Source organism: Spirochaetota bacterium (assembly GCA_035477215.1).
In the GTDB taxonomy this organism is placed as follows: Bacteria; Spirochaetota; UBA4802; order UBA4802; family UBA5368; genus MVZN01.
The window spans coordinates 1-57,420 of the sequence record DATIKU010000053.1 but is presented as its reverse complement, the minus strand read 5'-3'; the positions used below and the strand labels follow the sequence as shown (position 1 = coordinate 57,420).

The following is a 57,420-nucleotide window of genomic DNA, read 5'->3' as shown; positions in this document are numbered from 1 at the left end:
CACGACGCGGAGATGAATTTTATCCCGAAGCTCCCCCGCCGCGCGCTCGAGGATGGTTACCGCCGCGTGATAGGGGAGATCTACAGCCCGCGCACGTACTTTGACCGTTGTCTGGAGCTGCTCAGGCGCTACCCCGCGAAGAAGAAGGTCAACGTGAAGAAGACCAGCTACCGCGGCAAAAACCGTCTGCTTTCGATTCTGGAGGCGCGCGCACTTTTCGCCTCGCTCTTTCGTCAGGGCTTTTCGTGGTACGGGTTCGAGTACGTGCGCTTTCTCGTCAAATCAATCTTTATCAATCCTTCCCGGTTCCCGCAGACCGTCGGCATGGCGATCGAGGGACATCATTTTCTTACCATAACGGCGGAGATACTCGCCGCGGGCGAGTTCGCCCGCTGTCTGGAGGAGGCCGGGGGCCCGGCCGGGGAGACGGTCCCCGCCGGCGCCGTGCTGGAACAGATCGCGGGATGGAAGCGGATGATCGGTGCGGATATCGCCGCGAGGTACGGGAAACTCAGCGCGGGGGCGAGGAAATACGCGGACAGGATGCTTGCCCGGTACGATCGGAAAGCGGATACCGCCGCCGGGAATCCTGCGCGTCGCGCGGACGGGCGCTGAGAATTGTTTTGACAGGGCCGGATTGCCGGTGCAGGCTGTGCGCAACGGCCGAGGCGCCGCGGGCATTGTAACGGCGGATACTCGAGGAGGCAGGCATGCAGAACGTACCATCGGTGGCGGTCAACATCATCGTCTCGATCATTCCGATAGTGGGCATCGTGATGGGAAGCGTTGTCATATTTTTCTACCTTCTGTGGAGTCATAAACAGCGCATACTCATGATCGAGAAGGGATTGTACGCACGGCGGTATTTCGACCTCAAACTTTTCAGCCTGCTCCTGGGGCTGGTGCTCATCGGCATCGGCGCGAGCCTCACGCTCTTTTTCCTGCTCAAGGAGGGGCTTGCCTACAGCGTGCTCTCCGGTCTCATCCCGCTGGGCATCGGCGCGAGCCTCCTCGCCTTTTTTATCGTAAGCAGGAATGTAACGACGGATGAGCGGGAAGGAGACTGAGACACTCACCGATGAGCGGATCGTCGCGCTGGTGCTGCGGGGGGAAACGGACCTTTTCCGGGAACTCGTGAAGCGGCACCAGCGGCGGGTCTTCTTTACGGGCATGCGCTTTTTTCGCAACGAGGACGACGCGGGCGATTTTACCCAGGAGGTTCTGGTGAAGGCGTACGCCGGGCTGGGAAGCTTTCGCGGCGAGTCGCGCTTCGGTTCGTGGCTTTTACGGATAGCCTGCAACCACGCGATCAACGTGAAGAAGGGCGCGCGTGACGTCGCCGGTATCGAGAGCGAGAATCTTACAAGCGCATATCCGGGTCCGGAGACGCTGTCCCGGAGGGCCGAGGTGTCCGGGGCGCTCTCGGACGCGATCGCCGCGCTTCCGGAGAAGTACAGGATTTGCATAGATTTTTATTTTTTTCTCGGACTGTCGTACGGCGAGATACGCGACATCACCGGTTTTCCGGTGAACACCATAAAGTCTCATGTCTTCAGGGCGAAGCTGATGCTGCGCGACGCGCTGAGGGGATCGGCGGCGGAGGAGTACCATGAAATGTGACGACGCATTACGGCGGATCATAGAGCACGACGACGGGGCACGGTATCCGGCGCGGCTGCGGCTCCACCTTCGCCGGTGCGCTCGCTGCCGCGCGGAGGCCGAAGGTCTCCGCTTTGCGGTGGGGGCGCTCAGACGCGGTCCGCTACCCGTTCCGGACATCGACGTCAGCGACGCGGTGATGGCCGAGATCGGGCGCATGGAGTCGTACGGGCGCAACGTGCCGCTGTACAACTGGCTTGGCGGCGGTCTGGCGATCGTGGGAGGTATCGTCCTCGTTTCGTTCAGCGATTCGTTCGCGCTGCTCCGGAACTCGTTCGGACGGAATTTCGAGATGCCGCTTTCCATTGTGCTCGGCCTCGCCATTACGCTGTACGCCTCGGCGTTCATCGCGATCCATCTCGACGTTGCCGGGGCCTGGATGGTCAGGCGTCGCGGGTAGGCCCCTCTCTTACTCGATGCGCCTTGCCTCCGCCGGCCCTTTTTCTTTCCGCCCGATCGAAAGGATCACAATGTCCTTCACCGGCACATCGTTGTAAGGGCCGATGCTCGTGGTTTTGACCGCCCTGATTTTATCCACAACCTCCATGCCGGCGATCACACGTCCGAAGACGCAGTAGCCGTAGCCCCGGTCGCCCGCTTCCCGAAAGTTAAGGAAAGGATTGTCAACCACGTTGATGAAGAACTGGGCCGTGGCGCTGTGGGGGTCCATGGTGCGGGCCATGGCGAGGGTGCCCCGTGCGTTGGGAATGCGGTTAGCCGCCTCGTTCGCTATGGGCGCATTGGTCCTCTTCTGTTGAAGGCCTGCCGCCATGCCGCCCCCCTGCACCATGAAGTTGCCGATGACCCGGTGGAAAATCGTGCCGTTGTAAAAGCCCTCGTCGACATACCGAAGAAAATTCTTCACCGTCACCGGCGAGCGGCCGTCGAAAAGCTCGATGGCTATCTCGCCCATTGAGGTTTTCATAACAACCACGGTATTGGCTGCGTAGGTCGTTGAGGTAAACACGAAAAGTGAAATGAAGACGGCGAGAAATTTTTTCATTGGTCCGCTCCCGTGCTTTGATGGAAATCCCGTATGGTGATACCTGTTTTTCCGCCCCATCCCGTGGCCGCCTGACCGGTCAGTGCGCCTCGCCCCAGTCGGTGCCCCATCCCATGTCCACGACAATGGGCACACTGAGTTTAAGCGCGCCTTCCATTTTCGCGCGGACCATCGCGCCGAAACGCTCCTTCTCGTCCAGCGGGACCTCGAAGACCAGCTCGTCGTGCACCTGAAGGATCATCCTGCCCCCGTAGCTCTTTTCGTCGATTTCGCGCTGGACGTCGATCATCGCGATTTTGACCAGGTCGGCGGCCGTTCCCTGTATCGGCGTGTTGATGGCGATACGCTCCGCGCCCTCGCGCCTGAACTGCGCCGACGAATTGATTTCCGGTATCGGCCTCCTTCTGCCCAGAATGGTCAGGACGTAGCCCTTTTCGCGCGCGAAGGCGATCGTTTCGTCGATGTACCGCCTGAAACCGGGGTAGGTGGCGAAGTAGCGGTTGATAAACTCGGCCGCGTCGCGCACCGAGATGCCGGCCTGCTGCGAGAGCCCGTAGGGTGAAACGCCGTAGATCGTGGCGAAGTTGATAACCTTCGCCTGCCTGCGCATGTCGGGCGTGATTGCGTCCATGGCAACCCTGAAGACCGACGAGGCCGTAAGCGAGTGGATGTCTATGCCATTTTTAAAGGCCTCGGTCATCTGTTCGTCACCCGAGAGATGGGCGGCCAGGCGCAGCTCGATCTGCGAATAATCGGCGGAGAGAAGGATCATCCCCGTGTCGGGAACGAATCCACGGCGGATCTTCTTCCCGAATTCGTCGCGTACCGGGATATTCTGCAGATTGGGGTCGGACGACGAGAGCCGTCCGGTTGCGACCACGGTCTGGTTGAACGAGGTGTGGATCCTGCCCGTGGAGGGAAGCACGAGCCCGGGCAGGCTGTCGATGTAGGTGCTCTTGAGTTTGGCGAAGGTGCGGTAGGCGATCAGATCGTCGACGACCGGGTGCGACCCCTGCAGCGTCTCGAGCACCTGGATGTCGGTCGAAAAGCCCGTCTTGGTCTTCTTGACGGGTTTGAGTCCCAGTTTATCGAAAAGTACGCCGGCAAGCTCGCGCGTGGAGTTGATGTTGAAGCGCGCCCCGGCCGCTTTGTGGATACGCTCCTCGGTCTCATCGAGCAGGCGCTGGTTCTCCTTCGAAAGCGCCTTGAAGTGTTGGAGGTCGATCTTCACGCCGGAGAGCTCCATGCGCGCGAGCACGCCCGCCAGCGGCATCTCGACGTCGTGGAAGAGCCGATCGAGGCCTTCCCCGGCCAGGCCGGTGGAGAGGATGCGGTACAGCCGCAGCGTGATGTCGGCATCCTCCACCGCGTAGTCGGCGAGCTCCCGCAGCGGCACTTCGGTGATCGAGAGCGTGTCCTTCCCCTTGCTCACCAGTTCCTTGAAGGTCGTGGTTTTATAGTTGAGGAACTTCATCGCCATGTCGTCCATATTGTGGCGCCGCTCGGACGGGTCGAGCAGGTACGAGGCGATCATGGTGTCGAAGTACACGCCCTGGATATCGATGCCGGCATTCCGGAATATGATGATGTCGTACTTGATGTTCTGGCCGATCTTGCGTATCGACGGGTCTTCGAGCACGGGCTTAAGGAGCGCAAGGGCCTCGGACCGGTCGATGCACTCCTCGCTGAAGAGCGACAGGTTCTGCACCGGGATGTACCATCCGGCGTTCTCGCGCACCGAAAGCGATATGCCGACGAGCCCGGCGGCGACCGGGTTCACCGAGGTGGTTTCGGTATCGACCGCGACCGCTCCCGCCTTGCGTATCTGTGCGATGGCCTCTGCGAGCTCCGCGGCGCTTCTGACGATGCGATAATCGCGGTCTTCGCGGGCGGCCGCCGGGGTCCCCGGCGCGCCGGAGGCCGTATCGTCCGACGTGAGATCGCGGGCGATCGATTCCATCTCGTGCGAGCGGAAGAAGGCGCGCGCCGCTATGCTGTGGAAGTCGGGGGTGCGGGCCTCTTCTATGTTGAAGGCGATTGAAAGGCCGGTGCGGATGGTCACCAGATCGCGGCAGAGGTATGCCATCTCCCTGTTTGCCTCGAGGGTCTGGCGTAGCTTGCCCTTGATGCTTCCGAGGTTTGCGTAGACGTTGTCCAGGCTCCCGTGCTCCTGAATGAGCTTCAGCGCGGTCTTTTCGCCGATGCCGCGCACGCCCGGAATATTGTCCGATGCGTCGCCAACCAGCGCCATGTAGTCGACCACCTGCGACGGGCTTATGCCGAGCTTCCCGCGCACCGCCTCCGCGTCGTAGGTTTCGAATTCGGTTATTCCTTTTTTGTTCGCGTATATCGACGTGTTGTCGTCGACGAGCTGGTAGGCGTCCTTGTCGCCGGTGACAAGGACCACCTCGAGACCGCTCGAGGCGTGTGCGCGGGCGATCGTGCCCAGTACATCGTCGGCCTCGTAGTCGGCCTCCTCTATTCTTCGAATGCCGAGGGTCCCGACCATCAGCTTTATCTCCTCGATCTGCGAGCGCAGGTCGTCGGGCATTTTTTCTCTGTTGGCCTTGTATTCGGGGTAGAGCGCGAAGCGGAACGACTTTTTCGGCGGATCGAAGGCCACCACCAGGTAATCGGGTTTCTGGTCGGCGACCAGCTTGAAGAGCATGCGCGCGAACCCGAAGATGGCCGATGTATTCTGCCCCTTCGAGTTGGTGAGCGGATTCTTTATGAAGGCGAAATACGCCCTGTAACAGAGCGCATGTCCGTCGATGACGAAGAGGCGTTTTTTCACGGGAGTACTCCGATGATTTTTATGTCAGTATAGGCGTCGGCGGCGTCAGATCAAGACAAATAAGGGGACGCCGGATACCATCCGGCCGGCCCATCATACGCCCCGAAGGGGGACAACGGAGAAACCCGGCGGCCTGGCGCTTCCACAGAACCGGGGATTGCAGCCCCTTGCTCCATGCGAATCTGGATTCGCTGACGGATTGACCGGCGTCCTTGCGGAAAAGTCTGCCCGGGCAAAAGCCGCTTTGAAATGGCGAGCAAACACCGGGCGTAATGTAAATTTTTTCGCATCGACAGAATAAATCTTGCGAAACCGGCGCTGCCGCCGCATAGATGCCGAAACAGAGCATACCTGCGGAGACTGGCGGAATGAACGGCAAATCCATCAATTCACGGCGACTTCTTTTGCCCCCCTTGATTGTTTTTTCGGTATCCCTCCTCGGCGCCGCGCCGATGAATGAGGCTTCGGTTCATGTCATCATCTACCACACCTTTCTTGGCAAGGAGCGCGTTTCCACCGATTTCAGCGTGGATGAGCTCCGAAACCATATGGAACAATTGAAGGGCCGGGGCTACAACTTCGTGACGCTCGCCGCCATGGAGCGGGGCGCCGTGTCGGGAAGTCGGAACGTGCTTGTATGCATCGACGACGGAAACAAAAGCGTGTACCGGGCCTACCGCGAGGTGCTCGGCCCCATGGGGATAAAGCCGCTGCTGGCAATCTATCCGAACATCATCGGCCGGAGAAAATACGCGCTCTCATGGGACGAACTGCGCGCACTCGCGTCCGACGGCTGCGAGATCGCGGCGCATGGTTTTTTCCATCTGCATGTCAACGATAGGCTGTATGCGGAAAACAGGCGCTACTTTATGGACGAGATCCATAAATCGAAGCGCGTTTTGGAGGAAAAGATTGGAAGGCCCGTCATCGCTTTCGCCTACCCTTCGGGGGAAAAATCGGATCGCGCCATTCGCGAGATACGAGCGGCCGGATACAGGTACGCCTTCGCCATCAACTGGGGGACGCTGAAGGTGCCGCTTGAGAGAAACGCGAACCCCTTCGAGCTTCCCCGGTACATGCTGGTGCGCGACAACTGGAAGAGCATCTTCGCGCTCATGGACAAAAAGTCCGGAAAGCCCGGCGGCAACGGGGCGAAGAGCGCGAAGCGCCGGCTTGTACTGTCGCTATAGCTTCCCGCCGGGTTATCGCGACAGAGGTCCCATGGCCGGTCTCTCTCCGCGAACGCCGCGCTCGAAATCGCGGTATCCCGCGATCGCGATAAAGGCCGCGATCGTAAAGGCCGCCGCCGCCACGAATACGTGCCGGTAGTCCATCTCGAGTATCAACCCGCTTAACAGCCCCCCGATGCCCGAACCCAGAAACTGCGATGAATTGAAAATGGAAAGCACCGTTCCCTTGAGCTGCGCATTGGGATAGCGCGAGGCCGCCGCGGGAAGCACCGGCGAGAGGATGCAGTGCCCCGCGTAGAAGAGAAAAAACGAGACGATGCTGGCCGCAAGCCCGCTAAAAAAAACCGCCATTAGTATTCCGGCGAACTCGAAGCCCAGGCCCACGTTGATTATTGCCGCGCTGCCGCGCCTGTCGGCCGCACGGCCGAACACGAACATGAGCGCCGTACCGACGAGCGAGACGGGGATGAATATCTTCCACATGGCCTCCATGCCCATCTCCCTCTTGAAGATCAGCGGCATCACGAAAAAGACCGCGTTGATGTTGAGGTTCCCGACAAAGCCGATGATGTTCAGCCGGTTGAGGTCGGCGTTTTTCATCAACTCGGTGATCCTCTCGGTTTTGATGATCGGAAGCCCCTCGTCGATGATGGTGTGGTTGTCCATGAAGAAGACGGTGTAGAGGATGGTGACCAGGATGAGTCCCGCGCAGGTGAAGAAGAGCACGGGGATGTTGATCTTCGCCGCGATAATGGGACTCAGCGTAAAGCCAAAGATGACTGCAAGGCCCATGGCGATGCCCACGTACGAGAGGGCCGTGTTGCGGCGCCGGATGCTGATGCCGTCGCTGAGCCACGCCATGGTGACGCCCTGGATGGCGCCCGCCCCGGAAAGCACGCGCGCAGCGATCAGATGATAGACGTTCTGCGAGAGCCCTGAAAGGACCGATCCAATAAAATAGATGACGAGCCCGGCCAGCGTCACCTGTTTGCGGCCCCAGTGGTCGCTGAGCTTGCCGATCGGTACCTGTAAAATGATCTGGATGATGCCGAAGATTCCGACTGCAAGTCCCGCGAGCGCACCGGTCGAGCCCGGGAGCTCGGTTGCGAAGATTGAAAATACCGGTATGATCATCGAAATGCCGAGCATCCGGATGCCCATCACGAGGCTTATCCCCCCGATAAGCCTGCGCTCGGTGGAGTTAAAGGATTCGGATTCCATGGTGTTGTTCTGTACGCGAATGAGGGCGGGACGGCCCGCAATCATCCGGCAACTATGCCGGCGGGGAAGGCCGAAGGTCAATCACTTTCCCTTCCCGCGGACGCCTGTATGGAGGCGCCGAGGCGTTTCGCCCACGCGAAGGTACGGGCCCGTCGTGTGCGCTTGAATGGGCGCTGACGGCCGAAGCCAAACCGCTGACGCATGGCGCGCAGGGCCCTGGAGAAATCGTGGAGGGCGACCAGCTTGTCGGCCACGCATACCAGCGCGGATTCGGCATAGCGCGGCGGGAGGGGGGTGAGGGGCCACATGTGGCGGAGGATGGCGTCTTCCTCGATCGCGTTGAGCGGGAACCGCGTTCGTGCGTTCCGGCGCGCGATCGCCGGATGCCGGAAGCCGTGGAGCCGCGGCCCGTCGGTCCGCCAGTCATAGAAGAAAAAATCGTGCAGAAGCGCCCCGCGCGCGGCGGATACGGCGTCGAGGCCCCGGCCGCGCGCCATGAAGTAGGTGAGGCGCGCCACCTGCAGGCAGTGTTCCATCCGCGTGACCGAACCGTGGTGCGTATAGGCGCCGAGCCGCTTGAATTCCTCGCTTTCGAGCACCAATGCGATCGCGGGATGGTTTTGGATGGTCGACCATTTGCGTGTCGTCATTTTAACCTTTTTATCAGGCCCATTATTTCCGGAACAAGTCTTCCGCCGGAAAGCCCGATCATCGTTTGCCTGAGGCGAATGCTGTCAAGCCTGATTTTTTCCACAAGGGCGGCTCTCGCCTTCAGCGCCCTCGAACGCACCGCGTGTTTTGGCGGGGCGTATTCAAGGTATCGCTCCGCCATCCACGACGCGATCCGCGAATTCGCCCGGCCGACACAGGTTGCCGCTGCCGGCAGATACCGGGGAAGGGCAAGGCGCGGCGTGAAATTCGGCAGCCGACCCGCGTACAGGCGCGCACGGCCGGCCAGTCCCGAGGCGAAAAAGAAATCAATCGCCATCACCGTCAGGAAGAGAGCATTAAGCCCCGGGAGGATGGACTGATCGATACTCTGCGCCAACCGGAGTGCGAGCGGGTAAAGCGTCTTTTCGAAAACGAACGCGAGGATGACCCAGCACAGGGAGAATCCGGGGCAGATAAGACCCTGATGGTTTAATGGATCGTCGCGGTAGTCCCAGCATCGACGATTGAATGCGTGCAGCAGCAGCAACCCGGCGACGTATTCGACCAGCGTGAGAGCGACCATATACGACAAGCCCCTCAGCGCGGGATGCAGTTCCCTTATGGCCGGGTATAATAGGATAAGGATGATCGCGCCCGTTCCGTAGAGCGGGAGATGCGGACCGAAGAGAAATCCAGGATTGACGAAGCGCTTACGGTTGAGCGAACGGTAGACGGATTCGATTATCCATCCTGAAAACGAGAAAACGTAAAACAGTAAAAACAGACGTTCCGCTGAAAGATACATGGTGATTTTCCTGGCCTATAGTTGACGCTTTCCGGCGCCGGAAAAAAAGAATGTTATGAGTCGGGCGATTTCGGCCTCAACGTCCTCGAGCCGGGCGGTGTCGAGCCGGGTTTTAAGGGAGATTTCGAGGCCCTTTAAAAGATATATGACCCCGTCCGTGACGCTTTCGATGTCGGCTCTGTGTATTTTTCCCCGCCGGCGCGCTTCATCCATGATTCGTGCGACGATGCCCCTCTGCCGGTCCTCGAATGAGCTCACAAGCTCGCGGGAGGTGGCGTCGCCCTCTTCATCGAGAATGATGGCGGCGATATAGGGGGTGCGATGCAGGAAGCGAAATCGCTCCAGGGCCGCGGACTTCAGTTTTTCCAGGGGATCGCTCATTTCCCCGAGGGTGCCCTTTAAGGCTTTCTCAAAGACGTCGATTTTATCCGAAATGAGTTCCCGGACGATCCCTTCCTTGCTGCCGAAATAATTGTACAGCGTCCCCCTGGCGACGCCTGCGGCCGCGGCGATTTCGTGGACCCCGGTTTTCCCGGGGCCGAAGCGTTCAAAGAGCTTTTCCGCCGCGGCGAGAATGTTCCGGCGCTTTATCTGTTTCATGGCCCGTATTTTGAACTTTTATACATTTATAGTACAAATATACAACACAGTCAATATAGCTGCATTCCGGTCAATCGTCAACATTGGTTGGCACAATTTTTTAAATATCGCGCCGGGGGGGCGTTCTTAAAACGAGTTCGTTGTTGAGGCCTCAAAGACGGGTTTCGCCGAAGGTCTACGCGGGGGTCTTTAAATGATAAGACGTTCGTTTAGAGTTATAGTACAAACGGTATGCATGGTAAACATGGTATGGATTTGATGGTCATCGGCAGGCCGTATTGTGAAGGGGCATGGATGCATGGTTCGCGTGCCCCATTCCATGAATATGAGCTATGCACTTTGTTGCGAATAGTGAGCATATGCGGGTTAATTTTTTCATTGGGGGCCGCGGAGGTCGTTTAAAAAATGCTTGTCATTTTACCGACAGCCGTTTCAATGGATACAAATATTGAATAATATGTATTAAAAATTATTCAATGGTGGCGTAAGATTTTATAAATATTTAAATATACAAATTTAACGGCCAAGATCGCATGGCGGGGATAAATCGGGCTTTAATAAGTCTTTCAGATAAAACGGGTGCCATTGAGTTCGCCCGGGAGCTTGCGGGTTACGGAGTCGAGTTTCTCTCGACCGGGGGAACCGCCAGGATATTAAGGGACGCCGGGCTTGAGGTCAGGGACGTGTCCGAGCATACGGGGTTCCCGGAGATGCTGGACGGCAGGGTAAAGACCCTGCATCCGAAGGTTCATGGCGGGCTTTTGGGTCTGCGCTCAAACCCGGAGCATGTGGCCACCATGAAGGCCCACGGGATTGAGCCCATCGATATGGTGGTGGTTAATCTCTATCCGTTCCGGCAGGCAATCTCCAAACCGGGATGCACTCTGGAGGACGCGATCGAAAACATTGACATAGGCGGCCCGGCAATGCTTCGCTCGGCGGCCAAGAATTTCGAGAGCGTTACGGTGGTCGTCGACCCGGCCGACTATGGCGCGGTCCTGGAAGACATGAGAAAAAATGACGGCGCGGTGTCGCGTGCTACCAACTTCAGGCTGGCTGTCAAGGTCTATAAAAGTACATCGGAATACGACGGCATGATCGCCTCGTATCTCGACAAGCGGCTAAACGAATAACGGCTAACGCACGTTTTCGGGGTGAAAAAAGCGGGAATATCCGTGCGAGGGAACCCGCCTCACCCTGTAAAAATAACTAATAATGTTCCTGGTGAGGGGTTTATTTGCCCACCGTCCGCGGCGGGGGCGGTGCGAGGCTGTAAATAAATCACCGGCAACCAAAAAATTCGGAGGTATTAGATGGCTGAAGTTACTCTTAAGGAGATTTATCCGGTACCGGAAAAATTCAGAGAGAAGGCGTATATCAAGAGCCGCGCGGACTACGAGAAAATCTGGAAGGAGTCCGTCGCCGATCCCAACGCCTTCTGGGCTAAGATCGCTGAGGAGTACATCACCTGGTTCAAGAAATGGGACAAGGTTATGGACTGCAATTACGGCAAGACCCCCGAGGAGCTCAAGATCGCGTGGTTCACCGGCGCCAAGGTCAACGTGTCCTACAACTGTCTCGACCGGCACCTCGAAAAGAGGGGCGGCCAGGTCGCCATTATCTGGGAAGGTAACGATCCCGGCGAAAGCAGGAAGCTCACCTACAAGGAACTCCACACGGAAGTATGTAAGTTCGCGAACGTTCTCAAGAAGAACGGCGTCAAGATGGGCGACCGCGTGACCTTCTACCTTCCGATGATTCCTGAACTCGCGATCGGTATTCTTGCCTGCACGCGCATCGGCGCGATCCACTCGGTGGTGTTCGGCGGCTTCTCCGCCGAGGCCCTGCGCGACCGCGTCATCGACTGCGACAGCAAGGTCGTGGTTTCCTGCGACGGTACCTTCCGCGGCGCGAAGGCCGTTCCACAGAAGGACAACGCCGACGCGGCGATAGCTCAGTGTCCCGGTGTGCGCCTGCATATCGTCATAAAGCGCGTGGGCGACAAGGTTCAGGTTAAGTGGGACGACAAGATCGACAAGTGGTACGAGGCCGAAATGGCGTCCGTCGACGCCAACTGCCCGGCGGAGGAGATGGACGCCGAGGCGCCGCTCTTCATTCTTTACACCTCCGGTTCAACCGGCAAGCCCAAGGGCGTTATGCACACCACCGGCGGCTATCTCACCCAGGTCGCCTATACCCACAAGATGATCTTCGACTACCACGACGGCGACATCTACTGGTGCACCGCCGACATCGGCTGGGTGACCGGACACTCCTATATCGTGTACGGCCCGCTCGCCAACGGCGCGACCACCATCATGTTCGAGGGCGTGCCGAGCTATCCGGACTTCGGACGGTTCTGGGCGGTCGTCGAGAAGTACAAGGTCAACATCTTCTACACCGCCCCCACCGCCATCCGCGCGATCGCCAAGGAGGGCGACTCCTGGGTAGACAAGCACGACGTCTCCTCCCTGCGCCTGCTCGGCTCGGTGGGAGAGCCCCTGAACCCCGAGGCGTGGAACTGGTACTATAACAAGATCGGCCGCGGCCAGTGCCCGATCGTCGACACATGGTGGCAGACCGAAACCGGCGGCATCCTCATCACCCCGCTTCCCGGCGCCATCGACATCAAGCCCGCCATGGCGACAGTTCCCTTTTTCGGAGTTAAGCCGTCAATCGTCGACGACGGCGGAAAGCCCTTCGAGGGCGTGTGCGAGGGCAACCTCTGCATCGACCACTCATGGCCCGGCCAGATGCGCGGCGTCTACGGCGACGACAAGAAAGAGCGCTTCTTCAACACCTACTTTGCGCAGTTTCCCGGCAAGTACTTCACCGGCGACGGCTGCCGCAGGGACAAGGACGGCTACTACCAGATCACCGGCCGCGTCGACGATGTTATCAACGTTTCCGGACACCGTATGGGAACGGCCGAGGTCGAGTCGGCGCTGGTTTCGCATCCCAAGGTGGCCGAGTCGGCGGTTGTCGGCTACCCTCACGAGATCAAGGGACAGTCGATCTACGCCTTCGTTACGCTGAACACGGGTGTTGAGAAGACCGAGGAGCTCAAGAAGGAGCTCATCGCCCAGGTTCGCAAGGAGATCGGACCCATCGCGACTCCCGACGTAATCCAGTGGGCCGACGCGCTTCCGAAAACCCGTTCGGGCAAGATCATGAGGCGTATCCTGAAAAGGATCGCGGCGAGTGACTGGGACCGGAAGAATTACGGCGACATCTCCACACTGGCGGATCCTTCGGTGGTGGATTCTCTCGTCACTTCGGCGCAGGCCGTACAGAAGAAGTAGTCGATTCTCTCATAGCATGACAGAAGCCCCCGATGGTTTCCCATCGGGGGCTTTTTCTACGGGCTTTCTTCCGGACCGGCTGAAGCGGGCAATGCGTCGGCCTCACCCGGGCGTATTTTCTCCGATACTCCGAAAACGGACGCGTGCGGGTCCAATAACCGCTCCGTTGCGTTCGGGCGCAGCGGCGGCCGCGTAAACCGCCCTCAGTACTCTATTCCCTCGCGCGCGTCAACGCCGGCGCCGTAGTAGTGCTTCACTTCCTTCATCTCCGTTACCAGGTCGCACGCGTCGATGAGTTCCTTCGGCGCGCCGCGCCCGGTGAGTATAAGTTCCACTCCGGCGGGCCTGCCTTTCAGGAGCCCCAGAATCTCGTCCAGGCTGACAAGCTTGAACAGGTGCGCGGTGACGACCTCGTCGAGGATAACGACAGGGTATGCGCCTCCGTACAGGACCTCACGCGCGCGTTCAATGGCCTCGCGTGCGTGACGGTGATGCTCCTCGATGCTCCCGTCGTCGGGGCGGCAGAACGCCGCGCTTCCGTGCTGCTCGATGGTGATGAGTCCGTCGAGTTTTTTGACCGCGTCGAGCTCGCCGTAATGCTGACCCTTCATGAACTGTATGACGATGCTCCGCATGCCATGTCCGGCTGCGCGGAGCGCGAGCCCCAGCGCGGCGGTCGTTTTCCCCTTGCCGTGGCCTGTATAGAGATGGACATAGGCTTTTAATTGCATACGGCCTCCTATCGCCGGGTGCGCTTCCGTGCATTCAGGAAATACCGCGAAGGCAGCGGATGCGACAAGATTTCAGCGGGTGTGCGCAATCATTCAGATTGATACCGCGGCGGTTACATGGTTCGGCGGTACTTCCCGCCCGATTCATACAGCGCCTGCGTGATCTGTCCGAGGCTCGCCACGCGGGCGGTATTCATCAGCTCGGCGAAGATATTGGCGCCGGTGTCGGCCACTTCTTTAAGCCGGGCAAGTGCCGCGGGGGCGCTTTGGGCATGCCTGCGGTGGAAGTCCCTGAGCGCGTCGATCCGCGACATCTTTTCGTCGAAGGAGGCGCGGGTGAGCGGAATCTCGGGCCGCACGTAATCCTCGCCGAGCGTGGCGGAATTCCTGAAGGTGTTCACGCCGATGATCGGGTATTCGCCCGAGTGCTTTTTATGTTCGTAGGCGAGCGACTCTTCCTGGATTCTGCCGCGCTGGTAATAGCTTTCCATGGCGCCGAGCACACCGCCGCGGCGGCTTATCCTGTCGAACTCCTCGAGCACTGCTTCCTCCACCATGTCGGTCAGTTGCTCTATGATAAAGCTTCCCTGCAGGCCGTTCTGGTTTTTGAATATGCCGTACTCCTTTCCTATGATCAGCTGTATGGCCATCGCGCGGCGTACCGATTCCTCGGTCGGGGTGGTGATGGCCTCGTCGTAGGAATTGGTGTGCAGGCTGTTGCAGTTGTCGTTGAGCGCCATGAGCGCCTGCAGGGTCGTGCGCACGTCGTTGAACTGCATCTCCTGCGCATGCAGACTTCGCCCCGAGGTCTGTATGTGACATTTCAGCCGCTGGCTCTGCGCTCCCGCGCCGTAGCGCTGTTTCATTGCGACGGCCCATATGCGGCGCGCGACCCGGATCAGCACGTTGTACTCCGGTTCCATGCCGCTTGAAAAGAAGAAGGAAAGGTTGGGGGCGAAGTCGTCGATCTTCATCCCGCGCGAGAGGTAGTACTCCACGTAGGTGAAGGCGTTGGCCAGCGTAAACGCGAGCTGGGTGACCGGGGCGGCTCCCGCCTCGGCGATATGGTAGCCGCTGATCGATACCGAGTAAAAGTTGCGCACCGCATTGTCGATGAAATAGCTCTGGACGTCGCCCATCATCCTGAGGGCGAAGTTGGTGGAGAAGATGCAGCTGTTCTGGCCCTGGTCTTCCTTGAGGATATCGGCCTGTACCGTTCCCCGGACCGTCCTGAGCACCTCGCGCTGTATCCTTTCGAGTTCCGCCACCGAGGGCTCGTGGCCGTGCTCCGCGGCGAAACGCTCCGCCGCGCGGTCGATCGCCGTATTGAAAAAAAAGGCGAGCATGATGGGCGCCGGCCCGTTGATGGTCATGGAAACGCTGGTGTTGACGTCACAAAGGTCGAATCCCGCGTAGAGCTCCTTCATGTCCTCGAGGGTGCAGATGCTCACGCCGCTCTCGCCTATTTTACCGAAGACATCGGGCACGGTGCTGGGGTCCTGGCCGTAGAGCGTCACCGAGTCAAACGCCGTGCTGAGGCGCTTGGCGGTGTCGTTGCGCGTGAGGTAGTGAAACCGCCGGTTGGTGCGGCCGGGCGAGCCTTCCCCCGCGAACTGGCGCTTGGGGTCCTCGTCGGTGCGTCTGAAAGGGAACACCCCGGAGGTGAAGGGGAAATGGCCCGGGAGGTTTTCGCGCCGCAGCCATTTTATGAGATCCGCGCGGGAGTCGTAGCGTGGAAGCGCCACAAGCGGGATATTGAGCCCGGAGAGTGATGTCACCTTCAGTGAAGTGATTATCTCTCTGCCGCGTATCTCGGTGGAAAGGGCATCCTTCCCGTAAGCCCGTCGGGTCTCCTCCCATTGTGCCAGCATAGAAGCGATTTCGGGGTCAAGCTTTCCTGCGGTTTCGGCGGCAAGCCGTTCGCCGGTTTTGCGCAACTGCGGATCGGCCGAGGAGCAAAGCGTGTCGGCGGCGTCCATCTCCCTCATCAGGGTGGCGGTCTCGTCGGTCTGTGCATGATAGCGCCGTACGGCAGTGGATATCTCGGAGAGGTAGTTGAACCGCTCCGCCGGAATTATTCCCTGGGGGGCGGTTCCCCCGGCGGCATGCCGCGCGCTCACAGCGGGCGGCCAGTCCGCCAGGCCCTTCTCGAGCAGACGATCGATTACCGCGGCAAAGAAAACGTCGAGCCCCCGGTCGTAGTAGTTGCTGGCCATGGTGCCGAATACGGGAAGCGCCTCGTCGGCCGTGGAGAAATCGTTTCGCGTGCGCCGGTACTGCTTGCGGACGTCGCGCAGCGCGTCGGGAGAGTTGCGATGGTCGAATTTATTGATGACGATCATGTCGGCGTAATCGAGCATGTCGATTTTTTCGAGCTGGGAGGGGGCCCCGTAATCGGAGGTCATTACGTAAATGGAAAAGTCCGAGTGGGATGATATCCCGGCGTCGCCCTGCCCGATGCCCGGGGTTTCGATGATGATAAGATCGAATGACGCCGCGCGGAGCACCGCTATCATGTCATGGAGGCCGGAGGGCAGGCTTCCTTCCGATTTTCGGGTGGCGATGGAGCGCATGTATACGCGGTCGAACTGCAGGGCGTTCATCCTGATCCGGTCGCCGAGGAGCGCCCCGCCGGTCTTCTTTTTGGAAGGGTCGACCGCGAGCAGCGCGATGTTCTTTTCGGGATAGAGTGCGAGAAAGCGTCGGACGAACTCATCCTCGAGCGTGCTTTTGCCCGATCCTCCCGTGCCGGTTACGCCGATAACCGGCGCGTTTCCCCTGCCGGGCGCGCGGAGTGAGGCGGCAATCTCCTCCTTTAGACCCGATTCCGCGAGCGAGATAAGACGCGCGATGACGACACTGTCGTTTTTTTTCAGGCGCGCCTGCCAGTCTTCGGGAAGCGGCGGGATCTCCGCCCGGCCGGAGCGCTCCATCATGTCCGCGATTATTCCTTCGAGCCCCAGCTTCTGCCCGTCCTCGGGCGAATATATGCGCGTGATGCCGTATTCCTCGAGTTCGCGGATTTCCTCGGGCGTTATCACCCCGCCGCCGCCGCCGAATATCCGCACATGGCCGGCGCCGCTTTGTACCAGCAGGTCGCGCATGTATTTGAAAAACTCCACATGGCCGCCCTGGTAGGAGCTGGCCGCGATTGCGTGCGCCTCCTCCTGGATGGCGGTCTGGACGATCTCGTCCGCCGATCGGCTGTGCGCCAGGTGGATCACCTCCGCGCCCGCTCCCTGAAGCAGGCGCCTGAAGATGTTAATGGACGCGTCGTGTCCGTCGAAAAGCGTGGTGGCGGTGACGAAACGGAGCTGCTTGACCGCGGGCGGAGTCTTGATCGTCGATCCCATAATGAAATGCCTCTCGGGTTGAGTGTGCGAATATACTCTAAATTATTATGCACATATTGTATGTCAAGGAAATAGCCTCCGATTTCAGACGGAATAACGCGAAATCGGAAAAAAAACGGCCGGTACCGTTTTTTGTTGCATTTGCGGAAAAAGCCTGTTTTAATTGCGGCGGTTTTCTGAGGGACGATTCCGCGGTCTGTCGGAAACCGCGTAAATTCTGTGTGAACAAGGCAACATGAGGACAAACGTTCGTTTGCGTGACCTCCTGGTTCAGGCGCTGATCGAATCGATGTCGGTCGATATGATGGTGATGCTCGCCCAGCGCTCAATCCCCTATTACAATCTCTACGAAAGAACCGGTTTCCCGGTGAATATGTCGGTCCCCAACCGCGAAGCGGCGCGCCAGATCGTCAACGACATGCAAGACAACCGACTCGTTCTTCAATTCGCCGCCCACCTGGTGGTTATGCATACCGAGGGGCTCATGGGCCGGCGGTACGTTATTCCCCACATGCGCGAGATCATGGCCGAAATCCACGGTGCGGGTTTCATCTTTGACCGGGAGTTTCACACCTTCGTCGAGGATTCGCGCATTCGCAGAACCCGGAACTGGGGGACGCTCGTTGAGGGGGAGGAATACGTGTTTTCCTTTCTCTCGCTGGATATCGTGGGGAGCACCGCGCTGGTGCGGGAAAATCCCGAGGAGACGATTAAGGCGACCTACGGAGACCTGCGCGGCATCGTGCAGCGCTCAATTGAGCACCGCGAGGGACGGCTCTGGAACTGGGAGGGCGACGGTGGCCTGGTGGCCTTCTACTTCGCCAAAAAATTCAACGCGGCCACGCTGTCCGCTTTCGACATCCTTCACGATCTTTTTCTATATAATCGCCTGGAGTGCCGGCTGAAAATTCCGCTCAGCGTTCGCCTTGCCGTCCATGGAGGGCCGTGCGAGTTCAGGCATAACACCGAAGATATAGTGAGCGATACGATAAACCGCACCCTGGAAATAGAGGCGGAGCACACCGGGCCCAATACCGTTACCGTGAGCAATGTGGTCTATCTCGCGCTCGACCCTCTGCTTCAGGAGATGCTCTACCCGCTGCCGACCGGCGACAGGAGCACCCTGCACGGTTACCAACTGCGCTGGGAGGAGTAGTGGAAATAATCGTATTCTCAGAAACCAAATCGGTGATCAAGGCCTTCAGCGGGCTTTCCATAAAGTGGAAATTTGGTGTTTCGTTCATGAAGACCGGGGAGTTGAAAAAGGGGCTGGCATGCATCGCTTTGGACTCGCTGGTGTACCTGGATGTTTCGGGGATGGACGATGCCGCGCTTAAAAAGGCGCTCCGGCTGCTTTCTGGAAATAACGGTCTGCGCTACGTGGTTGTCGATCCGAAAAACTCGATAAAGGACGCAGGCGCGCTCTTCCACGGGGGGGCCTGCGACTATATCTGCAGGGAGATACTGCAGGCAGGATTGACGGAGAAACGCATACGCTGCGCGGCCCTCTTCAGAAGCGGCGAGGCGCCCGGAAAAGCACCCGAGGACGCGGGCGCGCGGTCGACCTTTAAGCCATCGGGAAGGGACTGGAAGGAAATCCGGCCCGGCCAGGAATACACGTTCTGCTTCATGTTCATCGAACTCGACAATCTGAAAGAGTCCAAGAAAACCTTCGGCGACGCGAACCTCCGCAATCCGATCGAACCCTTTTTAAGACATGTGGAGCGGAGCGTAACCCCGGCCGGGGGAAAGATCTGGATGTGGACCGAATACGGGGCGATTGCGCTCTTCCCATTTGACGGCAGGCGCTGCGATGCGGTCCTTGCCTGTTTCAAGATGATGCTCGGGCGGAAGGTGTTCAGCATCGAGGAGTCGGGCTTCAATGCCATGGTTTCGTACAGGATTGCGCTGCATATCGGGAACACCGTCTACCGCCTCAAGGGTGAAACGGGTATGCTTGTCGCGGACTCGCTCAACTCGATATTCAATCTCGGACAAAAATTTGCGCGCCCCGGGCACTTCTATCTGACCGGCGAAGTGTTCGCCTTTGCCCCGGCGGCCCTCGGGGATTTCTTTGTCCCCGCCGGCAGCTACGAGGGGCGCGAAATCCTCCGCATGAGGCTTCCCCTCTGAGGCCTCCGGCGCATTTTTACTTGTAAGCGCCGCGCCTTCATGATAGGCTTGCGGACGCGGCGGTATGTTCGCCCGGGCGCGGGATATGAACAGGGAACGCTTGGAATCGAAAGACATTGTCCTTTTCAGCGAAGAGGAACTCGGCATTATCACCGCGGTAACCGAGAGTCTCGCTTCGCGCGGCATGTCCGCCGAGATCGAGGCCGTCAGCAACAACCGTATGGCTCTCGAACAGCTGGGGCGTTCCATTTCCTTCTATCCATCGATACTCGCCGCGCACCGGCTGGGGGCCGCGTCGCGCTCGGTTGAGAGCCTTGTCGAGACACTGTGTCGCGACGACATCCCCGACATGATCCTCCATATCCCCACCAAGGCCGTGCTCGGCCGCAGCTACTCGATCGCCAAGATCAATTTTTTGAACATGCTCCGTTACATCGTGCGTGACGTCGCCGATCTTTCGCCCTTCGAGGAAAAGGTGCTCCATCTTATAGCGCATAACGTTTTCACGATAATGGCCGAGGAGGTGTATATCTCCATCATCGAAAATGCCGCTTCGCCGGAGCGCCTGCGCTCGAAAGCGGCTCATCTGCTCGCGCGGACCTGGGAGTACCGGCTGGATTCGGGCGTGAGGGAGTTCGAGCCCATTCTGCGGGGGGCCTGGAGGGCGCGCGAAAAGCTAATTCCGAATTTCGGGACCATGCTGGGGTTTTCGGAACTTTTCGTCATTTCCGGGTATATCGAGCCGGCCTGGTTCGACTTTTTACAGAGCGACGAAACAGGCGAGGACGAGGTGCACGCGCTCGAAGAATTCATTTTCGGCATGAACCACGAGGAGATACTCGCGCTTCGAGGGGAGATGGATGAGAGAGGGATGGGCTCGGTGACCAGGGAGGAGGCGATGGCGCGCAAGGGGCCGAAAAGCCCCCTGCATCGTTATAAGGGAGACGACCCGCGCCAGCTTTACCGATCGTTTCGGGACAGGAAGATAAACGCGCGTTTCCGCTCCCGCGCCCGCCTTGAAGGCCCCAAGAGGACGCTCGAGGACTATCTTATGTGTTTTCTGCTCTCCCCGCCCGGGGACGCATCCGGGGCGTCGATCGGACATGAGTGACGTACCGTATGCGCATTCCCGCGCCGCCTGGGGGATTTAATACCGCGGCGTCGCCATGTATCCGGGCGTCCCCATGTATCCGGGCGTCCCATAATAGCCGGGAGTTCCCGCGTATCCCGGAGTGCCGTAATACCGGGGCGTTCCGGAATAGGCCGGCCTTTCGCTGTACACCTCGCCGGAGATATTTCCTTCCAGTCTCTCGATCGAGTTCTGAAACGCGTATTTGAGCATCGGGTTGGTCTCGGTTTTTACGCTTGCCCTGAGTACCGGCAGCGCCTTTTTCACCTGGTGGTAGGCGGTTATTTCCGCGGCCAGTGCGCGGACGGTGTAATCCTTCTTCGGATTTTTTATGAGTGCGATGAGGTTGTTTTTCGCCGTTTCGTACCTGACCCCGTCCTTGTTGAGTTCGCCGTCTCTCACCTTCGCCAGAGCCTGAAGAGCGGTCATCTGCTCGTTGCTCATCATGTCCGCGAGCATCTGATCGGCCGCGGCATCCGGTTTGCGCTGGGCGTTGAGAACCCCTGCAACAAGCAGCAGTCCGGCGAGTGAGACGCACGTTAACGACGTAAACAATCCGGTTTTCATGGTTCCTCCTGGTTGGTTCGGTCGCTCCGGCGCGCGCAATGTCCGCCGGGCATGACATTCGAGATGGCACAATCGAGGGAGTCTGTCAATTCTTTAATAAGGCCTGTATGGCGTGTATTAAATGATGTCGACGGGCACCGGTATAAACGTAAGGAAGAAGATCGCCACGCAGCACCATCCGATCAATCGCTCTCCCCGGGAGAGCGGCGCGCTTTCGGGCAGGGGCGGGTGTCCGATCATAAGGAAAAAGAGCACCATGAGCACCCATACGATCCAGCCGGGCCAGATGAAAACCAGGACGATGAGCCCGGCGAAGACAGCCCAGCCGAAATAGAGCTGCCTGCGCCCTATCAGTGCGTAGAGAATGTGACTGCCGTCAAGCTGCCCCAGCGGCATGAGGTTGAGGCTGGTGACGAGGAAGCCGATCCATCCGGCCCACGCATAGGGTGAAAGGTATATGTCGGATCCGGCCGGGATTTCGCCGTGAATGAGCCGGGCAAGGGCCTTGAACAGGAGCGAATCGCCGAAGATCATGACCTCGCCCTTGCCCGCCTCGGGGAGCGGTGCGACCGAGGACACGAAGAGTCCGGCGATGACCGCAGTCAGGCTCAGTATGAAGCCTACGAGCGGGCCCATGGCCCCGATATACAGGAGGGCGCGCTTTTCGAGGATGGGCGACTTTATCTTGATCACCGCGCCCATGGTGCCGATCATTGTGGGGAACGGGATGAAGTAGGGAAGCGTCGCCCTCACGCCGAAGCGGCGGGCCGCCAGGTAATGTCCCATCTCGTGCGCGGTAAGGATGGTCATGATGGTGATGGAAAATGGAAGGCCGCTCAGTATGCTTTCGATGAGCGTCGGGCGCGCCTGCGCTCCGGCGAGCGTGGTCGTGGCGCAGGTGATGATAAAAAGCGCCGCATGAATCCACAGCGGTGTCTCGCGATCATGGCGCGGATCGGTTTCCAGTCGCTTGGCGATGAGGGACGCCGTCTGTGACATGTTCAGCACCGAGAGATAGGCGCGTACCGAATGTTTCAGTTTGTTTAACATCGGGCCTCATCGGGCGTAATCATGAGGTTTCTTGTCCCGGGCGGGTCGAAAATGCAATCATAAAAACCGGTTATAGTTCAATTCGCAGCTTGCACCGGTTGCAAACAGGCAAAAAATAAAATTCTGCTTTACGGCACGCGGCCGCGATGCGGTTTTTAAACGGTCGAATGGCGCCACCACTATCCCAAAAGGAGTTTCCCGATGAAGATCGCGAAAGACGAAATGCAGCTCGTAGCTACAACCATCCGTACGCTTGCCATGGACGGCGTTCAGAAAGCGAAGTCCGGGCACCCCGGCATGCCGATGGGATGCGCCGAAATAGCCGCAGTCCTCTGGCTGAAAGCGCTTAAGCATAGTCCGTCCGATCCGGCATGGCCGAACCGCGACCGCTTCGTACTCTCCGCCGGCCACGGCTCGATGCTTTTGTATTCCATGCTCCATCTGTCCGGGTATGATCTTTCTATCGACGACCTGAAAAGCTTTCGCCAGTGGGGAAGCCGGACGCCGGGGCATCCGGAATTCGGCCACACGCCGGGAGTGGAGACCACCACCGGCCCCCTGGGCCAGGGCGTGGCGAATGCCGTGGGTATGGCGCTGGCGCAGGAGCTGCTTCGCGCCGAATTCAACGGGGTGAATCCGGTCATCGATCATTTCATCTATGCTCTTGCCGGCGACGGCGACCTGATGGAGGGTGTTGCGTACGAGGCGGCCTCGCTTGCCGGTCACTGGGGCCTGGGCCGGCTTATCGTCATTTACGATTCCAACGAGATAACCATTGAAGGGTCGACAAACCTGGCCTTTTCCGAAGACGTGGCCGCACGGTTCACCGCGTGCGGATGGCATGTGCAAACGGCGGACGGGCACGACTGTGACGAGATTGAGGCGGCGCTCGCCGCCGCGCGCCGTGATACCGCCCGTCCGTCGCTTGTAATCGCTAAGACGCGCATCGCAAAGGGAAGCCCGGGAAGGGAGGGAAGCGAGGAATCGCACGGCGCACCGCTCGGCGAGGACGAAGTGAAGAAGGCCAAGGCGAACCTTGGCTGTGATCCCGACGGCACTTTCTGTGTCAATGAGAGGGTTTACGAAATCTTTGCCCGCAGACGCGGGGAGATCGAGGTCGAATACGATACATGGAAATCGATGTTCGGGAAAACCGTGACGGGGGCGCTGAAAAAACGTTGGGAGATTTTTTTCAGCGCCGTGGACGCGGACGCCCTGCGCGGTGCGCTTCCCGTTTTCGAAGCCGGTAAAAACATCGCCACGCGGAGCGCCGGCGGGAAAGTGCTCGAGGCGCTGTTTGGGGAGCTTCCCAACCTGGCAGGCGGTTCGGCGGACCTCGCCCCCAGCAACAAGTCGTTCGTGAAAGGGTTCGGCGAAACCGGCAGGGGCGCAATCGGCCGCAATATCCATTTCGGCATCCGCGAGCACGCGATGGGCGCAATCCAGAACGGTATCGCCTATTACGGCGGGTTTATTCCGTATTCGGCCACCTTCTTCGTCTTCATGGACTATATGCGGCCGCCGGTACGGCTTGCGGCGCTGGCGGGGCTGCGCTCAATCTATATATTTACGCACGATTCGTTTTTTGTGGGAGAGGACGGCCCAACCCACCAGCCGGTCGAGCAGCTCGCTGCTGCGCGCGCAATCCCGCGACTCTCGGTAATCCGACCGGCCGATGCCGAGGAGACCAGGGAGGCGTGGCTCGCAGCGCTTTCGGGAGATTCGCGGCCCACGGCCATTCTTCTTACACGGCAGGACATTCCCGTTCTCGAGCGCGGTACGGGCGGCGCGCTCGGCCTGCATCGCGGCGCCTACGTGTTATGGGACCCGAAGCGCGCGCTCGATATCCTCTTCCTTGCGAGCGGATCGGAGGTGCATATCGCGCTTGAGGCGGCGAAAGAGCTGGAGTCCGCCGGTATAGGTGCGCGTGTGGTCTCGTTCCCCTCGTGGGACCTGTTTGAAAAACAGCCGGAAAGCTATCGCCGGGGCGTTTTACCCGCGTCGGTTTCCCGGCGCGTCGTCGTTGAGGCGGGGATTTCCATGGGATGGGAGCGCTACGCGGGCGATGGTGCGCTGTACGTCACCCTCGAGCACTTCGGCGCTTCCGCACCGGCCGGGGTGCTCGCCGGGCGCTTCGGTTTTACGAAAGACACTATCGTGGCACGGGTTCGTTCATATCTCGGACGCTGAGTCTTTTCGTTCCGATGCCAGGCTCCCGGTTGCGAGGCCGGGAGCGGGTCATTCGTCCTGCGCCGCCGGCCCTCATTTGGTTTAAATCATTTAAACGTCGACAATTAATCTGATAATTTATATTTGCTCACTATACTGATTATTCAGCATCTTCCCGGCCGCGACCAAACGCCGGAAGGGCGGAAAAGGACATGAACAGGCAAAATGAAGGAATGACATACCCGTGCGGACGGGAGATACTGTCCATTTCGTTTCCAGGCCTCAGGGAGTCTACGGGTGGGGCGGTGGGCGCGGTCGTGCGAGCCGTGGCCGGGGCGGGGCTTTCGACCGTCATCGACAGGCAAAAGTTACATCTCGTTATCGACGAGGCGGTCACCAACGCCATGGAGCACGGTAACGGATGGGACCCGGCGAAGAAGGTTACCGTTGTCGTATCGCACGCGGCGGGACGTTTGCGCATAGCCATCGGCGACGAGGGCGGGGGTTTCAGGCCGGATGCGTGCACGCCGGCCACCGGCACACTGAAGAATCGCGGCAGGGGTCTGTCGCTCATGCGTCACTTCTGCGAGACGGCGTGGAACGATAAAGGCAACGTGGTGATATTGTATTTCGCGCTGATTGAAAAGCCTATGGCTTCCTGCGCTGTTCGTACTCCTTGAGGTATTCGTCGATCAGGCTCTTCGATCCGGCCGGCTCTTCCCTCGGCACCGGTTTCATCTTTCCCGATAGCGCAGCGCCGATTTTCCTGAACGGGAAGCTTACTACGATCCATACCGCTCCGAGCACGGTTGAAATAATCTCCAGAAGCTTTTTAAATATGGAACCGCGCGCACCGGCCGCATGTTTGCGAACGCTGGTGAGCGGCGCTGCGATTGATTGTTTCGCCGCGGAAACGGCACTCGCCACGCCCTGTGATACGGCCACCGCGGTCTGCCGCCCGTACGCTGCGGGAATGGGGTTGTGCAGGTCTTTAATGTAGACCCTGCCGGGCTGGTAGGGTACGCTTGTGGGAAGCTTCCGCCAGAAGAAAAGAGTGGCCTCGGATTCGGTGAGCTTGTCGATTATGAATATTATCAGATAATAGACGTACATGAAAATATTGAAGAATATCAGGAAGAACGCCTGCCATATGTCGTAAAAAGCCCACCAGAGCTCGATCAACATTTTGAAGAAATCGACGATCTTATAAAAAAAATTGAAGAAGTTGTCGCTTGCGTTGATGGAGAACTGACGCACCAGCCTGTAATTCATGTCTTACCTCGAAACGGACGATTGGAGCGGGGCCTGGTTAAGGAGCCCGCCGTACCGTGTTGAACCTGCACGAGTGTAGGGCTGCGGCGGGGTGTTGTCAAGATATTTTAGATGGAGTGACTTGATGAACAATAAGTTTATTCCCTGAATTCGATTATATACCGTATTCCGCCCTGCCGTTCAATACGGATCGTGCCGCCATGCCGTTCCGCCGGCATGCCAACGAGCTGCATGCCAAATATGGTCGAATTTTCAAGGGTGACCGATCCGGGTATGCCGGGTCCGTTGTCCTCGAACTCGATGAGCACCGCGCCGCTCCTTTCGGTCGTCGAAAATCGCAGAAGCGCGTTCTCGCGGCCGCCCACGGCGTATTTCATCGCGTTGGTGATCGGCTCGTTTATTATTATGCCAAGGGTGGACGCGGTCTTCGCGCCGACCGTTATTTCACCAAGGTCGGTCTCGATTCTTACCGCTTCGGCGTTGTTTTCCCGATCACCTCTCGTGCCGAGAATCCGGTGATCTCCTCATATCGGGGAAACTCATGGGCCTCCCGTGTCCGTCGGGATCGTTGCCCGTTTGCCACGCGGACGTAAAATAAATTGGATTGCAAAATCATTTTATTTATGATCTGCTCGATGTTCCAGTGGGGGAAGGATATACATGATATGGAGTCACCAGTCGCAATACCGGGAGGGAAAGGATGAGCGATAATAAAATCCTGATGGGGCAGGGCAAAGCAAAGGCATTTCTCGAGCCGTCGATGGCGAACCGCCACGGGCTCATAACCGGGGCGACCGGGACGGGGAAGACGGTCACCCTGCAGATGATGGCCGAGGTCTTTTCCGAAATAGGGGTTCCCGTTTTCGTCGCCGACATAAAGGGCGATATCGCCGGACTCAGCCAGGCCGGAAAGACGCATGAAAAAATCGAAGAGCGGGTAAAGATGATGGGGATGGTGGATTTCGCCTACCGTGCGAACCCCGTCGAGTTGTGGGACCTGTACCGGAAAAAGGGCCTGCCCATGCGCGCCACGGCGAGCGACATGGGCCCCGACCTCTGGTCGCGCCTGCTCGAGCTCTCCGAGGCCCAGAGCACGACAATGAGCCTTCTCTTCGAGATGGCCGACGACGCGGGCCTGCTGTTGCTCGACATGAAAGACCTCAAGGCGGCCCTTCAGCACCTTGCGGACAATGCGGATTCAATTTCGGCCGAATACGGCCAGATATCCAAGCAGACCGTCCAGACCATACAACGCAAGCTCCTGCCGCTCGAGCAGCAGGGCGGCGAGGTTTTTTTCGGCGAGCCCGACCTCGATATCAACGATCTCATCAAGCATGACGGCAAGGGGCGCGGTGTGATCAACATCATATCCGCGGAGGAGCTGGTGCTGCACCCGGTGCTTTACTCGACCTTCCTGCTGTGGCTGCTGTCGGAGCTCTTCGAGGAGCTCCCCGAGCGCGGTGACGCCGACAAACCATTGCTGGTTTTCTTTTTCGACGAGGCGCACCTTCTGTTCAACGACGCGCCAAAAGCGCTCGTGAAGAAGATCGAGCAGGTTGTGCGGCTCATCCGCTCGAAGGGCGTTGGCGTATATTTCGTCACCCAGAGCCCGCTCGACATACCCGAGGAGGTGCTGGGGCAGCTTGGCAACCGCGTGCAACACGCGTTGCGCGCGTTCACGCCGAAGGATCAGAGGGCGGTAAGGTCGGCCGCGGAGACCTTCCGGGCCAATCCCGATATCGATACCGGCAAGGCCATCACCGAGCTGGGCGTGGGCGAGGCGCTGGCGAGCTTCCTCGATCCGAAGGGGGTCCCCGGGATGGTGGAGCGTGTGTTTGTGCGCCCGCCGGGCTGCCGCCTGGGGGTCATCACCGATGAAGAGCGCAAGGACCTCCTGAAATCGTCAAAGCTGAGAGGCAAATACGAAAAGGATATCGACCGCGAGTCGGCCTACGAGATTCTGGCAAAGAAGGCGGAGAAGCGCGTCAAAACAGAAGAGCCGGAAGAGGACGGGGAAGCCGGCGGGGTCGGGAAGAAACCGGCCGCCGCCAAAGGACGCGGCAGACAGACCGTGGCCGAGAGCTTTACAAAGGGCATGGCGCGAAGTATCGGAAGCACGCTCGGCAGGCAGATAGCCGGCAAGGCCGGCGCACGGCTGGTGCGGGGAATTCTGGGCAGTATTCTTCGTTAGCATGCGGCGAACCGGACGGCCCGGCGTTGCCGTGTGCCAGAACGACGACTCCGCCCTTCCGGGGGCCGCTGACATCGTTGTGCGTCATCCCGTCGGAGAGCTTCATGAGTTTAGGTCCGGGCCCTTTTCGGACATTATCGGTGAGGTCCTTTGCCTCGAGGTTCCCCGCAGGAAAGGGAAGAAGTGCGAGAACGAGCGCCGTGCCGGGCAATGGCGCTTTTTTCGCCCGTCCTTCCTGTCCTGTTGTGATATTGTTTCGCTTTCTTTGGCATTAAAACGGCAGTGATAATTCAATTTTTCCAGTGATTTTTTCCCGTAAAGAAGGGGCCTCGAAGAACAGATGCGTATCCTACCACTTTGATTCTCCCATAAGCTTTTCTATTTCCCCGATGCTCCTCTTCATCGATTCCCCGGCTTCACGGATAAAACCGTCATCTTCGGCCTTAACGTTTATGTGATCATAATCGTCGATGATGCGCCTTCCCCTTATGTCGTCCTTTTCTTTCGACTGAATTGTATTCTTCAACACGGTTTGGTGGAATTGGATCAGCCTGGACATGTTGTCTCTGGGGCCTGCCCTGTCGAATTGTTCCGATGTAAGAATGTCGCGCACGAACTCCCATTCAGTGTTGTCGGAATCGGGTTCGTATACGGAGGCAGGGCCTTTTTTAAGGGCAAGGTCCTTCGACAGCTTCTCCATGAGGGCCAGCAGGGCATAATACTGGATGAAAAATGAGTATGTATGAATACCTTCCCTCCTGCTTTTCTCGGTCATGAAGTTTTTCCCCGCACCGGCAATATCATCAGAGGTATAGGTTTCTTTAATTTCGGCAATACCCGCGAGGGACTCCCTGGCCGAGATCATTTTTTTGACCGTATCCGGGCGAAACACTTTGAAATTAAATTCCGTCCGTCGGGCCTTATTCCTTTTTTTGAATTTGCCCTCATTTCTGAGAATGGCGTAAAGGTTGTGTGCGAGGACCCATCCGGGGAATAGCTCGTTATAGGGTTCTGGAATCCCTGCCGGGCGGCTCTCCGGTTTTGCTATTAATGAAAAGGGAAACTCCACCTTCTGGGGAAGGGTAACGACCGCGGTGGCGATTACCGAGTAGGGCGAATTGACGTAATTCGCGGGGAATTTAACATTGACCCCGAGGCCGAAAAAAAGTCCTTCTCCGCACCAGATCTCCTGGTCCGGAGCCCTGGATGTGTGGTTGGAACCGATGTTTGCGCCGTATCCGATATTGCCTTTCCCCTCGGGCCACAGCGCGGCGATAAGCATCGACTGATGATGGAATCCGACGAAGGGGCCGATGAGGGAGGAGGTTACTTCGCCCTCGGCTATGCCCGAATTGGGGCCTATTATGCTGTTGGTCGCCTTCCCGTGTCTTTCGACGTGCGAGTGTTCGGTCAGGATGGAGTTTTCGACGATGGCCATCGAGGTGACTTTACAACCCCACTGCACGCAGGAATTTCTGACGATGGAACCATGGCTGATGGTGGTTTCTTCTCCGGGAGAGCCAAGGACGGTGCAGTTCTCCACCAACGTCGCTCCGTCAATGTTGACGTCGCCTCCTATGTACGAGTCCTTGATTATGGAAGTGGAGGCTACCCTCGCATTTGCCCCCACCACGCCGTGGAGAAGCGTGCAGCGCGACATGTATGACTCGATAAAGTTCGCATAACTGCGCTGCAGTTCGGGATTATTTCTGTTTCTCAACACCGCTTCGGCGACGGGGATGGTCATCTCGGCATAGGATGCTATCTCCCTGCCCCCGGTTTCATTCCCGATGGTAATAGTGCTCCCGTTGCCGAAACCCCGCTTTCCCGAAGCCGACAGCTCTTTGACCTGGAATATGACCGCGTTGTTCCCGATATGGTAGTTCGCGATGATTCCGACGTCACGGATGAGGCAGTTGTCGCTGATTGTCGATCCAATTACCATGCTGTTGTAAATGCCGGCGCGGTGGGTAATCGAAGCGCGAATGTTCAGATCGATTTTATCGAAACGTCCGATAAGGCATTCGCCGGCAAAGGTCGAATCGAATATTGACTCCGGAGTGAATCCTTCACAAACGCGGACCAGTTCCCATTCGCGGGAGCGGTTCCCCTGGTTTTGAAGTTGCGTGATTTCATTGTCCGTAAGCATGCGGAAAGAAGAACCGTCGCCATTTTGTATTGCGAGAATGGAAGCGATGAACGGTGAACGCGCAATAACGTTATCAAGCGTCTTAATGATTGCATTCATGGATACGCCTTACCGGCCGATTTTTTTATGGATGAGCTGCTTGTTATTCTTGACCCAGTTGTAATATTCCCGTCTCTGGAGCTTCGAGGCGGCCTCCTCGTCGAGAACAACCGTTACGTGGGAGTGAAGCTGCAGGGCCGATGCGGTTATCTGGCTGGTGACGGGGCCTTCAATAAACTGGGCGCATACTTCGGCCTTTTTGAGGCCGTTGGCGACAAGGAGTATTTTGCGGGCGTCCAGTATTGTCCCGACCCCCATGGTGATGGCGAACCTGGGGACTTCATCAATGCTGCTGAAAAAGCGCGAGTTGTCCTCGATGGTACTGCTCACCAGCGCCTTCACCCTTGTACGGCTTGCCAGGGAGGAGCCGGGCTCATTGAAGGCGATATGGCCGTCTCTTCCGATTCCCAGCACCTGAAGATCGATTCCTCCCGCCTCGTGTATCTTCCGCTCGTACCAGGCGCAAAATTCCTCCGGGTCTTCGGTATTGCCCTGCGGCACGTATTCATTGGCGGGTATCGTGTTGATGTGTTTGAATAAATGCTCCTGCATGAAGAAGTTGTAGCTGTTGGGATGCAGGGGGGCAAGCCCGTGATATTCGTCAAGGTTGAAGGACTTGATCTTGGAAAAATCCAGACCTTCCTCCCTGTGGAGTCGCACGAGTTCCTTATAGGTGCCCAGGGGAGTGTCCCCCGTGGCGAGGCCGAGGACGGAGTCGTGCTTTTTCCTGATTTGCGATGCTATAATGTCCGCCGAAATCTTGCTCATTTCCTCATAATTCCGCGCGATGATAATTTCCATTGGTTTCCACCCTGAGTTTTAAGGTGTACTATTTTTTATTATAATGGGTAGTCTATGTTTGAAAACGATTAGTCAATCATAAAATTATTTGAGAGCGCACCCGGTTCGCCCCGGCAGTTCATTGTGATTGACATGCCATCCTCCGACTGCTATCATGCTTTCATGAAAATCCTTGTTACCGGCGCGTCAGGCTTCCTCGGCACGAACATCGTGCATGAATGCTTAAAGAAAAAGCACACCGTCCGGGCCTTCTCCCTCCCTGGTTCCGAAACATCATATATCGAGCGCAGGGGTGTCGAGCCGGCTTTCGGCGATGTGGCCGACGCGGACGCCGTCGCGCGCGCCGTAAAGGGCGTCGACGCGGTGATCCACGCCGCGGGCGACACAAGCTTCTGGAAGAAGCGTTTCGGGCGCCAGCGCATGACCAATGTGGACGGAGTGCGCGCCGTCATGGAGGCGGCGCACGCGGCGAGGGTAAAGCGCGTGGTACACACCAGCACCGTCGATTCGCTCGGATACAACCCGGAAGGACTCGCCGACGAGGAGTGGGGCTCGTATAACTACGGCGGGACAGGCTATAATTACGCCGATACCAAGAGGGAGGGCGAGCGCCTGGCCCTCTCGTACGTAGCGAAGGGACTGAAGGTCGTGGTGATAAACCCCGGTAGCATGATCGGCCCCTTCGACCACACCCTGCAGTTTGGGCGCCTCTTCATGGACCTGCGCGACGGCAAAGTGCCCGCCGTGCTTCCCGGCGGCGCGCCGTGGGCGCACGTGCGCGAAGTGGCCCGCGCGCACGTTATGGCCCTTACGAAGGGCAGGCCCGGCGAGCGTTACATCTGCGGCGGGGTGAACGAAACCTACCGGCGCGTCTTCGCGGTCATCGCCGCCTCGGTCGGGGCGCGCCCGCCGCGCTTCACCATGAGCCCGTGGATGACCGTAGCGTACGGATATCTAATGGAGTTCATCGCGAATTTCACCGGAAAGCCCCCGGAGCTCAATCCCGGACAGGCGCGCTACATGTCCGTCTTCCCGAAGTACGACTCGTCGAAGGCGGAGCGCGAACTCGGCTTTAAAATCGTCTCCATCGAGGAGATGGTGGCCGACGCGGGACGGTGGTACGCGGAGAACGGATTTTTATGATCGGAAGGCCGGAATCGTTTTTTCTGATGAGTGCTGGTGGAAACTGGATCGACCTTGTCTGACGATATCGCGGTCTTCCGGATTGGACCGATGATCATCCCGTTATAATACTTGGGAATTCAGTGACCAAATCCGGTCGGGTTTTTTTAAGGAATAAAATCCACGGGACGGGGCCGCCGGGCATACGGCACGGCATACCTTTTGTCAATTCCATTGGGCCGGCTGATTTGCCCTCTGTGGAAAGGGCTGTCGTATCCCGGTTTCATCCGAGCCCGAAATTACCGTGGCGCCAGAGTGTGGTGTGGATCGAAAATATCCGAAATAACGGCATGACGATGGCAGTATTTTGCCCGCACCGAGTAAAAATAGTTGACTATATGACCGGGGGTGAATGGATATTAGTTTTTGTTGATGAAAGGTCGTTCTATACGGTCCAGGGATATGTTGGGAGTGCCGGTATTCCACGGGTGTCGGGTGCGTCGGAGAGACTTTGTCGAGTACAGTTTGCATTGTCTGCGGCATACCACGAAACGAGGAAACCCCGGACCAGAGGTTTCCTCGTTTTGAAGGCATATAATCAGAAATTGATTTGTTGTATGACTGGTTAATGCGGCTTTTTCCCTCCGCCTGCGGCCGGGGGATGCCCCCAGGTTTTGCGACAGGTCTACTGTCAATTTATGGTAAGGAGTGTACAATATGGCCAGAGTGTATAATTTCTCGGCGGGGCCCGCCGCCCTTCCGGAAGAGGTTTTGAAAAAGGCCGCCGGCGAACTGGTGGAGTATGGCGCGTCCGGGATGTCGGTTATGGAGATGAGCCACCGGTCGCCTGACTATGACGCCATTATCAAGGGGGCTGAATCGTCGTTGAGGGAAATAATGAATATTCCCGACACCTACGAGGTCCTTTTTCTTCAGGGCGGGGCCTCGAGCCAGTTCGCCATGGTGCCCGTAAATCTGTTTGCAAAAAGTAAAAAAGCCGACCTGGTACATACCGGCGCATGGACCCAGAGGGCCATTGCCGAAGCGAAGAAGTACGGTACGGTCAACATTATCGCCTCTTCCGAGGATAAAAACTTTAATTACATTCCCGATCTCGATAAAAAATCATTCAGCGCGGATGCCGATTACTTTTATATATGTTCGAACAACACGATAGAGGGCACGAGGTACACCTCCTTCCCCGATACCGGCCCGGTGCCGCTGGTCGCCGACATGTCGTCAAACATACTTTCGGAGAAGGTCGATGTAAGCAGGTTCGGCATTATCTTTGCGGGAGCGCAGAAAAATATCGGACCCGCCGGCGTTACCGTCGTAATAATCAGAAAAGACCTGATCGGCAACGCCATGGAAATAACCCCGACCATGTTCAATTACAAGACCCATGCCGACGAGAAGTCCCTGTACAACACGCCTCCCACATACGGGATATACATAGCGAAACTGGTGTTTGAGCGGATAAAGGAAAAGGGCGGTATCCCGGCCATTGAGAAAATGAACAGGGAAAAGGCCGCGGTGCTCTATGATTATCTCGATGAGTCGAAAATGTTCAAGGGTACCGTGGTTAAAAAGGACAGGTCGCTCATGAACGTTCCATTTGTTACGGGCAACGATGAACTTGACAAAAAGTTCATCAAGGAAGCCGGGGCGATCGGTCTTGTCGAGCTAAAGGGACACCGCAGCGTCGGGGGAATGAGGGCGAGCATTTATAACGCCATGCCGGCCGAAGGGGTAACAAAGCTCGTCGGCTTCATGAAAAAGTTTGAGACTGAAAACAAATAAAAAGACAAACCAGGAAAGTGGCCTATGTATAAAATACAGACTCTGAATAAAATATCAGCGAAGGGCCTTGATCTGCTAAACCATGATCGCTACGAGTACGCCTCGGAGATAATCAATCCGGACGCGATTCTGGTGCGCAGCCAGGACATGCACTCCATGGAGTTTCCCGCGACGTTAAAGGCGATCGCCCGTGCGGGTGCCGGGGTGAACAACATCCCGGTTGAAAAGTGTTCGGCAAAAGGAATCGTGGTATTCAACACCCCCGGGGCCAATGCCAATGCCGTCAAAGAACTGGTGCTGCTCGCCATACTTCTTTCATCCCGCCGTATTTATCCGGGAATCTCCTGGGTTAAAAGCCAGGCCGGCAGCGGTGCCGACATAAAGGCGCTGGTGGAAAAGCACAAGTCGGCTTACGTGGGGCCCGAGATCAGGGGTAAAAGGCTCGGCGTAATCGGGCTGGGGGCCATCGGGGTCATGGTGGCCAACGACGCGGTCGCCCTGGGCATGGACGTATGGGGTTATGACCCGTACATATCGGTGGAATCGGCATGGGGAATGTCGAGGTCGGTAAAAAAATCGACGAGCCTCGACAGCCTGATATCGGAATCGGACTATATAACCCTGCACACTCCGCTGAATAAGGACACCCGCGAGATGATGAACGCGGGGAAATTCGGGATGATGAAAAAGGGGGCGCGCCTGATCAATTTCGCCCGGGGGGAGCTGGTCAGCCATGCCGATCTCAGGGAAGCCCTCTCGAACGGCACCGTGTCATTTTACGTGACCGATTTTCCCACCGATGACATCGTCATTATGGATAACGTGATTCCGGTACCCCATCTCGGGGCCTCGACCCCCGAGTCGGAGGAAAACTGCGCCATAATGGCGGTAAATCAGCTGGTCGATTTTCTTGAAAGCGGGAACATTCATAATTCGGTAAATTTTCCCGAGTGCGTACTTCCGTTTTCCGGCAAAAAGCGGCTGGTGGTCGCCAACCGCAATGTTCCCAACATGATCGGACAGATCACCCCTATGCTTGCAGAGCATAAAATTAATATCGCCGACATGCTCAACAAGAGCAAGGGAGATTATGCGTATAACATAATCGATGTTGACAACGGCGCCGACGAAACGGTGCTCGGACGGATTATGGGCATTGAAGGCGTATTGATGGCGCGGTTGATTTAGGCTGGTACCTGCCCCTGCGGCGAATCGCCCGTAATCCGAGTCCCGGAAGTGGCGGGCGGGCACACGCTCCCCTCCGTTCGTCGCCGTGATTGCAAGCTGATGCCGCCCGGTTCATGCCGGGCGGATTGATTGATCCATCGGAATTATTCCCCGCCGCCGAGTGCGTGCGAATCGCCCTGGAGCTCCCCCCCGATAGGCTGCTCGTCCTTAAGCGCAATTCCCGAAAGCCCGAGGCGGAGCGACTGCGTGATGAGATACATGAGCTTCGATACGCCGGCCTCGTACGACATGCCCTCCGGGCGCACGTTCGAAATGCAGTTGCGCCGCTCGTCGGTGGTGCCCGGCCGTGGCCCGAAGGTGAGATAAATTCCCATGCTGTCGGGGGAGCTTAAGCCCGGCCGCTCGCCGATAAGGATGACCGCGATGCGGGCGCCGAAGAGGGAGCCGACCTCGTCGGCGACCGCCACGCGCCCCTGGCGCACCAGGCATGCCGGCGCGGCGGAGAGACCGGCGCGGCGCAGCTCCGGGCAGAAGAGCTCCAGGAATGGCCGAAGGTTCCTCTCGATCGCGATGGCGGAGAGCCCTTCGCTTATTACGGGGGCGATATCATAAGCGGCGCCCGGCGCGCGGGAAGCGAGCAGGGCGGCCGATTCCTCCGAGAGCCGCCTCCCGAGATCGGGGCGCTTGAGGTACTCCGCGCGGTCGTGTGCCCTGCTATCGAGGAGGAGCGCGTCCGTTCCGGTGATACGCTCCATGTCGGTCTTCAGCCGCTCGTAGTCGAGCGCCGTGTACACCGCGTCCTTCGCGCGCGCGTGCGCGAGGCGGAAGCGGAGGAGCTCTCCCGTGGGCAATGACGCGCCGCAGCGCCCCAGGGCTATGCGCGCGCCGGTAAAGCGTTTCAGAGAATCCCAGGGATTGGGGATGACGGTTTGAGTTTTATTATTCTTTTCGTCCATGGTCATGGTTTTAACCGGATCTTTCCATCCGGATTCTCATTATAATCATCAATCTTTAATCTTAAAATCTTGAATCGCCTCCACTCCTTCCAGCAACCTGTTGCCTGGCCGAAGCTCCGCCGGGACGAGCCGCTCGTCGAAAATCCCCATGCGCTTGAGCCAGTCCTCAAACTCGGGAGCGGGGCGCAGGCCCAGCGCTGCGCGCGCGTACAGCGCGTCGTGGAACGAGGTGCTCTGGTAGTTCAGCATGATATCGTCGGCCCCCGGCACGCCCATTATAAAATTGCAGCCGGCCACGCCGAGGAGCGTCAGCAGCGTATCCATGTCGTCCTGGTCGGCCTCGGCGTGGTTGGTGTAGCAGATGTCGACGCCCATGGGAAGGCCGAGAAGCTTGCCGCAGAAATGGTCCTCGAGGCCCGCGCGGATGATCTGTTTGCCGTCGTAGAGATATTCCGGGCCGATGAAGCCGACAACGGTGTTGACCAATAGGGGCTTAAAGGCGCGCGCGAGGCCGTAGGCGCGCGCCTCGAGCGTCTGCTGGTCGGCGTTGTGGTGCGCGCCGGCGGAGAGGGCGCTTCCCTGGCCGGTCTCGAAATACATGAAGTTGGAACCGACGCTCCCGCGCTTACACGACGCGCCCGCCTCGAATCCCTCGCGGAGCGTGGCGACGCTCACGCCGAAGCTCTCGTTCACCTTCTGCGTTCCGCCGATGGACTGAAAAACGAGGTCCACCGGCACGCCCTTTTCGATGGCCTTTATCGTCGTGGTGATGTGGGTGAGCACGCAGCCCTGTGTCGGTATGGCGAACCGGGTGATGATGCCGTCGAGGAGGCGCAGAAGCTCCGTCACCGAGCCGTAATTGTCCGAGGCGGGATTGATGCCGATGACCGCGTCGCCGCAGCCGTAAAAAAGCCCGTCCATGATCTGCGCGGCGATCGACTTGGGGTCGTCGACCGGATCGTTCGGCTGCAGGCGCACCGAGAGCCTCACCGGAAGGCCGATGGTGTTCCGGAACGCGGTGACGTTGCGTATCTTCGCGGCCGCGCGGATGAGGTCCTGGTTGCGCATGAGCTTGGAGACGGCCGCGGCCATCTCGGGCAGGATGCCGGGAGAGACCCGTTTGAGCGTGTCGCCGGTGGTCCCGTCGAGGAGGAGCCAGTTGCGGAACTCGCCCACGGTAAGCGATGAGATTTCGGCGAACGCGTCCCCGTCGTGCGCGTCGAGGGTGAGGCGCGTGACCTCGTCCTCGTCGTACGGAACGATCTCCTCGCGCAGGAAGTCCGACAGGTAAGCGTCGGCGAGCGCCATCTGCGCGGCCGCGCGCTCCTCGGCGCTTTCCGCGGCGACGCCGGCGAGCAGATCTCCCGAGCGCGCGGGAGAGGCCTTTGCCAGCAGGTCCTTCAGCGAGGTGAACGCGTATGTCCGCGCGCCTATGGTTTTTTTATATGACATGCTGTGTTCCGTCCGTGTCCTCGTTCATCGCGAGGGAAACGCCTGTGACGCGGCGGGCGCACGCGTCGAAGGCCATCATCACGAGTATGCGTTAAAAGGGGCGCCGACGCAATAAAAAATCCCCGCGCCCGTTGCGAGACCGAATTAATTAACATGGACACAATATCGAAACCGGTCCCGGCGCAATCGGGTGATTGACATCCACGGCGCGGGGTGTATGATGATCGTGAATGGTGTCGCGCAGTGCGGTACAAACGGGAGGTATCCGATGAATGTATACGAAGGGAGCATCATAAGCTGCGACGCGAAGAACAGCGTTCATCGCTTCTGCGTCGAGGACGCCGGGCGGATCGCCTTCGTCGGGAAGGACCTGCCCGAGCGCTACGCCGGCGCCGAACGGGTCGCGCTGGGGGAACGGGCGCTCCTTCCGGCCTTCGCCGACACGCACGTGCACTTCGCCTCCTTCGCCATATTCAACGCGGGCCTCGACATCCGCGGCGCCGCATCGATCGACGAGATGCGGCAGTCGATCGCCGAATTCGCCGCTGAGAACGACGATCCCCTCGTGATGGGATTCGGCGCATCGACGCACAGCGTAAAGGAAAAGCGCCTGCTTTCGCGCGCCGAGATCGACTCCGTATGCGCCGACCGGCCCGTCTTCCTGGTGAAGTACGACGGCCACGCCTGCATTCTCAACTCGAGGCTCATCGACATGCTTCCCGCGAGGATGCGCGCGCTGCGCGGCTTCCATGCCGACAGCGGCGAGATGAACCAGGAGGCGTTTTTCGCGTGTACGGACTTTGTCACGAAAAAGGTCTCGCTCATAAAAAACATCGGCGGGATGATCGACGCCGCGGACTTCATGGCCGCTCGCGGGATCGGCATGATCCACACGGTCTCGGGCGTCGGCTTTCCCCTGGACATGGACGTGGACCTGGAGCGCGCCTTCGCGCGCGGCGCGGCCGGCCCGCTGCAGATTCGGGTGTACTTTCAGACCATGGACGTGAAAAAGGCCACGCGGCGCAAGCTTCCCCGCATAGGGGGCTGCTTTGCGACGGCGCTTGACGGATGTTTCGGCTCGGTCGACGCCGCGATGAACCTTCCGTATACGAACGATCCCGGCAACCGCGGCGTGCTCTTCTATCCGGACGACGCCGTCATCGCCTTCACCAAAAAGGCCAACCGCGCCGGTCTGCAGATCGAGATGCACGCCATCGGCGACGCCGCCTTCGACCAGGCCGTGCGCGCCCTTACGGCCGCGCTGAAAGACTTCCCGCGCGACGACCATCGCCACACCATCATACACGCCTGCCTTCCCACCGCGGACGGCCTGAAGAAATGCGCGGACCTGGGGATCGCGCTGGCCATGCAGCCCGCCTTTATCCACTGGAACCTGGAGCCCCTGGAATACATCGAGGGGATCATGGGCGAGCGCGCCTACCGGCTTTCGCCGCTTCGGAAAATCGCCGACATGGGTATCGTGATGAGCGGCGGCTCCGACGCGCCCTGCACGCTTCCCGACCCGGTCTTCGGCATCTGGGCCGCGTGCAACCATTACGTCCCCGAACAGTCGCTCTCCGTGCAGGAGGCGCTCAAGCTCTTTACGATCAACGCGGCCTGGACGAGCTTCGATGAGAACGAGCGGGGGAGCATCGAGACGGGCAAGACGGCCGACATGGTGATCCTCAACAAGAATCCGCTCGCGATGAAGCCGAAGGATTTACTGAAGCTCAGGGTTGAATCGCTGATTCTTGAGGGGACGCCCTACGAGGGCGGACAGAGCGTGGGAAGCCTTTTATGGAACGGGCTGACGAAGCGGGGAAGGAAGATTTAACGGGACGGCGGATTATTGATTAAATCGGGGAGTTCCAGTTTCAGGGTCTCGCTTTACTACTTGGCCTTTTTATTTCCATATCCCCTTGGGCTCTCAAAAAGTCTCATCTGCGGGTCGCCGTGCGCTTTCCGTTTGGCGACCCCATGAAAGGAGTTAACTTCGACATCCTCGTTGCCCCATTGGTCCCAGCCCGGCCTCCGGAACCTGGCGAAAAGTTCGAAGTAGGGCCCGGGGGAACACGCCTCTATCATGGAGTACAGTTCGTCCGGCTTGCGCGAGTGCTCGCGTTTACGCGTATAAAGCAGGTTCACCATGGTGCGCCCGGGCTGAAGCGTTCGCATGCTTCCCCGAACCCCGAACAAGACAAGTTCCGTGACATTGCGGAAATAGAACCCGACTCCGCGGCCGTCGGGACCGCCGTCTTTGCGAACCTTGTACCAGACCAGGTTCGTCTTATACGTGAATCCCCAGGCTTCCATCACTCTGAGCCCTTCCTGAAGCAGCGCGTTCGGCACCCACAGGTATAGATGTGATTTGGCGGCGGAAAGTTTATTAACGGGCAAATCCATGATCTCTTTCAGCTCCATGGTCGGATAGCGCAGCAGGCGTTTGTGCTCGGGTGCCATCTTGCCCGTCCGGTTCTGGAATTGCCATGGTGGATCGGCGAGGATTGTGGAATATGGTCCTTGCGCCTTGGTTAATAGATCCTCGGACGGGTTCGCTTCCGACAGCTGGTATATCGTGCTCATGGTTTTCTTCCTGCCCTGACCTCAGTATACAACGATTTCCTTCGGGATTCCTATAAGAAGCAGTGGGCAGGGATTTCCCACTCCGCGGTTAACCCTGTCCTCGAGTTTTTTCCAGTGGGTGGTCGCCTCTCCGAATTTATCGGATACGAAAACATGCGCCCAGCCTTTTTCGAACGAGCCTTTTGAAGAAGCCGATCGCTGGATCAGTTCCTTCTGACGCTCGGTGGGATTGTAGTATTCCCGGACCCGCTCGATGTTGTTTGCGCCGTTCGCGACGGCAAATTCTTCAATCAGATCGCGCATGCCCTCGTGCAGGGTGAGTCCGCGGGTTATTATCGCGCCGATTGATATAACGCCGTCGGCATGCAGGCGTTTGAAGTTTTCGAGGTCATGGTCGAAGAAAGGATCCTTGTTATTCCACTCGATTTCGAGAGCGAAGGTGCCGGTGGGGAATTTCTTTATGTGGTCGATTTCGTGTGAGATCGATTCCTTCTCGACGCCATCGACGATTTTTTTAATCTCGAAGTTGTGTTTTCTCCATCCATACCGTTCGGAGAGGCTTTTCCGAATCCTTTGCGTCAGCTCCCCTTCACCGCCACCGCCGTAGACGAGTTCGTTGATCGGGATCGTTATATCGGACAACACGGATTCGATCTCGTCGACCGCCGGATGCATGTCATGCATCAATATCGCTTCGGCGTGATGGAGGGTCAGAACCTGGAAGCCTTTGGATTTGAGTTTTTCGAACATTATATAACCGAAAGCTTATTATGTCGCTAATTGTGAGATGAAATCAGGGATTGTCAAGAATATATCGTAATTATCACACAACCGGAAAACTCCACCCCTGAAACGCCGCCTTCGCCTCCGCGCTGAAGGCGGGACCCGCCCGCACGCCGGCCCATGCCGTGATGTTACGGGAAGGCGGGTACTGGAAATCGAGAAAGAGGAACTTCATCGGACTCCACCGGGTTATGGTGGGGATTCCCGCCGACACCTCGTCCACGCTATGGAAGGGGCGGTCGCCGCGGGAGTTGAGCATCACCTTCACCATGTTGTCGTTGTACCTCATCCCCAGCGCGACGGTCAGGTTATACAGGTTCGAGGGGAAACAGCCGTCTTAGGCGGTTGAGATATATTCTCCCCCGCGGCGCGCGGAAATCTCTCCATCGCCCAGGTTGAACAGCTTTATTTTCGACCTGGCTCCGTACTGCGACTGGTCAAATCCGTTAGTTGATAGTGCGCCGTACTCGAGGCCGACCGGTGTCTTCGGCCGCCTGCTACAACGGCTGCGATGTCCCCGGCGGAACGGGCACCTGACCGCGCAGCTCCTCGCTGAGGTGGTAGATGGCGCGCCACACGTGGTAGGCGAGACGGTCGAGCCAGCGCATGGCTTCGAGGCGGCTCATGGCGTCCTCGGGATCGAGCTCGCCGCGCGCGGTGCTGGCGAGGAGTTCGACGCGCTGGGCGCGGCGGATGCCGGCGATGGATTGCGACATGGCCTCGACGACACCGAGCGGGGCGCTGTCGGTGTGGCCCTGGAGCCAGCGAACCACCATGTCGATGCGCGAGAGCTGCTCGAGCGCGAGGCGGCGCAGCTCCGGGTGATGGGCGATCTCTCGCATCTCGTCGACCTCTCGGCAGGTTTCGACCAGCCGCTCGAGGTGGTCGACCGAGTGCAGCACCGAAAGGTGGCGCTGGTGGATCTCGGGTGACTCGGGCTGCGAACGCACGCGCGAGAGAAAGCGGCCGGTTTCGCGCAGCGCCATCCCGGCCTCCTCCATGTCGTCGGCGATACCGTGCAATGACGCCTCGGCGTTCAGGATGCGCCTGAGCGACTCCATGACGACGGCGGCGATGCCGATGACGGTGCGCCGCGCCGTTTCGATCGCGACTGAGGCGACGTTGGTGACCGAGATATCGAGATTTCGCGTTAGGCGCGCGCCCTTTTCGGGTATTGCGCGTTCGATGAGCCATCCTATCTGAGGGATAAACGGGTACATGATCACGATGCCGAAGAAATTGAGGGCGCTGTAATGCGCCGAGAGGACCATCGCCGGGTCGTCGATGCCCACCGCCGCGCAGGCGGTTACGATCGCGGCGAGGAAGGGAGTGAAAATCACGTACACGATGCCACCCGTCACCACGTTGAACACGATGTGCACAAGCGCCGCGCGTTTGACCTGTACCGAGGCGCCGATGGCGGCGATGACGGCCGTGGAGGTCTTCCCGATGCTCTGCCCTATGACGAGCGCGGCCGCCTGGTCGAGCGTGACCGCCGAGGAATGGAGCGCCGCGAGCGTGGTGACGAGCGCGGCGCTGGAGGACTGCATGATGATCGTCATGGCCACGCCGATGAGCATGAGGATGAGGCGCCCGAGAAGCCGGGTGTCCGGGAACGCGGCCACATCCACCTTCGCGGCGAGGTGCTCCATGCCGCTTTGAAGTGTCGCGATCCCCAGGAAGAGCATGCCGAATCCCGCCATCACCATCCCCAGCGACGCCTTTTTGCCGCGCGCGAGCAGCATCAGAAACGCCCCCGCGCCGACGAGCGGCATGGCCAGAAGCCCGATGCTCAGCTTGAATCCGAGGAGCGAGACCAGCCAGCCGGTGGTGGTGGTGCCGAGGTTCGCGCCGAAGATGATGGCGATAACCTGCGTGAAACTTATGAGCCCCGCGGAAAGGAACCCGATGGTGGCGAGGATGGTGGCGCTCGATGCCTGCACGAGAGAGGTAACGAAGAAGCCGGAGGCGATGCCGGAAATCGGCCCGCCGGTAAAGCGCGTGAGCACGCGCCGGAGCCCGTCGCCTCCGAGCGACTTGAGCCCGTCGGACATGAGGATCATGCCGATCAGGAATATGCCGACGCCGCCGAATATGGTCGCGATCATGATAGATATATGGCACGGCGCGCGAAAAACGCGAAGTCCAGGGTTAGGTCGCACGCGGTGTTTCCGGTGTATGCTTATACTATCGGCAACCGATGCGAGGGAGCATTCGCAATTATTTGGTTGAAAAAATACGGTCCTCCGCTACGCTTTGCACCTCCGGCCGAACGCCGGACAGGCTTGAATGGAATACGGGAACTATGCCATATAAAAATCTCAGGCAGTTCATCGCACGGCTCGAGAAGCTCGGCGAGCTCCGTCGGGTGGCCGTGGAGGTCGATCCGGCCCTCGAAATAACCGAGATCGCCGACCGCATGAGCAAGAGCGGCGGTCCCGCGCTCCTGTTCGAGCGGGTGAAGGGCTCGCCGCATCCACTGCTCATCAACGCCTTTGGAAGCTACGCGCGCATGCGCCTCGCCCTTGGCTGCGGCAGCTTCGACGATATCGCTTCGAGGATCGAGTCGCTGGTGAAGATGCAGCCGCCGGCGGGGATAATGGACAAGCTCCGCATGCTCTTCGCCCTGAAGGAGCTTGCCGGCTTCATGCCGAAGACGGTCAGAAAGGCCCCCTGCCAGGAAAAGGTCCTCTCCGGCGGTGCGCTGCTTGACGGGCTTCCCGTCATTACCTGCTGGCCGCACGACGGCGGCCCTTTCATCACGCTTCCGATCGTCATAACGCGCGACCCTGACTCGAAGGCGCAGAACTACGGCATGTACCGCATGCAGAAGTTCGACAACGCATCGACCGGCATGCACTGGCAGTACAATAAGGACGGCGCCCGCCACTATCGTAAGTACAGGGAACGCGGCGAGCGCATGGAGGTGGCGGTGGCGCTTGGCGGTCCGCCCGTGGTGACCTATGCGGCGACGGCGCCGCTTCCCCCCGACATCGACGAGATGCTCTTCGCCGGCTGGCTGCAGTCGGCCCCGGTCGAGCTGGTGAAGGCGAAGACGCTGGATCTCATGGTGCCGGCCGAGTCCGATTTCGTGCTGGAGGGCTACGTCGATCCCGGCGACGAGCGGATCGAGGGCCCCTTCGGCGACCATACGGGGTTTTACTCGCCGGCCGACGTGTACCCGGTGTTTCATATAACCTGTGTCACGCACCGCGAGGATGCCGTCTACCCGGCGACGATCGTGGGCAAGCCCCCCATGGAGGACTGCTACATGGCCAAGGCCACGGAGCGGATATTCCTTCCGCTCATGCGGCTCATCGCCCCGGAGATAGTCGATATCGAGCTTCCGCTGGAGGGCGTCTTTCACAACTGCGCGCTCGTTTCGATAAAAAAGGAGTACGCCGCCCATGCGCACAAGGTTATCCACGCGCTGTGGGGCATGGGGCAGATGGCCTCGACCAAGTTCATCGCCGTCTTCGACCACGATATCGACCTGCGCGACTACAGCACGGTGGTCTGGAAGCTCCTCAACAACGTGGACCCGCAGCGCGACCTCGTCCTTTCGGGGGGGCCACTGGACGCGCTGGACCACTCGGCGCCCTGCGCGAACTTCGGCGGCAAGATGGGAATCGATGCTACGCGGAAAACACGCGAGGAAGGGATGGGCCGGGACTGGCCGGACGAGATAAAGATGTCGGACGACATGAAGAAACACGTCAGCGAACGGTGGAAGGAATATGGATTTTAAGAAATTCTCGGAAATGATCATGATCGAGCAGACGCTCTTCGCGCTGCCGTTCGCCTATCTCGGCGTGCTCTTCGCCGGGGGAGGGGGCTTCATGGACTGGGTGTGGGTGACGATCGCGCTCGTCGCCGCGCGTACGGCCGGCATGTCGTTCAACCGCGTTATCGACATCGAGATCGACCGGAGGAATCCCCGCACGAAAGACCGCATCCTCGCGCGCGGGGACGCCAACCCGGCGGAAGTCCTGCTCTACGGCGCGGCCGCCTCGCTTGTGCTCATCTTCGCGGCATATATGCTGAACACGCTCTGCTTTTACCTCTCGTTTGCGGCCGTTGCGGGGCTCGCCACCTATTCGTATTTCAAGCGCTTTACCTCCGGGTCGCACTGCTACCTGGGGCTCGTCGAGGCGGCGGCGCCTGTCGGCGGCTACCTCGGCATAACCGGCGAGTTCGATTTTCTGCCGTTCATCCTGGGCGCGGCGATCATGATGTGGATCGCCGGGCTCGACCTGGTCTACGCGATACAGGACGTGGACTTCGACCGCGAGGAAAAGCTGTGCTCCTTCCCGGCCCGCTACGGCGTGGAGCGGACGCTTGCGGCGTCGGCGGTTTCCTATGCGTCGGCGGTCGCGGCGCTTTCGGCGGCGGGATTTCTCGCGAGGCGCGGCATCGGCTACTGGGTGGCCGTGGCGTGCGTGGCGGTGATCTTCACGGCGCAGCAGCGCCTGGCGCGCGGCGAGGACGCGGCATCGGGCATTAAACAGATGTTCGAGCTCAACCGGTATGTCGCGCCCGTGCTCTTCATCGGCACATTTCTTGATGTTTACATCGACCAGGGCTAAACTGCTTCCATGTACATAATCGGAATAACCGGCGCGAGCGGCGCGATACTCGGCGTTCGCCTTATCGAGGAGCTGCTCGGCGCGGGGAGGCCCGTAGGGACCGTCGTTTCGGTCGCTGCATGGGGCATTATCGACTACGAGATCGGCGGCGACGAGGCGCGCCCTCGCTCGCTTTCCAGGCTCATCGCGCGCCGCCGTCCGGGGCTCGACCTATCGCTTCTTTCCGAATACGCCAACGACGATCTCTTCGCCCCGCCGGCGAGCGGGAGCTTCCGCTTCGACGCCATGGTCATCGCCCCCTGCTCCATGAAGACGCTCTCGGCCGTGGCCTCCGGCTACGCCGATTCGCTCATCAGCCGCGCGGCCGATGTCGCGCTCAAGGAGCGGCGCCGGCTCGTGCTCGTTCCGCGCGAGACGCCGCTCGGGCGCGTTCATATAGAAAACATGCTCCGCGCCAGAGACGCCGGGGCCGATATCGTGCCGCCGATCCCGGGCTTCTACACGCGCCCGCGCACCATCGACGATGTCGTGGATTTCACCGTGGGGAAGGTGCTGAACCTGCTCGGAATCCGGCACGATCTCTTTCCGGAATGGGGGGGCGGCGAAGGCGGCATAGGGTAATGTCGCCTTCAGTCTCACACGATGAATATCGACATGATACACAATCCCGTCCTCCGCCGTGTCGCCGAAAAGGTGCGCTCCGACATTCCCGTCGACGAAGAGGACGCGCTCGCCATGCTCACGACGACTGACGTCGTGGAGCTCGGCCTCATCGCCGATTTCGTGCGGCGACGCACGAACGGCGCGAACGTCTACTACGGCGTGAACATGAACCTCAATTACACCAACGTGTGCGAGCTGCGCTGTCCGCTCTGCGCCTATTCGCGCGACGAGGGCGACGCCGACGCCTTCACGCTTTCGCTCGACGAGATCGAGCAGCGCGTTCGCCGCGCCGCGGGCTTCGGCATCGACGAGGTGCACATCGTGGGGGGGCTCAACCCGGCGCTTTCGCTCGATTATTTCCTGGAGATGCTTCGGCGCATCAAACGGGTGAAGCCGGACCTCTTCATCGTGGCCTTCACCGCCACGGAATACGACTACTTCTCGCGGCGAAGCGGCACGACGCTGCCCGAGATCTTCCGCGCGATGATCGACGCGGGCCTTGGCGCGCTTCCGGGGGGTGGGGCCGAAATCTTCGATCCCGGAGTGCGCGACCGAATCGCGCCGCGCAAGATCTCCGGTGAACGCTGGCTCGCCGTTATGCGCGAAGCGCACCATGCGGGCCTGGAGACCAACGCCACCATGCTCTACAATCACGTTGAAAATCCTTCACACATCGTCGATCACCTGTCGCGCATACGCGATCTCCAGAACGAGACCGGGGGCTTCAAGACCTTCGTGCCGCTTCGCTTTCACGCGGAGAACACCGCGCTTGCCGTGGAGAAGCAGGCCGCGGGCTTCGATGATATCAGGACCTACGCGGCCGCGCGGGTCTTCCTCCACAACATCCCGCACCTCAAGGGGCTGTGGATGTACCTGGGCGAGAAGCTGGCGCAGGTGATGCTCCACTTCGGCGTGGATGACATCGGCGCCACCTACCATTACGAAAAGGTGGTGCACGCCGCGGGCGCGACGACCGACGACGTCGGTTCCGAGGAGCGTTTGCGACGAATCATCGAAAACGCTGGAATGAAGCCCGTGCGCGCCACGGCCGCCTACTGAACCGGGAGGATACTGTATGAAGCTCGGATACATCAACTACCTCAACTGCTATCCTTTCTATCATCACATGATGACGAAGCGCCCGCTCGACGGCGTGCAGGTCGTCCCGGCGTACCCGAGCGCGCTCAACGCCATGATGCGCGACGGCGCGCTCGACATGAGCCCGGTCTCCTCGGCCGCGTACGCGGACGTTCGCGACGCGCTCATCCTCCCCGGCTTCTGCCTCTCCTCTATCGGCTATGTCCGCTCGGTGGTGCTGGTAAGCCGCGTGCCGATCGAGGAGCTCGATGGCCGCAGGCTCGGCCTCTCATCCGCCTCTCAGACCTCGGTGGTGCTCTTGAAAATGCTGCTCGAGCGGCACTACGGCCTGCGCCCGCAATACGTCCCGTCGCCGCCGCGGCCCTCGCTTTCGGATATCGACGCGGCCCTGGTGATCGGCAACGAGGCCATGATGCACGAGGCCGAGCCGATCCCCTACACCTACGACCTGGGCGACCTGTGGCTGCGCAAGACCGGCCACCCGGTGGTCTTCGCCGTGTTCCTGGCCGGCGCGAACGCCGCGCGGACCATGCGCGCGGACATCGAGCGCGTGGTCGAGTCGTACCGTAACTCGCTCGCGTGCCTTGAGACGGAGCGAAGCGCGCTCATCGACACGGCGCGCGCGAAGTACCCCGACGTGGCCTACGACATCGACACCTACTACCGGCTGCTGCGCTTCGAGTTCACCGACGAACTGAAAAGCGCGCTGGAATATTTCTATTCCCAGGCGGGCGAGATGGGGCTTATCCCAAGGGTGGAGGATATCCGGTATTACGGGTGAGTGTCAGGCGAAGCGCCATCTCGAAGGGCGGGGGGCCGCGCCCGAGTAGCGGAGCGTGAGATCGACCAGGGAGTGAAGCAGGGATTCGCGCCGGATCTCGCGCGCGCTACCGGAGTGCGTCGGGGGCGTTTGTTATTTATCCCTTACGGGAAGGGCGTACGCGGAATGTGGAACCCCAAACGTCCGCAAATCCATGGGCGCGCGGCATCGAAGGGCCCTATTGGCTGAAATCGGAGCGAGCACCACGCGAAACCCATTGTTGTTGTTCCCGTTGCCGGGTTCGTTCCTGTTACGATTCGCCGAGCGGTTGTTGTTGTCGTTGTTGTTCCACGAGCCGCCGCGAAGCATCGCTCGGAGTGACCGCGTACGCCCGCCATTCCCGGCGGGTTTTACCTGTGTCTTTCGAGAGATTTTATCAACCCCCCGATTAGGGCCCCTATCTCATCACACTGTTTCATCGCGAAAGCGAAGCTGTTCTTCGCGATAAGTCTGGAATCATAGCAGATTTTAAGTAACAATTTTATTTCATCAAACTTTGCCGACAGTACAAATAACGTCTTTTCGCGGTTTTTCGAATACTTAAAGCGATACACAAGAGAAATATGATCAAGAAGGGCGTTCTCAAGCCTCTGGCCTATCGAAAAGCGTTTCGACTTCGGAAAACCGTCGGTCTTGTTGAACATCCAGACCAGGAAATCGTACGATTTCTGGAAAGGAACCAGCTCGCTCATTTTAATCGCGAGCAGGGGCTCCGCCTCCGCACCCCGTTCCGGTGGCCCGGTGCGCCGGTTGTCCAGTGGTCCTCATCCCGTTTCTCCTGTAATCGCCCGTTGTGTCGTTATATACAATTATGTCTCACGGAGCGAGCACCACGCGAAACCCGCCGTAGGCGACGCCCCTGTAGCCGGGCTCGCGCCAGGCACGAAGCGCCGAGCGGTTGCTGATGACGCCGCTGGACCACGAGCCGCCGCGAAGCACCCTGTACTGCCCGCTTTCAGGCCCCGGGGGATTCACCGAAGGGCTGCTCCGGTAGTAGTTCTCATCATACCAGTCCCGGCACCATTCCCACGCGTTGCCGCTCATGTCGTACAGACCCCAGGCGTTGGGCTTCTTCCCCCCAACGGGATGTGTCTCGCTGCCGGAATTGCCGTAATACCAGCAGTAGTCGCCGTTCATCTCGTCACCCCAGTAATAGCGCGCAGCCGTGCCGGCGCGGCAGGCGTACTCCCACTCGGCCTCGGTGGGAAGGCGTACCGTCGTTCCGCTTCGGGCGGCGAGCCTTGCACAGAACTCCGTCGCGTCGTTCCAGCTCACATTCTCCACCGGCCTGTCGGCGCCCTCGAAGTTACTCGGGTTGTTCCCCATCACCGCCTCGTACTGGGCCTGGGTCACCTCGTATTTGCTCATCCAGAAGCCGTCCAGCGTCACTCTATGCTGCGGGTGCTCGTCATCCCCTCCCTCGCCTTCCGGCGAACCCATCATGAAGCTCCCGCCGGGGATATAGACGAAGACAATGCCACCAACAGTCTTCTCTTTGCCGCCGCCCTTCAGTTTGAAGTTTATAGCGGCTTCGGCGGCCAGTTCAGCCTTCTCAACTCGCTTCTGTTCTTTGATAGCGGCAAAGACCTTCGCATCCTTTTTCTCCGACTCCGAAAGTGCGTCCATCCCCAGTACCGCCGCGACGGGATTGTACGTCGAAACCACGGTCTCCGTGGAGAATATGACAAGCTCCCCATCGATCAGCGTGCGCGCCTCCTTCAGCGCCTTCTTCGCGTCGGATGTTCTTTCCTGAAGATTGAAAAATTCCGCCCGGGCCGCAAGGGCGCGCACGCGCGAAAGGAGATAGTTCTGTCCGGTCTCCCGCACCGCCTTCCGTTTGTCAGCGTAGCGCGCGACGAGATCGTTTTTCATGGCGGCCTCTCGCACGCCGGCGGCGAATCCCGCCGCGGCATTGTATTCGGCCAGCGCCGCCACAAAACCGTACTCGCCGTAAAGCGCGTCGCCCTTCTTCTCGCGAAGCGCGGCCAGCGCCGCCGAAAGATTGTCGTGCCGCTTCGAAAGCGTCGACGATATCTCCGCCATGCCCTCGCCCCTCAGCCCGCCCGGCGTCCGCTCCGCCTCGGCCTCCACCTTCCCGTAGCGCCCGCGCAGATCCAAAAGCGCCTTCTCGCCCGCCGTCCCGCCCTTCTCAAGCTCCGCGTCCAGCGCCTCTATCATTCCCTTGTATTTCATGGCGTAGGCCGTGTCGCAGCGCTTCGCCACCCCGGCCTTGAAGTCCGCCATCTTCGCCTGCCGCTCCGCCGTAAGCTTCGTCCTCACCCGCTCCAGCACCGCCGCGTATTTACCGAGCGCGGCGTCGTATTTTTTGCTCCCGAAGGCGTCGTCGCCCTCCTGCACCAGGTTCTTCAAATACCCCAGCATGGTCTGGATCGTCTCGTCGTCGGCGGTAAACTTCATCACGCCAATGTCCAGCCCCTTCACCGCCTCGACCTTCACCACCGAGAGGGATATTCCCTCCTCGAAGGCCGCCTTCGGCGGTTTCTGTACCACATACGCCGGATTTACCAGCTTCCTCGCCGCCTCGCCGCAGTAGTGATCCATGTCTTTCTCCGAGAAGCTGAGCACCACCATCGACTTCTTTGTCACCGAAAGGGTCTTGCGGTCACGAAGCAGCGTGCGCGCCGAAAGCTTCAGCGCCGCGCCTTCGGCGGAAAGCTCGCCGTAGATAATCTCGTCGGAGTCCACCGCGTCGGCCATCTGCTGCTGGCAGCTCTCGGCGCCGCAGCCCGTGGCCATTATCTCGGCGGCCTTCTTGAACATCACCTTGACGTCCTCGTCGGTCAGCACCCGGTATTCCTTGCCGAAGTGCTCGTAGAGCGAGAACTCAAGCCGCTCGCGCGCCTTCTTCGCCAGCGCCGCGCTCACGCCGTCGGCGGTTATGGACGAGATGTAGAGTTTCTTGAGGGCTTTCTCCTGCCCCCCGGCGGGCGGCGCGGAAAGGGCAAGCACCGCCGCGAGGACCGCCGCCGGAACGACGGCGCGGAACGGGCGATGTGTGTGATGGAGCGCTACGGTTTTTCTGGAAAGCATTGCATGTCCTCCTGCATTAGCGGCCGGGGCCGCGCCTCCGTGGGCTAAGACGACCGACCGGCAGTATACCGCGCGGCCGCCTGAAGCGCAAGAGGACGCGGAGTGAACGCTACGAGGCGACACATGGACGCTACGTGGAGCGGAATGAACGCCGGGGGGGCGGAGACGCCAATGGCTCCCCGCCTGTTTTAAACCACACCGCGCGCTTATTCCTATGTACGGAATGACGATGCTTTGAATTTTCATGGATTTTCTTTCTCAAACCGGGGAATATTTTTTCATTGCGCCGGGTGGGGATTCTGTACTTGCCTACGATCACGTAGTGCAGTTTCCCTTCCTTCATCATTTGATGTACTCGCTGACTTGTGACATCCAGCCTCCCGGCCACCGAACTGACTTCCAGCAAATCGCCGACGACGACTCTATGCGAATCCTGCCTTGCCTTCCCATAGGCTACGGCCGAGTTGAAGAGATTCATCGATTTTCGCGTGTAGAAACCGTCTCCGCACGCCGAACAGAAATATCCGTCCAGGTTCTTAACGATTATTTTCCCGTATCCTTGAGGTTCAACGACTTCCTTTCTGTTGCGCACATACTTTATTGTCCCCTTTGAACCGCATGTCGGACAATCGACCCATTTTTTTCCTTCATGACTGAAACCCCTGTTTATATCGTGAGTAAATCGGTTTTCCTCGTGTGATTTCACTTTTCCCCCGCCGAATACGGGAGAAAAACCGTCTTCGCCGTGGAAAAGCGTTTAATTTACGTCATGAACGCTATCCGCTTAAAAACGGCTTGCTACTTTTCCTCGAAAGAAATGATAACCCCCTGTCGTTATCCATCTGCAGATTAATATATGCCACTGCATGCCCAATCCTTTTGTGATACACGTCATGCCATAATGTATGGTCGTTCTGCGAGGTCATGGACTTGTAAAAATCGGCGTTCGAAAGAAGCAACGCCTTCTCCGTTATTCCATCCTCCGATAACCCGAAATCCTGTTCCGCTGTCTTCCTTGTCGTTATCAGGTACTTTCCGGCCCCCGCCAGCGATTTTATATCCGATAAGGAGTAGTTGGGCCCGAGTTTCTCCAGTTTTATTTCCTTTAAAGTTTAAAGAAAATAAATGATATTTTTCCCGTCAAGAAAAATCCGGAAGCCCCCTTCTTCAGCGGCGCCGGGCGGTCGCCGGAACAGGGCGGGGCGTCCCGCGGTGTGCCTGGCGGAGAATATTTCCCTGGCCATTCTTGAAACCATCGTCCATTGTCAATGCATCGGCGATTTGCACAACCGCGTAATACTGTCGATCGAGGTTTTCGGCACGTCCGTAAAAACTCTGGATCGGTCCGCTTTCCCCGGGGACTGGAGTTCCATTCCCCGGCATGCTTTCGCCGTGGAAACCGGCACGGCATGGCTGGAATCCCGTGAGACGCTGTTATTGAAGGTTCCCTCCTCCACAGTGGTGAAAGAGAACATTTATATCCTCAATCCCGGACGTGGGCGCTTCAAAAATTTAAAAATCGTGAATAAAGAAATATTTACGCCGGACAATCGCCCGGCGATCAGCCCGTTCCCGGTCTCCGGAAAGGTCGAGGCCCATGACGGCGTTGGGCTCGAGCCGTAGTTTATTGGAGATTCAGTATAGAGGAAAGCGATGGTGAATTATCCCTGATCCGGTCGATTACGTCTCTTTTCCATCGGGGATGCAGGGATTCAAGTATGTATTTCAACTTATTTGTTCTTGCCTCCAGCTTGCTGATATATTCGAGCAACTGTACGGCCGATGTAATATCCTTTTCCCTTTTATTCCGATCTTTCCTTCTTCCACTTACAAGAAATTTATGAACTATGTATGCTTCTATGCTGACGACGCGGAGAGGGATGTCTCGATACGGTATCCACTCGATATATTCCCGCGGCATGTCCAGGTAGCGAGGCGCCTGGGCGTCGATATTAAGATTTTTGATTACCCTCGGCCCGTCCTTGCCGCGCCCGATCTCCGGAACCAGGAATTCGATTTCGAGCTCGCGGCGAATATATTTTGTATAACCGTTGATGGGGGAGACGATTATCTCGAAACCAATATCTTTCAGTATATGCGATACATCGATTATTTTGGTGAATTTTTGAGTTTACGGGACGAGAAAATCTATGTCGGATGTAATAAGCGAAGGGATTTCGTCGCTATCCGGATAGGTACACCTGTACACGTGCAGGCACCAGCTTCCGATAAGGATCAATGAAGCGAGCGCACCTGATTTATGCAGTGCTTCGAGCACGGCGTCAAAAAGTTTAAACCTTTCTTCCACCGAGGGCGCGCTCCAGTTCTTTGATGTCTTCTTTCAGTATTCGTATTTTGGATTCGTAATCCTTTCTTCGCTTAATTTCATCCCGAATGCTCTGCACTTTCGGTGAAGAAGCCCTGCCAATATAGATGAATTCGATCTTTGATTTGCGCCTGCGTGCGATATACGCGTACCTGTTCCCCTTTATTTGTTTCTCGGACACTGAACCCGCCGGAAGTTTTGACACCTCCGCCTGGTACTTCACGAGAAGGCTCTTCAGTCGCTCATATTCTTCCTGTAACATTCCTTTAATAATACTCATGGTGCGATCCCATCGCGGTTATCTAACTAATATGTTGAAAATACATTATGTTAGGTAATTCGTCAAGATGAAAAATTACCTAACATATTTAATTTATATCGTTTTGTTAGGTAACGCACTTTCCATGTGCTACATTGTTTCCTCATGTATATCACCGGTGTTTTTCTATTGACACTCCATCTCCGCCGTCATACCGCATGGTAAGTTGCGGAAGGCCATGAGCGCGGGCAAAGACCACCTCGAACAAAAAATCCTCGCCGGCGAGCGGATCGACCGCTCCGACGCCCTCGCGCTCTTCTCGTACGACCTGGCCGCGCTCGGCCTTCTCGCCGACGCGCGGCGGAGGATGGTCCATCCCTCGGACGAGGTGGGCTTCATCGTGGACCGCATAATCAACTTCACCAATGTCTGCACCGCGGCCTGCGCCTTCTGCGCCTACCACGCGCGCGCGGGGCTTATCGAGCCCTATCGCATGACGATCGACGAGGTGCTGGGCAAGGTCGACGAGCTCGCCCGCGCCGGCGGCACACAGGTCATGCTGCAGGGGGGGCTCGACCCCGAGTTCGGCCTGGACGAGTGCCGCGCCATGCTCCGCGCCGTAAAGGCGCGCTTCCCTTCCATGTATCTGCACAGCTTCTCGCCCGCCGAAACGGTGCACCTGGCACGCCGCGAGGGCATCTCCATCGCCGAAGTCATCGCCGCGCTGAAGGAAGCCGGGCTCGATTCGATGCCTGGCGCCTCCGACATGCTGGTGGACCGCGTGCGCCGGCTGGTCAGCCCGAACAAGCTCACGAAGGACGAATGGGTGGGCGTGATGCGTACGCTCGCCGCGGCGGGCCTCAAGTCCTCGGCCACCATGACCTACGGGCTCGGCGAAACGCTCGGAGAGCGCGTCGAGCACCTGGACGTGGTGCGCGGCGTGCAGGACGAAACGGGCATACTGCGCGCCTTCATCCCCTGGAGCTTTTCGCCGGCGCGCACCCGCATGGCCGACACGGCACCCGCCACCGGCGTCGACTACCTGAAGGTGGTGGCGGTGGCGCGAATCTATCTTGACAACATACGCTTTATCCAGGCTGGATGGCTCACCGAGGGGCACAGACTGGCCCAGATCGCGCTCGCCATGGGCGCGAACGACATGGGGGGCGTGCTTACCGAGGAGGTGGTGGTCAAGGCCACCGGCGTCGAGACCACCGCCGACCGCGAGGGGATGATCCGCGTCATCGCCGCCGCGGGACGGGTCCCGGTACAGCGGGACTCCGATTATCTGACTATCAGGAGCTACGCGTGATGGTGAGCCTGCGCTACGAGATCGACAACGAGAGCCCCGAGGAGAAGAAGCGCTTCATCCGCGCCATGTTCTCTTCCATTGTTCCTGCCTACGACCGACTCAACCGCATACTGTCCATGGGGATCGACGTGGCCTGGCGTCGCAGCGCCGTGCGTTCGCTCGGCGACATCGCCGGAAAAACCGTGCTCGATCTCTGCTGCGGCACCGGCGACCTCTCGAAGGCGCTCTCCAGAAGGGGCGCGCGCGTGGTCTCGCTCGATTTCTGCCCGGCCATGATCGATAAGGGAATAGAGCGCGGCGCGATCCGCGACAGCGCCGTGGTGGCCGACGCGAGCAGCCTGCCCTTTAAGGACAATGCCTTCGACATGCTCACCATCGCCTTCGGAATACGCAACATCCCGGACCTGGACAACTTCATCCGCGAGACGAAGCGCGTTTTGAAAAACCACGGGACGCTCCTCATACTCGAGCTCACGCGCCCACAGCGGCGGCTCATGGCAGGCCTGCATCACCTCTATCTGAAACGGGTGCTTCCGGTCGTGGGCTGGGCGGTGTCGGGAAGGCTCACTGCGTACCGCTATCTCTCGAAGACGATTCAAACCTTCATCGATCCGGAATTGATCGAGGCGCGCTTCGCCGCGCACGGCTTCGCCTGCGCGCACACTCACCATACCATGGGAATCGCGACAATCGTGGAATGCGTCAGCGGCGGGAGGGACGGCGCCGGGCGCAGCGAAACGCGCCGCACCCGTGCCGACGAAAGCGCGTCCGCGGACTACTCTATGGTGCAGCCGAACCGTGCGCCTTTGTAACGGGCCGTGTTCTCGCGGCCGAGCCCCTTTACCGTAACGGTCTTGTTCGTGTAATCGATCTCGCAGCTCGAAACCGGCAGCGACAGGCGCGACCAGTTGCGCGCCGCCTCCTCGGTCTTGCCCTCCACGAAGATGCTCGAGCACATGAACTTGGCGTATGCGCCCGATGCCATGGGCAGGAAGGCGCTGATGACCTTCCAGTTCGCCGCCACCCACGCGCCGATGCCGACGATGACGACCAGCAGCAGAATGAGCGCTATCTTTAATATCTTTTTCATGATGTCCTCCTATTTCCCGATGCTGTCGATGATCATCTTGAGGAAACGGTTGCGGTCGAAGCTGGGCTTCTCGCGCGTGTCGCCGGTGTAGGCGATCACCATGTCGAGCGACGGGATGACGAAGATCATCTGCGACCAGTGGCCCAGCGCCATGAACATGTCTCGCGGCGCGTCGGGATACACGGGCGGAAGGTCCATCTCCGAAACGCCCATGTTCAGCCACCACAGTGCGCCGTAGTTGGCGTCCTTGCGGTCCTCGGCGTCGAGCTTTGTTTTAAGATAGGCGGGGGCAAGCGTAGTGCTGTATCGCACCCAGCCCTCGGGGAGGATCCGCTTTCCATCCCACGCGCCGTCGTTCAGGAAAAGATAGCCGAACTTGGCCATGTCGCGCGGCGTGGCGTAGACGTACGAGGAACCGACGAAGGTGCCCGCCGCGTCGCGCTCCCACACCGCGTTCTTCATGCCGATGACGTTGAAGAGTCTGTCCCACGGGTAGCGGTCGTACTCGGCCGCGCTCATGGTGCTCTTTAACATGGCCATGAGGAGGTTGGGCGTGGGGCTGGCGTATTCCCATTTCTCGCCGGGGGCGGCCTCGAAGTCCTGCGCGGCGGCGTAGGCGGCCATGTCCTTGTGCCCGGTGGTGAAAAGCATCGCGTTCACCGTGGACTTCAGCGGCGAGGCCTCGTAGGTCTCGTTGGAGTAGAGTCCCGAGCTCATGCGCAGCAGGTGGTCGATCGTTATCTTCCGGTGATCGCCGCGGTCGAGCGCCCTGTAGTATTTAAACGCCGGATCCTCGATCTTGAGCCGACCCTCCTTCAGCGCGATTCCGTACAATGCGTTCGTGAAGCTCTTGGACACCGACCAGGTGAGGTGCACGCGATCTTTATCGAAGCCGCCGGCGTATTTTTCGTACACCAGGTAGCCGTTCTTTATGATGACCAGCCCGTCGGTGCGAATCCCCTTCCTTTCGGCCTCGGGCCCCACGCGCGTGAATGCGTAGTCCTCGACGGCCTTGAGCTTCGCGGAGCTCATGCCGAGCTCTTCTGGTTTTTTCACCTTCCAGTCCTTCGTGGGCCAGTAGTCTCGCGCCGTCTTCGGCGGGGCGAAGAGCGACTTCCCGCCGTCACCGGCCTTCGCGTCTTTGGCGGCGTCGGCGAGCGTGATGTGAAGGCCCGTCGCGAGCACCGCCGCGGCGGCGATGACGAGCGCCGTGCGGGCAAACCGTTTGTTCTTCATGCTAACCTTCCTGTTCTGTATTGTAAGGGGCCGCCGGTTCTCCGGCGGCCGCGGCGTATTACGATTTCGCTCCCAGCGGGTATTTCGCGCCGATGCGCATCACCAGGCCCGACATGTCGAGCTCGAGGTCGCCGCTTTTGAGCTTCGCGCTGCGGTATCCGGCCTCGGCGAAGAACTCGACCCTCGAGTTCTTGAACTGGTATCCCGCCCCGGCGAGGAGCTGCCA

The 57,420-nt window shown here is 59.0% G+C and carries 50 protein-coding genes and 1 pseudogene (1 of these 51 only partly in view); 25 read left to right on the top strand and 26 right to left on the bottom strand.

The features are described 5' to 3' along the window. The 4 genes from VLM75_12990 to VLM75_12975 all read left to right on the top strand — a co-directional run. Nucleotides 1-615 carry the final stretch of a B12-binding domain-containing radical SAM protein gene (locus tag VLM75_12990; protein HSV97831.1) on the top strand. 1,143 nt of this gene lie to the left of the window's left edge, so only the last 615 of its 1,758 coding nucleotides appear in the window; its start codon lies off the left edge, out of view; the stop codon is at nt 613-615. A 95-nt stretch (nt 616-710) separates the two neighbouring features. Beyond that, the gene (locus VLM75_12985; protein ID HSV97830.1) at nt 711-1,067 is read left to right on the top strand and encodes a DUF6249 domain-containing protein; all 357 of its coding nucleotides are present in this window, start codon (nt 711-713) and stop codon (nt 1,065-1,067) included. Continuing rightward, nucleotides 1,048-1,620, top strand: a complete 573-nt coding sequence (locus VLM75_12980) for a sigma-70 family RNA polymerase sigma factor (protein HSV97829.1) — start codon at nt 1,048-1,050, stop codon at nt 1,618-1,620. The genes VLM75_12985 and VLM75_12980 overlap by 20 nt, the downstream gene beginning before the upstream one ends. Further along, nucleotides 1,610-2,059 (top strand): hypothetical protein, encoded by a 450-nt coding sequence (locus VLM75_12975; GenBank protein HSV97828.1) that lies wholly within the window; start codon nt 1,610-1,612, stop codon nt 2,057-2,059. The genes VLM75_12980 and VLM75_12975 overlap by 11 nt, the downstream gene beginning before the upstream one ends. Before the next feature lie 9 nt (nt 2,060-2,068). Here the strand turns inward: VLM75_12975 and VLM75_12970 are convergent, their stop codons facing one another. Beyond that, entirely contained in the window at nt 2,069-2,662 is a 594-nt protein-coding gene (locus VLM75_12970) for a peptidylprolyl isomerase (protein HSV97827.1), read from the bottom strand. A gap of 79 nt (nt 2,663-2,741) precedes the next feature. Then, the gene (polA, locus tag VLM75_12965; protein HSV97826.1) at nt 2,742-5,456 is read right to left on the bottom strand and encodes a DNA polymerase I; all 2,715 of its coding nucleotides are present in this window, start codon (nt 5,454-5,456) and stop codon (nt 2,742-2,744) included. Nucleotides 5,457-5,908: 452 nt separating this feature from the next. On the opposite strand from polA, the gene VLM75_12960 reads away from it, so the two are divergent. Beyond that, nucleotides 5,909-6,646 (top strand): polysaccharide deacetylase family protein, encoded by a 738-nt coding sequence (locus tag VLM75_12960; protein ID HSV97825.1) that lies wholly within the window; start codon nt 5,909-5,911, stop codon nt 6,644-6,646. Between the two features lie 12 nt (nt 6,647-6,658). Here the strand turns inward: VLM75_12960 and VLM75_12955 are convergent, their stop codons facing one another. The 4 genes from VLM75_12955 to VLM75_12940 all read right to left on the bottom strand — a co-directional run bounded on the left by VLM75_12955 (nt 6,659) and on the right by VLM75_12940 (nt 9,923). Continuing rightward, nucleotides 6,659-7,867, bottom strand: a complete 1,209-nt coding sequence (locus VLM75_12955; GenBank protein HSV97824.1) for an MFS transporter — start codon at nt 7,865-7,867, stop codon at nt 6,659-6,661. A gap of 77 nt (nt 7,868-7,944) precedes the next feature. Further along, nucleotides 7,945-8,517, bottom strand: a complete 573-nt coding sequence (locus VLM75_12950) for an HD domain-containing protein (GenBank protein ID HSV97823.1) — start codon at nt 8,515-8,517, stop codon at nt 7,945-7,947. Further along, nucleotides 8,514-9,323, bottom strand: coding sequence for a putative ABC transporter permease (locus VLM75_12945; GenBank protein HSV97822.1), 810 nt, complete (start codon nt 9,321-9,323; stop codon nt 8,514-8,516). Before VLM75_12945 ends, VLM75_12950 begins: the two co-directional genes overlap by 4 nt. Before the next feature lie 15 nt (nt 9,324-9,338). Continuing rightward, nucleotides 9,339-9,923 (bottom strand): TetR/AcrR family transcriptional regulator, encoded by a 585-nt coding sequence (locus VLM75_12940; GenBank protein ID HSV97821.1) that lies wholly within the window; start codon nt 9,921-9,923, stop codon nt 9,339-9,341. A gap of 533 nt (nt 9,924-10,456) precedes the next feature. On the opposite strand from VLM75_12940, the pseudogene purH reads away from it, so the two are divergent. Continuing rightward, nucleotides 10,457-11,035: pseudogene (gene purH, locus VLM75_12935) on the top strand (bifunctional phosphoribosylaminoimidazolecarboxamide formyltransferase/IMP cyclohydrolase). Between the two features lie 201 nt (nt 11,036-11,236). After that, nucleotides 11,237-13,225 (top strand): acetate--CoA ligase, encoded by a 1,989-nt coding sequence (gene acs / locus VLM75_12930; protein ID HSV97820.1) that lies wholly within the window; start codon nt 11,237-11,239, stop codon nt 13,223-13,225. 203 nt (nt 13,226-13,428) lie between these two features. Here acs and VLM75_12925 read toward each other — a convergent pair whose 3' ends face one another. Next, on the bottom strand, nt 13,429-13,956 hold the full coding sequence (locus tag VLM75_12925; protein ID HSV97819.1) for a cob(I)yrinic acid a,c-diamide adenosyltransferase: 528 nt from the start codon (nt 13,954-13,956) through the stop codon (nt 13,429-13,431). 113 nt (nt 13,957-14,069) lie between these two features. Continuing rightward, the gene (gene icmF / locus VLM75_12920; GenBank protein HSV97818.1) at nt 14,070-17,309 is read right to left on the bottom strand and encodes a fused isobutyryl-CoA mutase/GTPase IcmF; all 3,240 of its coding nucleotides are present in this window, start codon (nt 17,307-17,309) and stop codon (nt 14,070-14,072) included. A gap of 235 nt (nt 17,310-17,544) precedes the next feature. Here icmF and VLM75_12915 point away from each other — a divergent pair, with 235 nt between their 5' ends. The 3 genes from VLM75_12915 to VLM75_12905 all read left to right on the top strand — a co-directional run bounded on the left by VLM75_12915 (nt 17,545) and on the right by VLM75_12905 (nt 20,553). Then, nucleotides 17,545-18,465, top strand: a complete 921-nt coding sequence (locus tag VLM75_12915) for a hypothetical protein (protein ID HSV97817.1) — start codon at nt 17,545-17,547, stop codon at nt 18,463-18,465. Continuing rightward, nucleotides 18,465-19,442 carry a hypothetical protein gene (locus tag VLM75_12910; GenBank protein HSV97816.1) on the top strand — a complete coding sequence of 326 codons (978 nt, stop codon included), beginning with the start codon at nt 18,465-18,467 and terminating at the stop codon, nt 19,440-19,442. The genes VLM75_12915 and VLM75_12910 overlap by 1 nt, the downstream gene beginning before the upstream one ends. Before the next feature lie 85 nt (nt 19,443-19,527). Then, nucleotides 19,528-20,553 (top strand): hypothetical protein, encoded by a 1,026-nt coding sequence (locus VLM75_12905; GenBank protein HSV97815.1) that lies wholly within the window; start codon nt 19,528-19,530, stop codon nt 20,551-20,553. A 36-nt stretch (nt 20,554-20,589) separates the two neighbouring features. Here the strand turns inward: VLM75_12905 and VLM75_12900 are convergent, their stop codons facing one another. Together VLM75_12900 and VLM75_12895 are read right to left on the bottom strand one after the other, a co-directional pair. Beyond that, nucleotides 20,590-21,138, bottom strand: a complete 549-nt coding sequence (locus tag VLM75_12900) for a HEAT repeat domain-containing protein (protein HSV97814.1) — start codon at nt 21,136-21,138, stop codon at nt 20,590-20,592. Nucleotides 21,139-21,255: 117 nt separating this feature from the next. Continuing rightward, the gene (locus VLM75_12895; GenBank protein ID HSV97813.1) at nt 21,256-22,188 is read right to left on the bottom strand and encodes a site-2 protease family protein; all 933 of its coding nucleotides are present in this window, start codon (nt 22,186-22,188) and stop codon (nt 21,256-21,258) included. 201 nt (nt 22,189-22,389) lie between these two features. On the opposite strand from VLM75_12895, the gene tkt reads away from it, so the two are divergent. Together tkt and VLM75_12885 are read left to right on the top strand one after the other, a co-directional pair. Continuing rightward, on the top strand, nt 22,390-24,378 hold the full coding sequence (gene tkt / locus VLM75_12890; protein HSV97812.1) for a transketolase: 1,989 nt from the start codon (nt 22,390-22,392) through the stop codon (nt 24,376-24,378). Between the two features lie 191 nt (nt 24,379-24,569). Continuing rightward, nucleotides 24,570-25,037 carry an ATP-binding protein gene (locus VLM75_12885; GenBank protein HSV97811.1) on the top strand — a complete coding sequence of 156 codons (468 nt, stop codon included), beginning with the start codon at nt 24,570-24,572 and terminating at the stop codon, nt 25,035-25,037. On the opposite strand, the gene VLM75_12880 is transcribed toward VLM75_12885, so the two are convergent. Both VLM75_12880 and VLM75_12875 read right to left on the bottom strand, forming a co-directional pair. Then, on the bottom strand, nt 25,006-25,629 hold the full coding sequence (locus VLM75_12880) for a hypothetical protein (protein ID HSV97810.1): 624 nt from the start codon (nt 25,627-25,629) through the stop codon (nt 25,006-25,008). The genes VLM75_12885 and VLM75_12880 overlap by 32 nt on opposite strands. Before the next feature lie 137 nt (nt 25,630-25,766). After that, the gene (locus VLM75_12875) at nt 25,767-26,033 is read right to left on the bottom strand and encodes an ATP-binding protein (GenBank protein HSV97809.1); all 267 of its coding nucleotides are present in this window, start codon (nt 26,031-26,033) and stop codon (nt 25,767-25,769) included. A 296-nt stretch (nt 26,034-26,329) separates the two neighbouring features. Between VLM75_12875 and VLM75_12870 the strand changes: the two genes are divergently transcribed. Further along, a complete protein-coding gene (locus VLM75_12870; GenBank protein ID HSV97808.1) occupies nt 26,330-27,820 on the top strand; it encodes a helicase HerA-like domain-containing protein in 1,491 nt (496 codons plus the stop codon). Nucleotides 27,821-28,169: 349 nt separating this feature from the next. Here VLM75_12870 and VLM75_12865 read toward each other — a convergent pair whose 3' ends face one another. Further along, nucleotides 28,170-30,068 carry a DUF4954 family protein gene (locus VLM75_12865; protein HSV97807.1) on the bottom strand — a complete coding sequence of 633 codons (1,899 nt, stop codon included), beginning with the start codon at nt 30,066-30,068 and terminating at the stop codon, nt 28,170-28,172. A gap of 9 nt (nt 30,069-30,077) precedes the next feature. Further along, nucleotides 30,078-30,869: a glucosamine-6-phosphate deaminase gene (gene nagB / locus VLM75_12860; GenBank protein HSV97806.1), complete on the bottom strand. Its 792-nt coding sequence runs from the start codon at nt 30,867-30,869 to the stop codon at nt 30,078-30,080. Between the two features lie 132 nt (nt 30,870-31,001). Between nagB and VLM75_12855 the strand changes: the two genes are divergently transcribed. The 3 genes from VLM75_12855 to VLM75_12845 all read left to right on the top strand — a co-directional run bounded on the left by VLM75_12855 (nt 31,002) and on the right by VLM75_12845 (nt 34,979). Then, complete coding sequence (locus VLM75_12855; GenBank protein ID HSV97805.1) at nt 31,002-32,012, top strand: NAD-dependent epimerase/dehydratase family protein; 1,011 nt, start codon at nt 31,002-31,004, stop codon at nt 32,010-32,012. A gap of 696 nt (nt 32,013-32,708) precedes the next feature. Beyond that, nucleotides 32,709-33,791 carry a 3-phosphoserine/phosphohydroxythreonine transaminase gene (gene serC / locus VLM75_12850; protein ID HSV97804.1) on the top strand — a complete coding sequence of 361 codons (1,083 nt, stop codon included), beginning with the start codon at nt 32,709-32,711 and terminating at the stop codon, nt 33,789-33,791. A gap of 24 nt (nt 33,792-33,815) precedes the next feature. Further along, entirely contained in the window at nt 33,816-34,979 is a 1,164-nt protein-coding gene (locus VLM75_12845; GenBank protein ID HSV97803.1) for a phosphoglycerate dehydrogenase, read from the top strand. Between the two features lie 143 nt (nt 34,980-35,122). Here VLM75_12845 and eutC read toward each other — a convergent pair whose 3' ends face one another. Both eutC and VLM75_12835 read right to left on the bottom strand, forming a co-directional pair. After that, nucleotides 35,123-35,941, bottom strand: coding sequence for an ethanolamine ammonia-lyase subunit EutC (gene eutC / locus VLM75_12840; GenBank protein ID HSV97802.1), 819 nt, complete (start codon nt 35,939-35,941; stop codon nt 35,123-35,125). Between the two features lie 42 nt (nt 35,942-35,983). Next, on the bottom strand, nt 35,984-37,387 hold the full coding sequence (locus tag VLM75_12835) for an ethanolamine ammonia-lyase subunit EutB (GenBank protein HSV97801.1): 1,404 nt from the start codon (nt 37,385-37,387) through the stop codon (nt 35,984-35,986). 268 nt (nt 37,388-37,655) lie between these two features. On the opposite strand from VLM75_12835, the gene VLM75_12830 reads away from it, so the two are divergent. Continuing rightward, the gene (locus VLM75_12830; GenBank protein ID HSV97800.1) at nt 37,656-39,221 is read left to right on the top strand and encodes an amidohydrolase; all 1,566 of its coding nucleotides are present in this window, start codon (nt 37,656-37,658) and stop codon (nt 39,219-39,221) included. Nucleotides 39,222-39,277: 56 nt separating this feature from the next. On the opposite strand, the gene VLM75_12825 is transcribed toward VLM75_12830, so the two are convergent. The 4 genes from VLM75_12825 to VLM75_12810 form a co-directional block, all read right to left on the bottom strand. After that, complete coding sequence (locus VLM75_12825; protein HSV97799.1) at nt 39,278-39,970, bottom strand: MT-A70 family methyltransferase; 693 nt, start codon at nt 39,968-39,970, stop codon at nt 39,278-39,280. A gap of 21 nt (nt 39,971-39,991) precedes the next feature. Beyond that, nucleotides 39,992-40,720, bottom strand: coding sequence for a BglII/BstYI family type II restriction endonuclease (locus tag VLM75_12820; GenBank protein ID HSV97798.1), 729 nt, complete (start codon nt 40,718-40,720; stop codon nt 39,992-39,994). Nucleotides 40,721-40,793: 73 nt separating this feature from the next. Next, nucleotides 40,794-41,042 carry a hypothetical protein gene (locus VLM75_12815; GenBank protein ID HSV97797.1) on the bottom strand — a complete coding sequence of 83 codons (249 nt, stop codon included), beginning with the start codon at nt 41,040-41,042 and terminating at the stop codon, nt 40,794-40,796. Nucleotides 41,043-41,250: 208 nt separating this feature from the next. Further along, complete coding sequence (locus VLM75_12810) at nt 41,251-42,861, bottom strand: Na/Pi symporter (GenBank protein HSV97796.1); 1,611 nt, start codon at nt 42,859-42,861, stop codon at nt 41,251-41,253. Between the two features lie 197 nt (nt 42,862-43,058). Here VLM75_12810 and VLM75_12805 point away from each other — a divergent pair, with 197 nt between their 5' ends. From VLM75_12805 to VLM75_12785, 5 genes are read left to right on the top strand one after another with little or no spacing between them, the layout of a single operon-like run. Further along, nucleotides 43,059-44,501 carry a menaquinone biosynthesis decarboxylase gene (locus VLM75_12805; GenBank protein HSV97795.1) on the top strand — a complete coding sequence of 481 codons (1,443 nt, stop codon included), beginning with the start codon at nt 43,059-43,061 and terminating at the stop codon, nt 44,499-44,501. Continuing rightward, nucleotides 44,491-45,339, top strand: coding sequence for a UbiA-like polyprenyltransferase (locus VLM75_12800; GenBank protein HSV97794.1), 849 nt, complete (start codon nt 44,491-44,493; stop codon nt 45,337-45,339). The genes VLM75_12805 and VLM75_12800 overlap by 11 nt, the downstream gene beginning before the upstream one ends. A gap of 9 nt (nt 45,340-45,348) precedes the next feature. Then, nucleotides 45,349-45,960, top strand: a complete 612-nt coding sequence (locus VLM75_12795; protein ID HSV97793.1) for a UbiX family flavin prenyltransferase — start codon at nt 45,349-45,351, stop codon at nt 45,958-45,960. Between the two features lie 33 nt (nt 45,961-45,993). Next, on the top strand, nt 45,994-47,061 hold the full coding sequence (locus VLM75_12790) for a CofH family radical SAM protein (protein ID HSV97792.1): 1,068 nt from the start codon (nt 45,994-45,996) through the stop codon (nt 47,059-47,061). Between the two features lie 16 nt (nt 47,062-47,077). Beyond that, a complete protein-coding gene (locus VLM75_12785) occupies nt 47,078-47,881 on the top strand; it encodes a menaquinone biosynthesis protein (GenBank protein ID HSV97791.1) in 804 nt (267 codons plus the stop codon). A 389-nt stretch (nt 47,882-48,270) separates the two neighbouring features. On the opposite strand, the gene VLM75_12780 is transcribed toward VLM75_12785, so the two are convergent. The 3 genes from VLM75_12780 to VLM75_12770 all read right to left on the bottom strand — a co-directional run bounded on the left by VLM75_12780 (nt 48,271) and on the right by VLM75_12770 (nt 51,677). Next, nucleotides 48,271-48,612, bottom strand: a complete 342-nt coding sequence (locus VLM75_12780) for a four helix bundle protein (GenBank protein ID HSV97790.1) — start codon at nt 48,610-48,612, stop codon at nt 48,271-48,273. Between the two features lie 124 nt (nt 48,613-48,736). Then, nucleotides 48,737-50,971: a formylglycine-generating enzyme family protein gene (locus tag VLM75_12775; GenBank protein ID HSV97789.1), complete on the bottom strand. Its 2,235-nt coding sequence runs from the start codon at nt 50,969-50,971 to the stop codon at nt 48,737-48,739. A gap of 130 nt (nt 50,972-51,101) precedes the next feature. After that, complete coding sequence (locus tag VLM75_12770; GenBank protein ID HSV97788.1) at nt 51,102-51,677, bottom strand: YgiT-type zinc finger protein; 576 nt, start codon at nt 51,675-51,677, stop codon at nt 51,102-51,104. Between the two features lie 419 nt (nt 51,678-52,096). Here VLM75_12770 and VLM75_12765 point away from each other — a divergent pair, with 419 nt between their 5' ends. Continuing rightward, on the top strand, nt 52,097-52,594 hold the full coding sequence (locus VLM75_12765) for an RES domain-containing protein (GenBank protein ID HSV97787.1): 498 nt from the start codon (nt 52,097-52,099) through the stop codon (nt 52,592-52,594). A 668-nt stretch (nt 52,595-53,262) separates the two neighbouring features. Here the strand turns inward: VLM75_12765 and VLM75_12760 are convergent. Continuing rightward, the gene (locus VLM75_12760; protein HSV97786.1) at nt 53,263-53,577 is read right to left on the bottom strand and encodes a hypothetical protein; all 315 of its coding nucleotides are present in this window, start codon (nt 53,575-53,577) and stop codon (nt 53,263-53,265) included. Nucleotides 53,578-53,794: 217 nt separating this feature from the next. On the opposite strand from VLM75_12760, the gene VLM75_12755 reads away from it, so the two are divergent. Next, a complete protein-coding gene (locus VLM75_12755) occupies nt 53,795-54,868 on the top strand; it encodes a CofH family radical SAM protein (GenBank protein ID HSV97785.1) in 1,074 nt (357 codons plus the stop codon). Then, nucleotides 54,868-55,680 (top strand): ubiquinone/menaquinone biosynthesis methyltransferase, encoded by an 813-nt coding sequence (locus tag VLM75_12750; GenBank protein ID HSV97784.1) that lies wholly within the window; start codon nt 54,868-54,870, stop codon nt 55,678-55,680. Before VLM75_12755 ends, VLM75_12750 begins: the two co-directional genes overlap by 1 nt. On the opposite strand, the gene VLM75_12745 is transcribed toward VLM75_12750, so the two are convergent. Together VLM75_12745 and VLM75_12740 are read right to left on the bottom strand one after the other, a co-directional pair. Further along, the gene (locus tag VLM75_12745) at nt 55,644-55,958 is read right to left on the bottom strand and encodes a hypothetical protein (GenBank protein HSV97783.1); all 315 of its coding nucleotides are present in this window, start codon (nt 55,956-55,958) and stop codon (nt 55,644-55,646) included. The two genes, VLM75_12750 and VLM75_12745, sit on opposite strands and share 37 nt — an antisense overlap. A gap of 9 nt (nt 55,959-55,967) precedes the next feature. Beyond that, a complete protein-coding gene (locus VLM75_12740; protein HSV97782.1) occupies nt 55,968-57,194 on the bottom strand; it encodes a serine hydrolase in 1,227 nt (408 codons plus the stop codon). Nucleotides 57,195-57,420: the final 226 nt, after the last annotated feature.

Excerpts from the sequence above, each read along its gene's own strand:
- VLM75_12985 (HSV97830.1), top strand. The coding sequence starts at position 711 with ATGCAGAACGTACCATCGGTGGCGGTCAACATCATCGTCTCGATCATT.
- VLM75_12980 (HSV97829.1), top strand. The coding sequence starts at position 1,048 with ATGAGCGGGAAGGAGACTGAGACACTCACCGATGAGCGGATCGTCGCG.
- VLM75_12975 (HSV97828.1), top strand. The coding sequence starts at position 1,610 with ATGAAATGTGACGACGCATTACGGCGGATCATAGAGCACGACGACGGG.
- VLM75_12970 (HSV97827.1), bottom strand. The coding sequence starts at position 2,662 with ATGAAAAAATTTCTCGCCGTCTTCATTTCACTTTTCGTGTTTACCTCA.
- VLM75_12960 (HSV97825.1), top strand. The coding sequence starts at position 5,909 with ATGAATGAGGCTTCGGTTCATGTCATCATCTACCACACCTTTCTTGGC.
- VLM75_12955 (HSV97824.1), bottom strand. The coding sequence starts at position 7,867 with ATGGAATCCGAATCCTTTAACTCCACCGAGCGCAGGCTTATCGGGGGG.
- VLM75_12950 (HSV97823.1), bottom strand. The coding sequence starts at position 8,517 with ATGACGACACGCAAATGGTCGACCATCCAAAACCATCCCGCGATCGCA.
- VLM75_12945 (HSV97822.1), bottom strand. The coding sequence starts at position 9,323 with ATGTATCTTTCAGCGGAACGTCTGTTTTTACTGTTTTACGTTTTCTCG.
- VLM75_12940 (HSV97821.1), bottom strand. The coding sequence starts at position 9,923 with ATGAAACAGATAAAGCGCCGGAACATTCTCGCCGCGGCGGAAAAGCTC.
- acs (HSV97820.1), top strand. The coding sequence starts at position 11,237 with ATGGCTGAAGTTACTCTTAAGGAGATTTATCCGGTACCGGAAAAATTC.
- VLM75_12925 (HSV97819.1), bottom strand. The coding sequence starts at position 13,956 with ATGCAATTAAAAGCCTATGTCCATCTCTATACAGGCCACGGCAAGGGG.
- icmF (HSV97818.1), bottom strand. The coding sequence starts at position 17,309 with ATGGGATCGACGATCAAGACTCCGCCCGCGGTCAAGCAGCTCCGTTTC.
- VLM75_12915 (HSV97817.1), top strand. The coding sequence starts at position 17,545 with ATGAGGACAAACGTTCGTTTGCGTGACCTCCTGGTTCAGGCGCTGATC.
- VLM75_12905 (HSV97815.1), top strand. The coding sequence starts at position 19,528 with ATGAACAGGGAACGCTTGGAATCGAAAGACATTGTCCTTTTCAGCGAA.
- VLM75_12900 (HSV97814.1), bottom strand. The coding sequence starts at position 21,138 with ATGAAAACCGGATTGTTTACGTCGTTAACGTGCGTCTCACTCGCCGGA.
- VLM75_12895 (HSV97813.1), bottom strand. The coding sequence starts at position 22,188 with ATGTTAAACAAACTGAAACATTCGGTACGCGCCTATCTCTCGGTGCTG.
- tkt (HSV97812.1), top strand. The coding sequence starts at position 22,390 with ATGAAGATCGCGAAAGACGAAATGCAGCTCGTAGCTACAACCATCCGT.
- VLM75_12885 (HSV97811.1), top strand. The coding sequence starts at position 24,570 with ATGAACAGGCAAAATGAAGGAATGACATACCCGTGCGGACGGGAGATA.
- VLM75_12880 (HSV97810.1), bottom strand. The coding sequence starts at position 25,629 with ATGAATTACAGGCTGGTGCGTCAGTTCTCCATCAACGCAAGCGACAAC.
- VLM75_12870 (HSV97808.1), top strand. The coding sequence starts at position 26,330 with ATGAGCGATAATAAAATCCTGATGGGGCAGGGCAAAGCAAAGGCATTT.
- VLM75_12865 (HSV97807.1), bottom strand. The coding sequence starts at position 30,068 with ATGAATGCAATCATTAAGACGCTTGATAACGTTATTGCGCGTTCACCG.
- nagB (HSV97806.1), bottom strand. The coding sequence starts at position 30,869 with ATGGAAATTATCATCGCGCGGAATTATGAGGAAATGAGCAAGATTTCG.
- VLM75_12855 (HSV97805.1), top strand. The coding sequence starts at position 31,002 with ATGCCATCCTCCGACTGCTATCATGCTTTCATGAAAATCCTTGTTACC.
- serC (HSV97804.1), top strand. The coding sequence starts at position 32,709 with ATGGCCAGAGTGTATAATTTCTCGGCGGGGCCCGCCGCCCTTCCGGAA.
- VLM75_12845 (HSV97803.1), top strand. The coding sequence starts at position 33,816 with ATGTATAAAATACAGACTCTGAATAAAATATCAGCGAAGGGCCTTGAT.
- eutC (HSV97802.1), bottom strand. The coding sequence starts at position 35,941 with ATGACCATGGACGAAAAGAATAATAAAACTCAAACCGTCATCCCCAAT.
- VLM75_12835 (HSV97801.1), bottom strand. The coding sequence starts at position 37,387 with ATGTCATATAAAAAAACCATAGGCGCGCGGACATACGCGTTCACCTCG.
- VLM75_12830 (HSV97800.1), top strand. The coding sequence starts at position 37,656 with ATGAATGTATACGAAGGGAGCATCATAAGCTGCGACGCGAAGAACAGC.
- VLM75_12825 (HSV97799.1), bottom strand. The coding sequence starts at position 39,970 with ATGAGCACGATATACCAGCTGTCGGAAGCGAACCCGTCCGAGGATCTA.
- VLM75_12820 (HSV97798.1), bottom strand. The coding sequence starts at position 40,720 with ATGTTCGAAAAACTCAAATCCAAAGGCTTCCAGGTTCTGACCCTCCAT.
- VLM75_12815 (HSV97797.1), bottom strand. The coding sequence starts at position 41,042 with ATGAGGTACAACGACAACATGGTGAAGGTGATGCTCAACTCCCGCGGC.
- VLM75_12810 (HSV97796.1), bottom strand. The coding sequence starts at position 42,861 with ATGATCGCGACCATATTCGGCGGCGTCGGCATATTCCTGATCGGCATG.
- VLM75_12805 (HSV97795.1), top strand. The coding sequence starts at position 43,059 with ATGCCATATAAAAATCTCAGGCAGTTCATCGCACGGCTCGAGAAGCTC.
- VLM75_12800 (HSV97794.1), top strand. The coding sequence starts at position 44,491 with ATGGATTTTAAGAAATTCTCGGAAATGATCATGATCGAGCAGACGCTC.
- VLM75_12795 (HSV97793.1), top strand. The coding sequence starts at position 45,349 with ATGTACATAATCGGAATAACCGGCGCGAGCGGCGCGATACTCGGCGTT.
- VLM75_12790 (HSV97792.1), top strand. The coding sequence starts at position 45,994 with ATGATACACAATCCCGTCCTCCGCCGTGTCGCCGAAAAGGTGCGCTCC.
- VLM75_12785 (HSV97791.1), top strand. The coding sequence starts at position 47,078 with ATGAAGCTCGGATACATCAACTACCTCAACTGCTATCCTTTCTATCAT.
- VLM75_12780 (HSV97790.1), bottom strand. The coding sequence starts at position 48,612 with ATGAGCGAGCTGGTTCCTTTCCAGAAATCGTACGATTTCCTGGTCTGG.
- VLM75_12775 (HSV97789.1), bottom strand. The coding sequence starts at position 50,971 with ATGCTTTCCAGAAAAACCGTAGCGCTCCATCACACACATCGCCCGTTC.
- VLM75_12765 (HSV97787.1), top strand. The coding sequence starts at position 52,097 with ATGATATTTTTCCCGTCAAGAAAAATCCGGAAGCCCCCTTCTTCAGCG.
- VLM75_12760 (HSV97786.1), bottom strand. The coding sequence starts at position 53,577 with ATGAGTATTATTAAAGGAATGTTACAGGAAGAATATGAGCGACTGAAG.
- VLM75_12755 (HSV97785.1), top strand. The coding sequence starts at position 53,795 with ATGAGCGCGGGCAAAGACCACCTCGAACAAAAAATCCTCGCCGGCGAG.
- VLM75_12750 (HSV97784.1), top strand. The coding sequence starts at position 54,868 with ATGGTGAGCCTGCGCTACGAGATCGACAACGAGAGCCCCGAGGAGAAG.
- VLM75_12745 (HSV97783.1), bottom strand. The coding sequence starts at position 55,958 with ATGAAAAAGATATTAAAGATAGCGCTCATTCTGCTGCTGGTCGTCATC.
- VLM75_12740 (HSV97782.1), bottom strand. The coding sequence starts at position 57,194 with ATGAAGAACAAACGGTTTGCCCGCACGGCGCTCGTCATCGCCGCCGCG.